At 43.6% G+C, this 54519-nt stretch carries 50 protein-coding genes and 3 pseudogenes; 31 read left to right on the top strand and 22 right to left on the bottom strand.

What is annotated here, in order from left to right:
• Positions 1-190 precede the first annotated feature (190 nt).
• The 5 genes from O9295_RS06005 to O9295_RS05985 all read right to left on the bottom strand — a co-directional run bounded on the left by O9295_RS06005 (position 191) and on the right by O9295_RS05985 (position 8252).
• Entirely contained in the window at positions 191-1327 is a 1137-nt protein-coding gene (locus O9295_RS06005) for a chymotrypsin family serine protease (RefSeq protein ID WP_061431839.1), read from the bottom strand.
• Positions 1328-1921: 594 nt separating this feature from the next.
• Entirely contained in the window at positions 1922-2914 is a 993-nt protein-coding gene (locus O9295_RS06000) for an aldo/keto reductase (protein WP_147069534.1), read from the bottom strand.
• 51 nt (positions 2915-2965) lie between these two features.
• Positions 2966-6031, bottom strand: coding sequence for an efflux RND transporter permease subunit (locus O9295_RS05995; RefSeq protein ID WP_288032326.1), 3066 nt, complete (start codon positions 6029-6031; stop codon positions 2966-2968).
• 360 nt (positions 6032-6391) lie between these two features.
• Positions 6392-6709, bottom strand: a complete 318-nt coding sequence (locus tag O9295_RS05990) for a four helix bundle protein (RefSeq protein ID WP_288032325.1) — start codon at positions 6707-6709, stop codon at positions 6392-6394.
• 82 nt (positions 6710-6791) lie between these two features.
• Positions 6792-8252 (bottom strand): efflux RND transporter periplasmic adaptor subunit, encoded by a 1461-nt coding sequence (locus tag O9295_RS05985; RefSeq protein WP_288032323.1) that lies wholly within the window; start codon positions 8250-8252, stop codon positions 6792-6794.
• Positions 8253-8550: 298 nt separating this feature from the next.
• On the opposite strand from O9295_RS05985, the gene O9295_RS05980 reads away from it, so the two are divergent.
• On the top strand, positions 8551-9855 hold the full coding sequence (locus O9295_RS05980; protein WP_288032322.1) for an SUMF1/EgtB/PvdO family nonheme iron enzyme: 1305 nt from the start codon (positions 8551-8553) through the stop codon (positions 9853-9855).
• A 66-nt stretch (positions 9856-9921) separates the two neighbouring features.
• On the opposite strand, the gene aspS is transcribed toward O9295_RS05980, so the two are convergent.
• The gene (gene aspS / locus O9295_RS05975; RefSeq protein ID WP_288032321.1) at positions 9922-11709 is read right to left on the bottom strand and encodes an aspartate--tRNA ligase; all 1788 of its coding nucleotides are present in this window, start codon (positions 11707-11709) and stop codon (positions 9922-9924) included.
• A 357-nt stretch (positions 11710-12066) separates the two neighbouring features.
• On the opposite strand from aspS, the gene O9295_RS05970 reads away from it, so the two are divergent.
• The 3 genes from O9295_RS05970 (at position 12067) to O9295_RS05960 (ending at position 14464) form a co-directional block, all read left to right on the top strand.
• Positions 12067-12849 carry an aldolase/citrate lyase family protein gene (locus O9295_RS05970; protein WP_288032320.1) on the top strand — a complete coding sequence of 261 codons (783 nt, stop codon included), beginning with the start codon at positions 12067-12069 and terminating at the stop codon, positions 12847-12849.
• Positions 12850-13322: 473 nt separating this feature from the next.
• The gene (locus tag O9295_RS05965; protein ID WP_287731987.1) at positions 13323-13457 is read left to right on the top strand and encodes a hypothetical protein; all 135 of its coding nucleotides are present in this window, start codon (positions 13323-13325) and stop codon (positions 13455-13457) included.
• Between the two features lie 83 nt (positions 13458-13540).
• On the top strand, positions 13541-14464 hold the full coding sequence (locus tag O9295_RS05960) for a bifunctional riboflavin kinase/FAD synthetase (protein WP_288032319.1): 924 nt from the start codon (positions 13541-13543) through the stop codon (positions 14462-14464).
• Here O9295_RS05960 and O9295_RS05955 read toward each other — a convergent pair.
• Entirely contained in the window at positions 14461-14733 is a 273-nt protein-coding gene (locus O9295_RS05955) for a hypothetical protein (RefSeq protein WP_287973000.1), read from the bottom strand. The two genes, O9295_RS05960 and O9295_RS05955, sit on opposite strands and share 4 nt — an antisense overlap.
• Before the next feature lie 6 nt (positions 14734-14739).
• The gene (locus O9295_RS05950; RefSeq protein ID WP_288032318.1) at positions 14740-15258 is read right to left on the bottom strand and encodes a hypothetical protein; all 519 of its coding nucleotides are present in this window, start codon (positions 15256-15258) and stop codon (positions 14740-14742) included.
• A gap of 254 nt (positions 15259-15512) precedes the next feature.
• Between O9295_RS05950 and O9295_RS05945 the strand changes: the two genes are divergently transcribed.
• Positions 15513-16436, top strand: coding sequence for an AAA family ATPase (locus tag O9295_RS05945; RefSeq protein ID WP_288032317.1), 924 nt, complete (start codon positions 15513-15515; stop codon positions 16434-16436).
• Positions 16437-16775: 339 nt separating this feature from the next.
• On the opposite strand, the gene O9295_RS05940 is transcribed toward O9295_RS05945, so the two are convergent.
• Together O9295_RS05940 and O9295_RS05935 are read right to left on the bottom strand one after the other, a co-directional pair.
• On the bottom strand, positions 16776-17684 hold the full coding sequence (locus O9295_RS05940) for a C1 family peptidase (protein ID WP_288032316.1): 909 nt from the start codon (positions 17682-17684) through the stop codon (positions 16776-16778).
• A 54-nt stretch (positions 17685-17738) separates the two neighbouring features.
• Entirely contained in the window at positions 17739-18134 is a 396-nt protein-coding gene (locus O9295_RS05935) for a protease inhibitor I42 family protein (protein ID WP_288032315.1), read from the bottom strand.
• A 13-nt stretch (positions 18135-18147) separates the two neighbouring features.
• Here O9295_RS05935 and O9295_RS05930 point away from each other — a divergent pair, with 13 nt between their 5' ends.
• Positions 18148-18285 carry a hypothetical protein gene (locus O9295_RS05930; protein ID WP_288032314.1) on the top strand — a complete coding sequence of 46 codons (138 nt, stop codon included), beginning with the start codon at positions 18148-18150 and terminating at the stop codon, positions 18283-18285.
• Between the two features lie 389 nt (positions 18286-18674).
• Here the strand turns inward: O9295_RS05930 and O9295_RS05925 are convergent, their stop codons facing one another.
• The gene (locus O9295_RS05925) at positions 18675-20066 is read right to left on the bottom strand and encodes an IctB family putative bicarbonate transporter (RefSeq protein WP_288032313.1); all 1392 of its coding nucleotides are present in this window, start codon (positions 20064-20066) and stop codon (positions 18675-18677) included.
• Positions 20067-20210: 144 nt separating this feature from the next.
• Positions 20211-21854: an alpha-keto acid decarboxylase family protein gene (locus tag O9295_RS05920; protein ID WP_288032312.1), complete on the bottom strand. Its 1644-nt coding sequence runs from the start codon at positions 21852-21854 to the stop codon at positions 20211-20213.
• A gap of 250 nt (positions 21855-22104) precedes the next feature.
• On the opposite strand from O9295_RS05920, the gene dndD reads away from it, so the two are divergent.
• The 5 genes from dndD (at position 22105) to O9295_RS05895 (ending at position 28454) form a co-directional block, all read left to right on the top strand.
• The gene (gene dndD, locus O9295_RS05915) at positions 22105-24090 is read left to right on the top strand and encodes a DNA sulfur modification protein DndD (protein ID WP_288032310.1); all 1986 of its coding nucleotides are present in this window, start codon (positions 22105-22107) and stop codon (positions 24088-24090) included.
• 552 nt (positions 24091-24642) lie between these two features.
• Complete coding sequence (gene dndE, locus O9295_RS05910; RefSeq protein ID WP_002765973.1) at positions 24643-25041, top strand: DNA sulfur modification protein DndE; 399 nt, start codon at positions 24643-24645, stop codon at positions 25039-25041.
• 199 nt (positions 25042-25240) lie between these two features.
• A complete protein-coding gene (locus O9295_RS05905) occupies positions 25241-26752 on the top strand; it encodes a cupin domain-containing protein (protein ID WP_288032309.1) in 1512 nt (503 codons plus the stop codon).
• Between the two features lie 26 nt (positions 26753-26778).
• The gene (locus O9295_RS05900; protein WP_287692778.1) at positions 26779-27540 is read left to right on the top strand and encodes a class I SAM-dependent methyltransferase; all 762 of its coding nucleotides are present in this window, start codon (positions 26779-26781) and stop codon (positions 27538-27540) included.
• The gene (locus O9295_RS05895; protein WP_288032308.1) at positions 27537-28454 is read left to right on the top strand and encodes a TauD/TfdA family dioxygenase; all 918 of its coding nucleotides are present in this window, start codon (positions 27537-27539) and stop codon (positions 28452-28454) included. The genes O9295_RS05900 and O9295_RS05895 overlap by 4 nt, the downstream gene beginning before the upstream one ends.
• A 94-nt stretch (positions 28455-28548) precedes the next feature.
• Here O9295_RS05895 and O9295_RS05890 read toward each other — a convergent pair whose 3' ends face one another.
• Positions 28549-30063: a SagB/ThcOx family dehydrogenase gene (locus O9295_RS05890; protein WP_288032307.1), complete on the bottom strand. Its 1515-nt coding sequence runs from the start codon at positions 30061-30063 to the stop codon at positions 28549-28551.
• Positions 30064-30311: 248 nt separating this feature from the next.
• On the opposite strand from O9295_RS05890, the pseudogene O9295_RS27280 reads away from it, so the two are divergent.
• The 3 genes and pseudogenes from O9295_RS27280 (at position 30312) to O9295_RS05870 (ending at position 31907) form a co-directional block, all read left to right on the top strand.
• Positions 30312-30657 (top strand): annotated as a pseudogene (locus O9295_RS27280) (type II toxin-antitoxin system RelE/ParE family toxin).
• Positions 30644-31006, top strand: a complete 363-nt coding sequence (locus O9295_RS05875; protein WP_012266497.1) for a helix-turn-helix domain-containing transcriptional regulator — start codon at positions 30644-30646, stop codon at positions 31004-31006. Before O9295_RS27280 ends, O9295_RS05875 begins: the two are co-directional and overlap by 14 nt.
• A 106-nt stretch (positions 31007-31112) precedes the next feature.
• On the top strand, positions 31113-31907 hold the full coding sequence (locus O9295_RS05870) for a Uma2 family endonuclease (RefSeq protein ID WP_288032305.1): 795 nt from the start codon (positions 31113-31115) through the stop codon (positions 31905-31907).
• Positions 31908-31965: 58 nt separating this feature from the next.
• Here O9295_RS05870 and O9295_RS05865 read toward each other — a convergent pair.
• Positions 31966-32055 (bottom strand): annotated as a pseudogene (locus O9295_RS05865) (PEP-CTERM sorting domain-containing protein); the annotation flags it as partial.
• Positions 32056-32671: 616 nt separating this feature from the next.
• On the opposite strand from O9295_RS05865, the gene O9295_RS05860 reads away from it, so the two are divergent.
• The 7 genes from O9295_RS05860 to O9295_RS05830 all read left to right on the top strand — a co-directional run bounded on the left by O9295_RS05860 (position 32672) and on the right by O9295_RS05830 (position 39333).
• Positions 32672-33955 carry a flotillin family protein gene (locus O9295_RS05860; RefSeq protein ID WP_288032304.1) on the top strand — a complete coding sequence of 428 codons (1284 nt, stop codon included), beginning with the start codon at positions 32672-32674 and terminating at the stop codon, positions 33953-33955.
• A 383-nt stretch (positions 33956-34338) separates the two neighbouring features.
• Entirely contained in the window at positions 34339-34716 is a 378-nt protein-coding gene (locus O9295_RS05855; protein ID WP_287970981.1) for a phosphomannose isomerase type II C-terminal cupin domain, read from the top strand.
• A gap of 48 nt (positions 34717-34764) precedes the next feature.
• Positions 34765-35316: a bifunctional adenosylcobinamide kinase/adenosylcobinamide-phosphate guanylyltransferase gene (cobU, locus tag O9295_RS05850; RefSeq protein WP_288032303.1), complete on the top strand. Its 552-nt coding sequence runs from the start codon at positions 34765-34767 to the stop codon at positions 35314-35316.
• Between the two features lie 5 nt (positions 35317-35321).
• Positions 35322-36116, top strand: a complete 795-nt coding sequence (locus tag O9295_RS05845) for a class I SAM-dependent methyltransferase (protein WP_002740603.1) — start codon at positions 35322-35324, stop codon at positions 36114-36116.
• A 9-nt stretch (positions 36117-36125) separates the two neighbouring features.
• Positions 36126-36716 carry a 3-isopropylmalate dehydratase small subunit gene (gene leuD, locus O9295_RS05840; RefSeq protein ID WP_002796901.1) on the top strand — a complete coding sequence of 197 codons (591 nt, stop codon included), beginning with the start codon at positions 36126-36128 and terminating at the stop codon, positions 36714-36716.
• Positions 36717-37007: 291 nt separating this feature from the next.
• Entirely contained in the window at positions 37008-37184 is a 177-nt protein-coding gene (locus O9295_RS05835; RefSeq protein WP_288032302.1) for a hypothetical protein, read from the top strand.
• 76 nt (positions 37185-37260) lie between these two features.
• Positions 37261-39333: an AAA family ATPase gene (locus tag O9295_RS05830; RefSeq protein ID WP_288032301.1), complete on the top strand. Its 2073-nt coding sequence runs from the start codon at positions 37261-37263 to the stop codon at positions 39331-39333.
• A gap of 414 nt (positions 39334-39747) precedes the next feature.
• On the opposite strand, the gene O9295_RS05825 is transcribed toward O9295_RS05830, so the two are convergent.
• Together O9295_RS05825 and O9295_RS05820 are read right to left on the bottom strand one after the other, a co-directional pair.
• Positions 39748-41985, bottom strand: a complete 2238-nt coding sequence (locus O9295_RS05825; protein ID WP_288032300.1) for an FUSC family protein — start codon at positions 41983-41985, stop codon at positions 39748-39750.
• Positions 41986-42041: 56 nt separating this feature from the next.
• Positions 42042-43487, bottom strand: coding sequence for an Ig-like domain-containing domain (locus tag O9295_RS05820; RefSeq protein WP_288032299.1), 1446 nt, complete (start codon positions 43485-43487; stop codon positions 42042-42044).
• A 229-nt stretch (positions 43488-43716) separates the two neighbouring features.
• Here O9295_RS05820 and O9295_RS05815 point away from each other — a divergent pair, with 229 nt between their 5' ends.
• Genes O9295_RS05815 through queC form a run of 3 tightly spaced genes read left to right on the top strand, consistent with a single transcriptional unit; the run spans position 43717 to position 45091 of the window.
• Positions 43717-44034, top strand: coding sequence for a hypothetical protein (locus O9295_RS05815; protein ID WP_046661710.1), 318 nt, complete (start codon positions 43717-43719; stop codon positions 44032-44034).
• A complete protein-coding gene (locus tag O9295_RS05810) occupies positions 44031-44393 on the top strand; it encodes an aspartyl protease (protein WP_147070668.1) in 363 nt (120 codons plus the stop codon). Before O9295_RS05815 ends, O9295_RS05810 begins: the two co-directional genes overlap by 4 nt.
• Entirely contained in the window at positions 44393-45091 is a 699-nt protein-coding gene (gene queC / locus O9295_RS05805) for a 7-cyano-7-deazaguanine synthase QueC (protein WP_288032298.1), read from the top strand. The genes O9295_RS05810 and queC overlap by 1 nt, the downstream gene beginning before the upstream one ends.
• Positions 45092-45108: 17 nt before the next feature.
• On the opposite strand, the gene O9295_RS05800 is transcribed toward queC, so the two are convergent.
• Both O9295_RS05800 and O9295_RS05795 read right to left on the bottom strand, forming a co-directional pair.
• Positions 45109-45681, bottom strand: a complete 573-nt coding sequence (locus O9295_RS05800; protein WP_002756990.1) for a manganese efflux pump MntP — start codon at positions 45679-45681, stop codon at positions 45109-45111.
• Between the two features lie 151 nt (positions 45682-45832).
• Positions 45833-46024 carry a hypothetical protein gene (locus tag O9295_RS05795; protein WP_288032297.1) on the bottom strand — a complete coding sequence of 64 codons (192 nt, stop codon included), beginning with the start codon at positions 46022-46024 and terminating at the stop codon, positions 45833-45835.
• 206 nt (positions 46025-46230) lie between these two features.
• Here O9295_RS05795 and O9295_RS05790 point away from each other — a divergent pair, with 206 nt between their 5' ends.
• The 3 genes from O9295_RS05790 (at position 46231) to O9295_RS05780 (ending at position 48448) form a co-directional block, all read left to right on the top strand.
• Positions 46231-47184, top strand: a complete 954-nt coding sequence (locus tag O9295_RS05790) for a branched-chain amino acid ABC transporter permease (protein ID WP_288032296.1) — start codon at positions 46231-46233, stop codon at positions 47182-47184.
• Positions 47185-47275: 91 nt separating this feature from the next.
• Positions 47276-48187 (top strand): hypothetical protein, encoded by a 912-nt coding sequence (locus O9295_RS05785; RefSeq protein WP_061430168.1) that lies wholly within the window; start codon positions 47276-47278, stop codon positions 48185-48187.
• A gap of 72 nt (positions 48188-48259) precedes the next feature.
• Entirely contained in the window at positions 48260-48448 is a 189-nt protein-coding gene (locus tag O9295_RS05780) for a hypothetical protein (protein ID WP_288032295.1), read from the top strand.
• Positions 48449-48603: 155 nt separating this feature from the next.
• Here the strand turns inward: O9295_RS05780 and O9295_RS27725 are convergent.
• Positions 48604-48732 (bottom strand): annotated as a pseudogene (locus tag O9295_RS27725) (PEP-CTERM sorting domain-containing protein); the annotation flags it as partial.
• A gap of 949 nt (positions 48733-49681) precedes the next feature.
• On the opposite strand from O9295_RS27725, the gene O9295_RS05770 reads away from it, so the two are divergent.
• Together O9295_RS05770 and O9295_RS05765 are read left to right on the top strand one after the other, a co-directional pair.
• Positions 49682-49993 carry a BrnT family toxin gene (locus O9295_RS05770; protein WP_288032293.1) on the top strand — a complete coding sequence of 104 codons (312 nt, stop codon included), beginning with the start codon at positions 49682-49684 and terminating at the stop codon, positions 49991-49993.
• Positions 49980-50189, top strand: a complete 210-nt coding sequence (locus O9295_RS05765; RefSeq protein WP_228009492.1) for a BrnA antitoxin family protein — start codon at positions 49980-49982, stop codon at positions 50187-50189. The genes O9295_RS05770 and O9295_RS05765 overlap by 14 nt, the downstream gene beginning before the upstream one ends.
• A gap of 62 nt (positions 50190-50251) precedes the next feature.
• On the opposite strand, the gene O9295_RS05760 is transcribed toward O9295_RS05765, so the two are convergent.
• Genes O9295_RS05760 through O9295_RS05750 form a run of 3 tightly spaced genes read right to left on the bottom strand, consistent with a single transcriptional unit; the run spans position 50252 to position 51162 of the window.
• Positions 50252-50512: a DUF4926 domain-containing protein gene (locus O9295_RS05760; protein ID WP_002794897.1), complete on the bottom strand. Its 261-nt coding sequence runs from the start codon at positions 50510-50512 to the stop codon at positions 50252-50254.
• 6 nt (positions 50513-50518) lie between these two features.
• Positions 50519-50848 (bottom strand): DUF6883 domain-containing protein, encoded by a 330-nt coding sequence (locus tag O9295_RS05755; protein WP_287657950.1) that lies wholly within the window; start codon positions 50846-50848, stop codon positions 50519-50521.
• Positions 50849-50877: 29 nt separating this feature from the next.
• Positions 50878-51162, bottom strand: coding sequence for a hypothetical protein (locus O9295_RS05750; RefSeq protein ID WP_288032292.1), 285 nt, complete (start codon positions 51160-51162; stop codon positions 50878-50880).
• Between the two features lie 171 nt (positions 51163-51333).
• On the opposite strand from O9295_RS05750, the gene O9295_RS05745 reads away from it, so the two are divergent.
• On the top strand, positions 51334-51669 hold the full coding sequence (locus O9295_RS05745) for a hypothetical protein (RefSeq protein ID WP_288032291.1): 336 nt from the start codon (positions 51334-51336) through the stop codon (positions 51667-51669).
• A gap of 199 nt (positions 51670-51868) precedes the next feature.
• Complete coding sequence (locus tag O9295_RS05740; RefSeq protein ID WP_288032290.1) at positions 51869-54256, top strand: ATP-dependent Clp protease ATP-binding subunit; 2388 nt, start codon at positions 51869-51871, stop codon at positions 54254-54256.
• Positions 54257-54519 lie beyond the last annotated feature (263 nt).

Raw genomic sequence — 54519 nt, 5'->3', positions numbered from 1 at the left:
TTGTGGAAGCCTTGGCAGCTTTTCGGACAGCGATGTCTTTCCGTTTCTTTGAGTGGCTGACCGAGAATCGGGATGTGTTTGCCGCTTACAAAGCCAGTTTAGGCTTTGTTTGGGCTTGAAATTTGTTTAAGTCCCACTAGGATTCGGCGATCAGGTGTGGAGATTGGCCAGAGGAAAACTTGAGGGGGAATTAGCGACTGTTGACAAATCTCTGAATGGAAAGTTGCGAGATCACGGCTCCGATCGGGTTAGCAAAGGTGATACTGTTGTCTGTTCGTCCTGCAAAGAGGAGGGCGACGGGTTGATTGCTGTTTGCCGTCACGATCAGTGAACCAGAGTCCCCACCGCGACTAAAAGGATTGCCGCCGATGCCACGGATGCCGATCTGATTGCGGAATTGGGCGGCACCGCAGGAGTAGCCGCCAACGGAGATGTTGACGTTAATATCGGTAATCGTGCCGATAGTTGCTTGGGTTGTCCGACCATTTTTCTTCACCGTCATACCTAGGCGGGCGGCGATCGGTGTAGGATTGAGGGTGTAGTTGACATGACGCGGATCGACAAAACTAAAAGCTGTCCAAGCAACGGCCGCATCTACCAAGTTAGGACCCGGACAGTTGACCCGGACAAAATTTTCCAGGAGGGCGATTCGATCGCCGGGGACAACCCCACCATCAACCCGTCCGGGCTGGATAATCGGATCGCCGATACGGGCGTTGTTGGAATTGGCGATGACGTGGTTATTACTCAACAGGCACAGCTTATTATTGCGTAGCACTACCAGACAGCCAAGAGTCCCCGCGGTTACTTGCGGATGACCGATGGAGACACCACAACGAACTGGGCGCGCATAACGACGATTATATAACTGGGTGACGATCTCGCCCACTTCTTCGATTTCCACAGGCATACCCCCGATCGAGGTGGGTACGGCGGCAAAAGCACTAGCGGCAATTGTCCCGGCCACTTTTTCGCTGACGTAAACTTTCAGAGTCACATCGGGGGTAAGCAGTCCACCGACGCTACGAAAACCGATGCCAGTGCCGAGAATACGTTCCCCTCCGGTGTCATAGTCCGCAATCGACTCGGATAGGGAGGCGGTAAAGGTTTCACTGCCACCGAGGCGCTGTTCTAATTCTTCTTGGGCTGAAAACCAATCTTGAGTGATACCGATCGTATCGATAGACTCGGAGGCTTCTATTACTTCTAAGGCTTGATTTTCGCTTCCCAAAGGCGCATTGGGATCAAATTCGATCACATCTTTATTCGTTGACGATTCCATACTAGAACCCTCCCGCTCATCGGGCATTTCATAAGGTTGAGTCATTGTTAAAACTACCTTGTTCACAAGTTTTTTACTGGGGTTATTATTCCCAAAGTAAGAGAACCGAACATAACCAATCGACCCCTCAACAATTTATTTCTCTTAACTGGAACAAACCTTAGCTATATGCTATCTATACCTCCTATAAATTGACCCCTGTAACCAAGATTTTGAAATATTTATTTGTAAAACTTTTTAGATCTTTATTATCTCTTTTTGTTCGAGCGACCTCAATTATAGCAGTTATCTTAATGGTTATATAGGGTTTGCTGAATAAATCTAAAAACCTTGTTGGATAATATCTTTAGGCTTTTTTGAAATCAAAAAGTGCCAGCCCTTGAAGTGATCGGGGGGGGGGAAATTTAGGCACTTTTTTCCTGAAAATTAGGTAGTTGACCACCTGAAAATCGGTAAAACCCCACACCCCACACCCCACCCCCCCGATGTCGGGGGGGTTGGGGGGGCCACACCCTGCCCCCAGAAAAGCTTTTTCAGCAGCCCCTATATAGGAAGTTTTTCCTCTGCATTTCATAGGCAGAGTCCGATGAAATGCGAAAATTGTTGCCCGTTCCCACTCCAAGACTTTTTCAGCAAACCCTACTTAGTTTGAAAGATATTTTGTACCATTTTTTTATCCAAACCCGCGGCAATTTTATCTAATTCTGCTATTTCCCCACTGTCTAAACTCCATCCTAAAGCCCCTAAATTATCCTCAGCTTGCCGAACATTTTTGGCTCCTGGGATAGGAATTGTTCCCTTACAGATACACCAATTTAAAGCAACTTGGCTAATAGTTTTATTTTTAGCTTGGGCGATAACTTCTAGGCAACTTATCAGGGGAGAAATAGCGGGAATTAATTGACCAAAAAGGAAGCGACGTAATCCAGGAGGTAAGTTTTTATTATCTCGATATTTCCCCGTTAATAACCCCAAAGCTAAGGGACTATAGGCAATAATTTTAATGCCCAATTGATCACATAGTTCCTTTAATCCTAAGTCAGTGAGAGGATAGGTAGAAAGGAGAGAATACTGTACCTGTAAACTGGTAATAGGAATGCCGCGACTGGCAAACTTTTGATAGGCAGACTTCAATCTTTTCGGTCCAAAATTGGATAAACCGACTCCTTTAACTAACCCCTTTTCCAGACAATCCCCCAATCCGTCTAATAATCCTCCCTCCTGCCATGGCGCATAATTGCCTGTTGACCAGTGCATTTGCACTAAATCCACCGGGCGACCCAATCTGGTTGCCGAAGCTTGACAAGCTTTCACCATGGCATGACGGGTTAAACGCCAAGGATAAGGGGCGAGTTTGGTGGCAATACGGATATTATCGGCGTTATAACCGCTATATTCCCCTGTAAAGCGTCCTAATAGCTTCTCACTCTGTCCGTTGAGTTTGCCTGTCCCGTAGGAGTCTCCCGTATCAAATAGGGTGACACCCCGCTCGACGCAGAGATTAAAAACCGCTTGTAACTGGCTATCCATACTCTCATCGTAACCCCAGAGAAGACGATTTCCCCAGGCCCAAGTACCGCAGCCCATGGGGGGAAGGGATAGAGTTTGATCTGTGACTGTCAAGGGATTCATGGGTCAGTTTCTCTGGGTTTTTTCTCAAGCTTTCAGAGAGATATTTTACTACTAAATCGACTTAGGTTTTTGTTTAACAAATAATCCCCGCAACCAATAGTAAAAACTATCGATATAAGTAAAGATTACCGGCACAACCACCAAAGTTAACAGGGTGGAAGTGGTAAAACCACCAATAACGGCAATCGCCATCGGTGCGCGAATTTCCCCATCTGCACCCAAAGCTAAAGCAATCGGTAACATCCCGGCAATTGTGGAAACGGAGGTCATAATAATTGGTCGTAAACGAGAGACTCCCGAATCAATCATCGCCTGAAATTGCGGTTTCCCTGCCTCAATGCCACTCAGGGCAAAATCGACTAACAGAATCGCATTTTTAGTGACTAATCCCATCAGTAAAACTATGCCAATTAAAGCGTATAAACCTAACTCTTTTTGGGTAATTAAAAGAGCGATTAAAGTACCACCAATCGATAAAGGAAGGGAAGTTAAAATCGCTAGGGGATAGAGAAAATTGTTATACAATAAGACCAGAATCCCATAGATAGAAATAATTGCTAAACTTAACGCCCCCAAAAAACGAGCAAAGATATCGCGCATAATGCGAGCATCACCAAAGGGTTCTTCTGTCACCTCTGGGGGTAAGTTTTTCATGATTGGTAAAGCGCGAATTTGTGTCACCGCACTTCCCAAAGAAACTCCCTCTAAATTAGCTCCAATATTAACCTGACGTTGACGGTTAAAGCGTTGAATTTCCGCAGGTCCACTACCTAAGCTAATTGTCGCCACCGAGTTAAGCGGTACTAACGTCCCATTACTGCTAGGAACGCGCAAATTTTGCAGAGTTTCTATCTCACTGCGACCATCGTTGGCAATTTTCACCCGGATGGGAATTTGTCGGTCAGCAAGGTTAAATTTAGCTAAATTAAACTCATTATCGCCGATTAAAGCTAAAGATGCAGTACGAGCGATCGCTCTGACCGAGACTCCCTGATCGGCAGCCCGGACAGGATCCGGTTGAATAATGATCTCCGGTTTAACTAAACTTACCCCGGAACTGACCTCGACAAAACCGGGTAAAGCCCGCATTTCTCGCTCTAATTTTTGGGCAGTTTGGGTTAAAATATCGCCATTTTCACTTTTTAAAATAATAGCGACATCCTTAGTGCTTCCTGCTCCCCCCTGCGCCCGAAAACTAACTCTAGCACCAGGTATCTTCTGGAAATCCCGGCGGGTTTGTTCCTCAAATTGCCGTTGAGTTAGCGATCGCTGTTCCTTAGGAACTAAATTAACATATATTAACCCCGTATTTACCCGTCCCGAATCTCCCGGAATAGCCAAAACATTAGCGACGGCGGTATTTTTTTGCAGTAAACTATTCACCTGATTAGCCACGGCAACAGTATCATTCAAAGTCGCACCGGGAGGCAATTCTAGGCTTATTGTACTTAATCCGGTATCCCCGGAACTAAATAACCCTTTCGGAATCAAGGGAACTAACTGTAAACTACCGATAAAAAAGACCAAAGCCGCCAATAAAGTCAGGATTCGATGACGTAGGGACCAAGTTAACAAACTTTTGTAGGGACGAAAACGGGGGCGCGAGGAGGGATTACTCTCACCGGTTTTCAGCTTTTTCGGCTGTAGAATATAGGCACTTAACATCGGGGTGACGGTGACAGCGATCAAACTGGAAAATAGGGTAGAAACCGCCACAGTAACGCCGAAAGGTTGAAAGAATTGCCCCGGCACACCGCCCATAAAAGCAACCGGCAGGAATACCGCTATAATTGCCGCCGCACTGGCTAAAACGGCTAATCCAATCTCTTTTGAGGCATCAAAAGCCGCTTGCAAGGGTTTTTTACCCATAGCTAAATGTTGATCGATGTCCTCCACCATACACACCGCATCATCCACCAGATTCCCCAAAGCTAAAGCTAAGGCCAGCAGGGTCATACCGTTAAGGGTATAATTTAGGGACTGCATCACCCAAAAAGTCGGGAAAATCGACAAAGGCAGGGCCAAACCCGTGATAATCGTGGCGCGCCAATTGCCTAAAAATAGACCCACCGTGATCACCGTCATCATACAACCAATCAGGAGATCGCTCAGAAGGCTTTCGTAACTAGCACGAATTGAGTCAGCACGGGTAAAAATTAATTGAAATTTAATATCTTCGGGCAGTTTTTTCTTTAAATTCTCGATTTCTTGGCGCACTGCTGTTTCTACCGTCACCAAGGTGCTGCCAGTCCCCCGTAAAATCGAAAAACCCACCACTGGCTGCCCATCTAAGAGGGCCATTTGTCGGGGATCGCTGGAACTATCCCTAACTGTCCCTAAATTGCTTAAGGGGACGGTATCACCGTTAGGTAAAGAGATTTGATAATTTCTTAAATCTTCGATCGTTTCAGCGCTGCCGAGGGTGCGGACAGTTTGTTCACTGCCACCGATTTCCGATCGCCCTCCGGGTAAATTAATATTAAAACTACGGATTTGGTCATTAACCGCCGTGGCCGTGATACCGTAGGCGATCAGACGACCGGGATCTAAATCTACACGCACTTCTCGATCGACTCCCCCAACGCGATCGACTCGTGCTACCCCCGGCACTCCCGTTAAAGCGCGGCCAATTTGACGATCAACTAGATCACTTAATTCGGCGATCGATCTTTTCGGGGAGGAGATGGTGTAGTTCATCACCGCACCCCCGGCAAATTCTAAACGTTGGACAATTGGATCATTAGCATCCTGGGGTAAATCCTGCCGAATTTGCGCTATGGCATTACGCACATCATTGGTAGCGCGATCGCTGTTAGTGCCAAGGATAAAGTTAACGGTGGTGGTGCTGCTGCCTTCGTTGATGGTAGAAGTAATTTGATCGATATTACCCAAAGCAGCCACCGCATCCTCGACTTTTTTGGTGACTTGGGTTTCCAATTCCTCTGGACCTGCGCCGGGTTGATTAACGGTGATAATCACGGCCGGAATGTCAATATTAGGAGAGCGATCGATCCCTAATCCTAGAAAGGCAATGTATCCCATTAAGGCCATAACCAGGGAGATCAGGATCGTCGGAATGGGATTTTTGATAGACCAATTAGAAATATTAAAAGCCATAATTTCAGTTATCAGTTATCAGTTATCAGTTATCAGTGGGTAAGTTATCAGTTACCAGATGTGAGTTTTCAGTTACCGGTTATCAGTTATCAGTTATCAGTTTTTGGTTTTTGGTATTTTCTTGGCAGGTTTTTAGAATAGCCCAAAGCATTTTACCAATTTCCTCCGCATCATCATTGATACTTTGAAAGGCTCTTTCCTCTATGTAGAGCTTGCTGAATAAATCTAAAAACCTTTTTGGGTAATACTTTCAGACTTTTTGTCAATCAAAAAGTACCAGTTCTGGAAGCGATCGGGGTAAAATTCAGGTACTTTTTCTCTGAAAATTAGGTAATTGACCAGATGAGAATCGGTAAAAACCTACACCCCACACCCCACACCCCACACCCTGTCCCTACGAAAAACTTTTTCAGCAGACCCTATGTAATTCGTGTCTTTCAATAGAGACAGCCAATACTTTGTTTCTAGACATTCCTTATAAGCTATTGACATTTTAGCTCGAAAATCAGCTTGAGAAATAGCTCCATTAGCCTCGGCAATGTTAGCCCCGATTGAAGTGCCACTCCTTAATAGCTGTTTTGACAAAACATATTCTTGTTTAGTCTCACACAAATATTTATAGCCTTTAACAATCCTAATGGCAAATTTATAAGCTTTATCATAAACTTTACTCTCCATCCGTTTGCCCCGCTACCGATCACTGATTACTGATTACTGTTTACTGATTACTGTTTACTGATCACTGATCACTGATCACTGATTACTGATCGCTGATTGCTGTAATTTTGTCGCCATCACCGAGATAGGCTGCCCCTTTGGCCACAATGCGATCGCCCGCTTGTAAACCGGTGAGAATTTCCACGCGATTATTCGGCATAATTTGACCTAATTGCACAGTTTTGGCGGTAACGGTGTTATCAGGTTCAACTAAATAAACTAGAGCTTGATTATCTTTTTGGGGTAAAACTGCGGTCATGGGGACGGTTAAACTGTTGCTAGTATTCGTCACGATCGCACCTCGTAAAAACATCCCCGGTTTTAATCCTGTATTGTCGGTTAAATCGACTTTAACCGTTGCTTGACGGGATGCCTCATCGACGATGGGATTAATTTCGCGCACCTGTCCCGATAGTTTCAGACTGGTATTAGCATCGGAAGTGATAGTAACGGGCGCTCCGACGCGGATTAAGGGCAATTGATTCTCAGGAACCCGCAATCTTAGCTCTAAACGCCCATTTTCGATGATTTTAAAGAGAGCATTTTGACCGTTGGTGGTATCCCCGATGCGGCCATTTCTTTCGGCAATTTTGCCACTGACCGGAGAAATCAGGCGCGTCTCGTTTAATTGGGCGTTAACAATGGCTAAACGGCTTTGAGCTTCCGCTAATTGGGCTGTAGCTTGGGCTATCACTTCAGGACGATTGCCTGCTTGCAATTGTGCCAGTTGCTGCTCTGCTTCTCCTAAACGGGATTGGGTCTGTTGTACGATCGCCGCTTGCTTTCTTTCTTCATTGAGGACTTCATCGAGACGATCCCGGGCGATCGCTCCTTCCGCTTCTAAACTTTGGTTTCTCTGGACGCGTTTTTTGGCCAAATCCCAATCCGATTGAGCTTGACTAATTTCGGCTTTTATGCGTTGAATAGTTTGTTTAGCTCCAGCGATCTCCTCTTTACGGCTACCCGCTTGCAATTCTGCCAAACGCGCCCGGGATTGGGCGACATTTGCCTGTGCTTGGGTTAATTGCGCTTGTAGGACGGTATCATCGAGACGAGCCAAAATTTGACCTTGGCTGACCCTATCCCCCTCATCGACAAAGATTTCTTTGATTTGTAGTCCCGTCGCTTGGGAAAGAATCGGGATTAATTCATCGGCTGCCACGCTTCCAGTCGCTTTCAGGGTGCGGGCCACGGGAGTAAATTGTACCCTAGTGGTGGTTACTGTTTGTGCTGGTGCTTCATTTTTTGCCGCTACGGCCTGAGTATTGGGGTTTTGGGCTGTTTGGGGTCGATTAGCGAAACGAGTCGCCCCTAGGGTCAATAAAACCCCCAATCCCACACCGATAAATAAACCCTTTCCTCCCGATAGCCACGAGTTGGTTTTTGTCGGTTTTGGCGAGTATTCGGGTTCCTCTGGCTCAATTTCGGGTTTAAATGCGATAACTTCGGGAACTAGCGAATTATCGGCTGAATGCTGGTTATTTTCTAGGGTATCTGGCCGCACGGTCTGCCCTCTCGGTAGATTCTGGATAAAATGTTAAGTTTTGTATCCATTTATAATCTAACGGAAAAAGGTCACGGGTGGGGAAAGTGAGAAAGTGGACTTGCTGTAAAAATCCCAAATTGTCCTGGTTGGTGAGGAATCAGTAGTTAGGAGACAGGAGACAGTAGGCAGTAGTCAGGAGACTCCGAGACAGGAGACAGGAGAATTAAGAATGAGTAATAATCAATTAAATGGTTTATTTAGAGATTTTATGCCAGTTAATCTGGCTCTCCCCTACTTGTGGTCATAAGAAAAAGTTATGAAAAAGTCAGAGATCCAAATTTTCTTGGCCCATGCCAGTGAGGACAAACCAGCAGTTTTGGCACTGTATGACCGCCTCAAGCAAGCGGGATATAAACCTTGGTTGGATAAAAAAGACCTGATTCCGGGTCAAATTTGGCGAGATGAAATTCCGAAAGCGATTAAAGCTAGTCAGATTTTTCTCGCCTGTCTGTCAGGGAAATCGGCTAATAAGCAGGGATACATCCAACGGGAGTTGAGGATTGCACTTGATACCTTGGGAGAGATGCTACCGGGGACAATTTTTTTTATTCCCATGAGGTTAGAAGAATGCGAAATTCCTGATCTGCGAAGTGCAGAAGTTAGCTTGAATCTGCGAGATATTCACCGGCTTGATTATTGGGAAGAAGACGGATTTGAGCAACTAGAAAGAGCAATTGGCTATCAGTTCAAGCTTGAACCGGAAGAGCCAAAACAACTGTTATCAGTATTTAACTTTGAGGTGGTGGGAGTAAATGCGAAAGGTGAGCAAATTAGAAAAGAGTCGAAACAGTCCCAATATTTCAGGGAAGATCTGGGCAAAGGCATCACCTTAGAAATGGTCGCCATTCCGGGGGGAACTTTCCTGATGGGAACAGAAGATGAGGAAATCGAAAGACTGGTTAAAAAATTTAATTGGGAAGGATTTAGAAGGGAAAGACCACAACATGAAGTAACTGTCCCACCCTTCTTTATGGGTAAATACCCCATCACCCAGGCCCAGTGGAAAGCGATCGCCTCTCGCACGGATTTAAAAGTTAAACAAGACCTTGATTTCAAGCCAGCCTATTTTAAAGACCGTCCCGATAGCGATCGCCGTCCCGTGGAACAAGTCAACTGGTACGATGCGATCGAGTTCTGTGCGAGATTATCAAAACTAACGGGAGGGGAATACCGACTTCCCAGTGAGGCGGAATGGGAGTACGCCTGTCGTGCTGGAACCCCCACCCCATATTACTTTGGGGAAACCATTACCAGGGAATTGGCCAACTACAATGCCAGCGAAACCTACGCCGAGCAAGCGAAGGGAGAGTATCGAACAACTCCCGTGGGACAGTTTCCCCCTAATGCCTTCGGACTGTACGATATGCACGGCAATGTCTGGGAATGGTGTGCTGATACCTGGCACGATAACTATAATGATAATTGTTCTCCTCTGCGGGGCGGTTCTTGGTACACCGATCCAAATTACTGCCGTTCCGCTTACCGCTTCGACATCGTCCGCCGCGGCCTCCACAACAACCTCGGTTTTCGGGTGGTGTGCGGTGCTGGGAGGACTTTGTAGCAGAAAAGAATTTAACTTAGTGTCAACAGACTTGCAAAAATTAGGTGGGCATTGCCCACCCTAATCTTAGGATGGCGGTTTGTAGGTAGAAGCAACGGATAATTCCTTTAATTGCTTCGCTGCCACTGTCGAAGGTGCAGAAGTGAGTAAACAACTAGCTTGCTGGGTTTTCGGGAAAGCAATCACATCGCGAATCGATTCTTCTCCCGCTAACAACATCACCAAGCGATCTAAACCGTAGGCGATACCACCGTGGGGAGGGGTTCCGTATTCAAAAGCTTCTAACAAAAAGCCGAATTTATTATAGGCTTCCTCTGGGGATAGACCGATGGTAGCGAAGACTTTTTCCTGTACTTCCCGTTGATAAATCCGCAAACTGCCGCCACCGATTTCAATACCATTAAAAATCATATCGTAGGCTAGGGCGCGAGCGTGGGCTAGATCCTCTAAATCTTCGGGATTAGGGGCAGTGAAGGGGTGATGCAATGCTTCTAGGCGTTTTTCCTCGGCGTTGTATTCAAACATCGGGAAATCCGTCACCCAGAGGAGGTTGATTTTATCAGGATCAATTAATCCCAATTGTTCCCCTAAAACTAAGCGTAGGCGGGATAGGGATTTATTGACTGTATCGGTATCTCCTGCCCCAAATAAGAGCAGATGCCCCGGTTTTGCGCCAGTCTTCTCGATTAAAGCCTGTTTTTGTGCCTCTGTCAGGTTATCTTTAATCGCACCAATGGTATCAAAATCGTAGTCTTCGCGCACGCGGATGTAGGCGATTCCCTTCGCACCCGCATCGGTGGCTTCTTTGAATAAATCCCCACCCGGCTTGATTCTGACGTTAGAAATCGCCTCGTTACCGTTGGGAATCGGTAAAACTTTCACCGTCCCACCACTAGCGATCGCACCTGAAAACACCTTAAATCCCGAATCGGCAAAAATCTCCGCCACATTGACCAATTCCAAGCCAAAACGGGTATCAGGGCGATCGATCCCATAGCGATCCATAGCCTCAGAATATGTTAAACGGGGCAGGGGCAGGCTTATATCGATATTTTTGACTTTTTTGAAGATATGAGCGATTAAAGCCTCATTTAGGGCTAAAATCTCAGGTAAAGAGAGAAAACTCATCTCCATATCCAACTGAGTAAATTCCGGTTGACGATCAGCGCGCAGATCTTCATCGCGGAAACAGCGGGCGATTTGATAGTAGCGATCCATTCCCGACACCATTAATAATTGCTTAAATAGTTGCGGTGATTGGGGTAAAGCGTACCATTGGCCCGGGTTGACACGGGAAGGAACCAGATAATCCCGCGCCCCTTCGGGAGTCGATCGAGTTAAAATTGGCGTTTCCACTTCGATAAAATGCTGTTCATCTTCGAGAAAACGGCGCATTTCCTTGACAACTTGGTGACGTAGTTGTAAATTCTGACTCATACGCTCCCGGCGTAGGTCTAGATAGCGGTATCGCAAGCGCACATCTTCCCGAACCGATTCACTTTCGGAACTGGAGACGACAAAAGGCAGTTGTTTAGTAACCCCGTTGAGAATCTCGATGCTAGTGGCGTAAATTTCGATTTCTCCGGTGGCAATGCGCGGGTTAAGGGATTCGGGCGGCCGTTGACTAACTGTTCCCGTCACCTTGAGGACATACTCGTTTCTGACGGTTTCAGCAATGGGATAGGAAGCGGGGGTTCGTTGGGGATCACTGACGATCTGGACAATACCACTGCGATCCCGTAGATCGATAAAAATAACGCCACCGTGATCGCGACGACGATCGACCCAACCGAAGAGGGTGACACTTTTTTCAATTTCGATCGCGCTAAGGTCGCCACAGTAGTGAGTTCGCATAGTCTAACTAGAGAATTACTTATATTACGAATGTAGTATAGAAAGGATGTGGCCAGAAAAAAATCAGACGGCCTTGTTCATTATGCCGGTATTTTGTCGCTTTTGTCCCCTTGTTTAGGGTATTTTTATGGTCTCCTAAGTAGCTGGTTTTAATTAAATTGAAGATAGATTTTGGGTTCGATCCCCCCTGCCCCCCTTGATAAGGAGGGATCGGCACATCCTTAATCCCTCCTGAATAAGAGGGCATCTGACAATTTTTAACACCTACCTACTTAGTCCTCAGCTATCGGCTTTTCGCGGATCGGCTATAATCAACAAGGCTGATCTAGCAGTTACCGATTGTGAACGATTAAAATCATGAATTGCTTAGAAAAAAAAATGGTGCAACTGTTAAGAGAACTCAGGGAAGATCACCATGTTTCGGGGGTAAAAGCGGAATTCGAGACGGAAGGAACCCGACTGACGGAAGCGATGCGGTTGAAAGAAATTAGTCTGAAAGCGGGGGTAGATTTTAATCTGAAAATTGCTGGTTGCGAAGCGGTCAGAGATATCTTTGATGCGGTTAATTTAGGAGTCGATCGCTTGATTGCTCCCATGGTAGAAACAGCCTACGCTTTACAAAAATATCTGCGGGCAGCCAGGAGGGTTTTAGCTGACCAAGGGGTGGAAGATGTGGAGCTATTAGTTAATATCGAAACGATTACAGCCTGTGAGAATTTTCAGGAAATGTTGGCGATTCCAGAGATAAAATCTCTCCATGGTATCGTCATCGGACGGATGGATTTAGCCTGTTCTTTGGGATTAACCCGTCAGGATGTGAATAGCGAGCAAGTTTTGGCTCTGGCTTTACCTTTGGCAAAAAAAGCTAAGGCTGCCGGTTTGACTGTTGCCATTGGGGGTGGGGTGTCACTGCATTCTTTACCGTTTTTCAAAATGTTCTGCCAAGGACATTTTGACCGCTTCGAGACGCGCAAAGTTATCTTTGATTGTCCCCAAGCTTTGGATAATTTCAGTTTAGCTTTGCCAAAGGCGATCGAGTTTGAATTACTCTGGCTAGAGAATAAAAAAAATTATTATGGTGCTATTGTCCGTGAAGATGACCAGCGTTTAGCAATCCTCCATGATTTACTTTTTGGTTAAAGATACTGGTCCCTTGATTGATCGTGCAAAACCTAGACATATCCAATCAATCTGACAAATAAAAGGTAGGACTGGCTGAATAAATCTAAAAACCTTGTTGGGTAAGACTTTTAGACTTTTTGTCAATCAAAAAGTACCAGATATGGGAGTGGTCGGGGGGAAAATTCCGGGACTTTTTCCCTGAAAATTAGGTAATTTACCCGATGAAAATGGGTAAAACCCCACACCCCACACCCTACACCCTACACCCTGCCCCTAGGAAAAACTTTTTCAGCAGACCCTAGTTAAAAGCCTAAGAACCGAGAATCCCCCGCTACACCGCGCGAGCGGTTAGCGGGGGAGAGTCAAGATTAGCAACAGGATTAGAACCAAAGAAACAAAAACAAGAAACTTCTGCTTGATTCAGATTGGGAAACCACAACAGCACGAAGAACAACCACAGACGACCAAGAGAAGAACGAACTGAACAATTAATGAATGCTTGTTTCCCTCATCTTTCTGGTGCAATTAATTGGGAATTCCGGGCCGATCGCACCGGGATCGTTCACGTTCAATTTGCTAAAGCTTCCAAAGGACTCCAAGTAATTGGGGGCGTTTTTTTGGCTTGATCGCCCGATTGATATAGAATCAAAAGGCTACACTCAAGATTAATCGCTTGAACTATTCTCTTGTATCTGTTCTTAGAGCCAGCGTGTGGATTGTAGATTCCCCTAATACCCGTATTTTAGCCCCTTGTGCGATCGCTCTTGGTAACTTTGATGGTTTGCACCTAGGTCATCAAACCGTCCTACAGCCAATTTTTCAGGATGGCCCCGCTTATCCCACCGTTGTTAGTTTTACTCCCCACCCGCGGGAATTTTTTACGGGAGAAAAATGGCAATTATTAACTCCTCTAGGGGAAAAGGTGGAGGTTTTAGAGAATTTAGGCGTTAAACAATTAGTTTTACTGCCTTTTTCGGCTGAATTAGCTTCCCTGACTCCCTTGGCTTTTGTCGAACAGATTTTAGTAGAAAAATTACAGGCTAAATCGATCAGTGTTGGTCAAGATTTTCACTTCGGTTATCGTCGTCAAGGTACAGCCGAAGATTTATTACAGATCGCCTCTCAATTTAATATTAAAGTCGAGATTGTTGGTTTAAAAAACTGTGGGGCGGGTCGGATTAGTAGTTCCCTAATTCGTCAAGCTTTGGCAGCAGGAAACGTTGAGCAAGCTGGGCAAATGTTAGGTCGTCCCTACAGTTTAACCGGTCGCGTGGTCGTCGGGCAACAGCTGGGCAGAACATTAGGTTTTCATACCGCTAATCTACAGGTTCCCCCCGATAAATTATTGCCGCGACTGGGGGTTTATTGCGGTTGGGTGCATCTCGATGGTTCTCGCTTACCAGCAGTTATGAATATCGGTTATCGTCCCACGATCGAGGGAAAAACTATCAGTGTGGAAATCCATTTATTGGATTGGTCGGGCTATGTATATGATCGCATTTTAACGATGGATTTAGTGCAATTCCTGCGACCAGAACAGAAATTTAATTCTCTCGATCGATTAAAAAATCAGATCGAGATAGACTGCGATCGCTCTCGATTAATTCTAACTTCTGTAACTGACAATTCCTAATATTTTTGGTATTCTCTTTCCACTTTACCCACCGCTTTCAATAAAGGAGAATCAAGGGAATCGATCCAATCAGCTACTTCTCGCGCTAATCCTAGGCTAACAATGCCTTGAGACGGTGGTAATTGACCAGCTAAAGCCTGACTTTTGATGGTTTTCAGGACAGAAATTAAACCCTCAATCCGAGTCGATCTTTCTGTTTTCCGCATCTGTTCGGCCACGGTAATAGCTTGGTCAATTGATTGAATTAATTCCCTCATGTTCGTTTCCATAATATTCTAGCGACAGGAAAGAGATGTAACCGTTATTGCTCGCCCCTCTCCCCATTGTATATTGGCATCTCGCGAGTCTTTAATAAAAGTTTGCTGACCACCACCGGGATAACAATCAGCCGGATTCTGGGGGGCGACAATTCCTTGATAAACCGTTGTTCCCGCAGGTAAAGTCACCGATATTACTTTGGTCGCTTGATTGGGAGGAATCCACTTTTGATCGAGGGCTAAATTTCTGATCACCTCCACATTGGTGGTATATTGATCCGTTGTTAGAAAACGACCTTTTTTGTAATTTTCGTCACTATAATAACGGAAGAAAGTCTGGGGTTTTTCTAGGGTAATTGCCTGACATTCACTATTGCGAAAAGTGATGGCAAGATCTGGAGGAAGGGGACAGGAAGGAGCCTGATCTTGAGCCAATATTTTCCGAGAATTGAAAGTCAAATTTTCGGGTAAACTATTGGTTAATGTACTGGCAGCGATTCCTAAAACAAGACTAAAAACGAGTGAACTGGCTTTCATCTTCACTGATTAAGAGAAATTCTTCTCGATTTTACCGTACTGAACCGACTTAAAATCTTGATTTCGCCCACTGGCAACAATTCTTAACTAATTTTCTTCATGCTCCCAACCCTAACCCCGATTAGCTCCCTAGCAGAAAATTTCCCGCCATTGTCTGTCAACTTTTCTCGCTAGTGTGGGCAAATTAGGAAAAGAATCGTTAAGATCAAAAAAACTTAACATTAATCTTCTTGACAAAATCCCCCATTTGTACTATGAGAGACGCTATTGATATTTTGATGGAAAATTTGAGCCAGAGCATCGTCGGCCAAACCGAATCGATTCGCATTGTGCTGGTGGCTTTGCTCAGTGGTGGCCACGCTCTCCTCGAAGATGTCCCCGGAGTCGGCAAAACCCTGTTAGCCAAATCCTTAGCGCGTTCAATTAACGGTCGTTTCCAACGGGTACAATGCACCCCTGACCTCCTGCCTAGTGATATCACGGGAACCACGATTTGGAACCCCAACAGTCGCGAATTTGAATTTATCCCCGGCCCCGCTTTTGCTAACGTCCTGTTGGCCGATGAAATCAACCGGGCCACCCCGCGCACCCAATCGGCACTTCTAGAAGTCATGGAAGAAAAACAAGTTACCATCGATGGAGAAGCGCGGCCGGTCCCTCAACCTTTCTTTGTGATCGCCACCCAAAATCCGATCGAATATCAAGGCACTTTTCCGCTTCCAGAAGCGCAAATGGACCGTTTTGCCGTTTGCCTGAGTTTGGGTTATCCCAGTGCCACAGAAGAATTAAAAATGTTACAAAGACAGCATTCTCAAGAGGCGGTTAAATCCCTAGAAGCTTGTATTTCCTTAGAACAGGTGGGAGAATTGCAAAGATTAGTCAGTCTGGTCAAGGTAGCTCCTGCTTTACAGCAATATATCGTCGATTTAGTCCGCGCTACCCGTGATCATGAAGATATTAGTTTAGGAGTCAGTCCCCGGGGTTGTGTGGTTTTGCAAAAAGCAGTTCAAGCTTACGCTTTCCTCGAAGGTCGCGATTATGCCATTCCCGATGATGTTAAGTTTATTACTCCCTATGTCTTCTGCCATCGTCTGATTCCTAGTCACGGTCGTCAAGCTAAAGCGATCGTGGAAAGACTTCTGCAATCGGTGGCGATCGAGGATCGCATCTATGCTTAAATTTCAGTTATCGATGAATGGTAAGTTACAGGGTATTTCTAAATTCGGCCAAATTGGTAGAGCCGATCTATTAATTGCTAGTATTGCCTTAGCTAACTCAAGGCTGGAGTAAAAATATTTTGAACGTGCTTCTGTTTTTACTTTTTTTGACCATCTTTCCATGCCAGAACAGTAATCAAAACGGAGGAAGCAGGAAGCCCTCGCTTTTAGCGATGGGTATGTCACAAAGCCTCCCCTAAAAAATTCAACAAACGGTGAGTTTTCACAGCGTCCCCCCTATTCTGAAAAAACTCACCAGAAGCCTTTATTTTGCCCCTCACACCTTATCGAATCGGTCTCCTATCCGAACTGTCCCGTATCGATCCATTCACTCTTGATTAGCGACCACCAATCAGTTGCCAGACCATCGAGGACGTACTTGTAGGGCAGCCAGCCGTAGCCAGCGCTTCCCCAGCCAGTCCCCCAAGAGTTGCGGATGAGCAAGGCACCAGTGGTTTCAATGCCACCCGCATTGGTGTTCTTGATCTTGAGGTTGTCGTCGTAACCGACCGCATCAATCGCGTGACCGCCGAGAACTTTCTCGCCCCGAGTCGGGTAAGGAATCTTGCCGGTCGTGTTGGCCTGATTGATGGAACTGTAAACGGTAAAGCCAAACATTGAGGGCAGCCCATTTGCCAAGTAGGTTTTAATCTGAGTTAATAGGTTGCTCGGTGTCGTTCCTGGGGGGTCGAGGCGATAGTAAGAGATCGCTTGGAAGCTCTGGGCAAAAGCGTAGCAGAATGCCGGCGGCTCCTTGTCATAATCGGGAGTATTGTAGGGGTAGTATTCTTCTGGTGGTACGCCAAACAAGGTGAGGGCGTACATTGTTGAGCGCAAGAAGGCTCCCGTATCCCCCGTCCAGTGCAACAAGTTGCGCGTCACTTTGTAGAGAAAGAGTCTGGAAGCATCGAGGTGTTTGCCAAAAGCTCGCCGCTCAAAATACTCCACCAGTCCGACCCCGGCGTGGGCCGTACAAGAACCGATATTCTTCTGATCTTCGATTGGGGAACACCACGGCCTCAAGTCCACGCTGGCTGGCAGCGCCGCCACCGGGGCCTCCGCTCCCACTTGGGCGAGCATCGCCTTGACCGGCAGTTGCCCCAACGCTCTTAGTCGGGGTGCGACGACCTCGGATTCTGGTGTCAGGTCGCGGATGTCGGGATAGTCGGGCAACCATCCCATTGCGGGAATTACAAATGTTTCACTCATTTTTCCTTTCCTCCTAAGTCGTTACTCACTAGCCCTTGGCTATCTGAGAAGCCTTTACTCTCGGACTTGGAGCGTGACAGTAAATCGTTCGACAATTGACGGCTCTCCCTGCCACTCTCGCCAGAGCTTAAGCCTTAGTTGGCCTATCCCAGCCCGTTGCGCTTTAAAGGTCAGGACTCTCTGACCGCCCCCGCCGACTTTCGACTCCCCGGCAGGTACATACTCAGAGGACTGCAGCTCCACTAAATCGCCCCCGCCGCCATCAAGCGCCCACTGAAAGCCGGTAGTGGGATTCTCGTCGAGGGACAGTAGCAGTAGGTCATTGACCTGCATGGTGATGGATTTGCCGTTGTCAGTGCGAGTAAGGGTTAGCATTGTATCTTGACCGTTCCCTCCTTTCGGGTTCCACTCTGTCGCCCCACAGCCCTGGGAAAAGACCGGGGAAAGCACGAGGATTAGAGTTATGACAATCGCAACGGCCCACTTAAGAGAACGATCCATTATTTTCCTCCCTCGTCTCTATAACGGCCACAGGGATTTACTCTCGTTATTGCAGTTGGGAAATCGCGCCAAGCGCAGAACAAACTGGGAAACGATCTAATTTAATTATCTCTTGCTTTGGCCACCGAGAGATGGTAAGATGGAACGTTTGTGATTTTTCTTAATAATCGCCCTCGCCCACACGCGCCTCAAATACCCTTCAGAGCAGCCCTATCCGTAATACTAAATCCGTTGAATATAAGCTACATATCAGGACAGGCAAAAGGCAAAAGGAAACAGGCAAAAGGGGTAATAAATAATCAGTCTTTAATAACAGGATTTAGGATAATTTGAAACAAATCCTCAACCTGGCGGCGGTTGGCAGTACTGACATCGCAGCTTTGAGAAGTTGTCAATAAATTGATATTGACAACATTGCGATTGTTTGGCTGGCAAGCAGTAGAATCTTGCCATTTCTATCCCTAGCACCAGACATTAATTATTGAACCCCTAGAGGAGAGAATTGCCAGGATCAAAACCCCTAGCGGGGGAATAACAACGACTAGCAATTAAACCCAAAACTAACCACCAGAGGGTACTAACCTGGGGACGATACCAAACTGTATCAAAGAAACCGTGGGCAAGAATTCCAGCCATAGCGGCAATTGCCCCGATTAACCAAAAGCCTTGACTATCCATTTTATCGCGTAAAAGTTTAATTTGATGGATGCCTTGGCCGATAGTTGTGACTAATAACCAGAGGAAACAGGTAAAACCAATGATTCCCGTTTCTACCATGATTTCTAATAGCACAGAATAGGCACTTAAAGCCGTGTATTTTGGCTTCATGAATAGGGGGTAAATTTTCTTAAAAGCATCATTACCCGGTCCGATGCCCAAAAGCGGATAAGTTTGAATCATGCGGATAACTGCATCCCAAACATTAATCCGAAAGTTATTACTACTATCTCCTCGGCCGGCGAAAATACTCATCACCCGAATTCGCAGCGGCTCCACCAATAAAATCGCCCCTAAAACCACCACGGCTAAACCCCCTAAAACTAAGGGTAAAAGCCATGTTTGCCAAAATAACGGTAGATAACTTTTGAACCAATAAAATAATAGCAATAAGAAGACAATTCCTAAGACCATCAAACCAATCCAACCGCCACGACTCTCGGTAAAAAATAAACAAGCGGCATTGGCTAAAGTTAGTAAAGCCGCTAAAATTTTCGGTAGCCATCCCTGCCACACAAATAATGCCGCACCGCTAAAAGCAATACCAGGGAATAAATAACTAGCTAATAAATTAGGATTACCGAGATAACTATAAACCCTAGTATCTCCCGCTAATTCTGAAGTGGGATCGTTCCAAGTTGCTAACTGTTCCGCACCAAAAATTTGCTGACGAATGCCGTAGATGCTGACTGCTAAGGCGGTTAAAACTAAAGTAGTCAGAATCCAATTTGTCTGGCGTGGTGAGCGCATGATTCGGGCGGTAAAGGCAAAAAAGATGAGATTGAGAGTTAATTTAATTAATCCTTCCAAGGCTGCGGTTTTAACGGGAGAAAAAGCCGTAGAAACCGTGGCAATTCCCCAATATAAAAGTACCAAAAGATGTATGGGTGTCACCCCAATTTTGCCTTCATCCACAAGGGTTAAGAGTAGCCAATAACCCGCTATTGCTAACAGCAAAAAACCGATTTGACTGGTGGAGAAAAACGGCGCAGTGGCGATAAGGAGAGAGATTAACAGCGCACCCATCAGTTCTGTCCACTCCACAAACCGGCTACCCTGTCGCCATTGACTAAAAAGGCCGACGAAACGATGCAGATAGCTATATTTTGACCAAGAAGCGGGCGAAAAGTTCAATAGGGTGATTTGTTTCCATAAAGCATTCATAGGGTTTTTAGTTGCGGTTGTCACCATCACACTTTGATTAAGATACCGATTGTATCTTAATTGTTGACTCTTGGGAGCCAAAAGAGTTTCAGTCTGGTGTCTTAGGACAGCTTCACACAGTCAAAACCTAATAGCATAACCAGTCTAAGCGTGGGGTGAACGTAAAGCTTGACCTAAACGAGTTAAGCCTTGGGAACAGTCAAAACGATCGAGATGTACTTCAATAAATGATAGGCGATCGATGTTACCCTGGGCAATCGATAAAGCCTTTTCTAATTCCCCTTCTGTCCTGACTTGACAACTCCAACTTTCCCCGTTAAATACTGCTGGTAATTGGTGATATTTCCACGGTTGTAGATCATTATAAATATTATCCTGAATTACCCGCTCGATCGTGTAACCGTCGTTATTAATTAAAAAGATAATTGGATTGAGATGGTGACGGATAATTGTCGAAAGTTCTTGGGCGGTCATTTGAAAAGCACCATCACCCACAAAGACGATAGGACGAGTATTTGGTGCGGCAAAAGCTACTCCTAAACAGGCGGGAATTGAATAACCAATGGATAGATAAAATGCTTGACCGATAAAGTCGGTTTTTTGGGGCATTAATAAATCAATTGTGGCAATAATTGCGTCCCCTGTATCAGAAATAACAAAAGATTCTTGAGCGATAAAATGATTCATTCGCTCATAAAAACGAGCATTAGTTAATTTTTGCTCTGCCACGGCGATGAATTCTAAATTCTTCAATTCGGCCGCAGGTTTAATCTCTAGTGTAGCCGCTTCTTTGTGACTTAGTTTATCAATTAAACCCTCGATAAAATCCCCTAGGAATACTGGTTGATAGAAGTGATGTTTAATCTTGATCTTCTCGGAATTGGCATTAATCAAATTATTGGGATTTAAATTAGCCGTAAATCCCCCTAAATTCATATCGGACATAATCGCCCCTAAACAGAGGACACAATCGGCATTTTCTACCCGTTGACTAACGTATTCGCGACTTAATGCCCCCACATAAGTGCCGATAAATTGCGGCTGCATTTCCGAAATTGACGACTTACCTAAAATAGTGGTGGCTAAGGGATAACCCGTTACTTCTAAAAGTTTCAGCAACTTATCCTGGAGTTTAAACCGATGGAATTCTACCCCTGCTAAAATAATTGGCTTTTCCGCTTTTTCTAATAAAAAAGCCGCTTCTTCAATGGCTTCTTCTAAAGCGGCAGCATCCGTGAGATTATCGGTTAAATAAATTGGCTTTTCTGAGGGGATACAGGGACGATAGACTAGATCCCGGGGAATTTCGATATACACGGGACGTTTGTGATGCAAACAAGCGGCTAAAGTTTGATCGATTTGACTGGCTGCTTGGGCAGAATTAGTGAGAATAACCGAGGCAACCGTGACTTTTTCCATGATGGACAATTGCAGATTATAATCGCCCGTGGTGTGGTGTAATAATAAATTATCCCGGCGAATCGAGCGATCGGAAGCCCCACTAATTACCACCAGGGGAACTCTTTCAGCGTAAGCACCGACCACAGCATTAACCAGGCTAAATCCCCCGACTCCGTAGGTGACACAGACAGCACCCATCCCTTTGACTCGCGCGTAGGCATCGGCGGCATAACCCGCGTTAAGCTCATTACAGGTACAAACTAATTCGATCGGACTTTCCACCAAAACATCCATCAAATCGAGGACATAATCCCCCGGCACCCCGAAAACATGATTAACCCCTAAATTATGGAGACGCTGGCATAAATATTCGCCGATCGTGATCATAGCAATTTTTTCCCCTGTGTTGGCACTTTCACGCCGATCATAACGATTTTTTCAAAAAATAGGCTCATGCCCAGTAATAAACTGGAAAGTAAAAATCAGGAAATCTTGATTATATCTAGGCGATGGTGATCAATGCTATAGTATAAAGTCTGGGGTTTTTTCTTGGGTGTAAAAAAATGCGGCACTTTTTCAGGTATAATTTTTACAGGAGATTCCCTAAAACTTTCGACTTAAATAAGGCTGACTGTTAATGATTTTTACTGAATTAGTTTTGCAAAATTTCGGTCCATACGCCGGTCGTCAAGTGATTAATTTACGTCCCGAAAAAGACAACAATACCTGTCCGATTATCCTTTTGGGAGGCATGAATGGCGGCGGTAAAACTACTTTAATGGATGCGATTCGTTTGGCTTTGTACGGTGCGCGGGCAAAGTGTTCTACTCGCAATAATTTAAGTTATGCCGAGTTTCTCAGTCAAGCAGTTAATAATCAAGCTTCCCTCATCGATCAAGCTAGAATTGAACTGGCTTTTGAACATCTAGTTAATGAACAATGGCGACAATATCGTATCGTTAGATACTGGACAAAACAGCCCAAAGATGGTAGGGATACCCTCGGTATTTTAGATGAAGATTGGCCCGATCCCGCCTTAGCTAATACTTGGGATGAATATATTGAAACTTTATTACCTTTGGGTATTTCTAACCTCTTTTTATTTGATGGGGAACAGGTAAAAGAATTGGCAGAACAGGATGTACCTCCTGACAGCGTTAAGGATTCGATGCAGACTTTATTAGGGTTAGAATTAGCGGAAAGATTAGCCGTTGATCTCGATATCTTAGCTAGTCGCAAGCGCCGGTTATTAGCAGCAGAAAATGAACTGGCAACTATTGAAGCTATTGAGAAAAAATTAGCTCAGTACCAAGAAGATTTAGAATTGGCTAGACAAGAGATGGAAACTCAACAAAAAAATTTAGATTTGGTTAGAAATGATTTTGATGCAGTCTCGGATAAATTTCGCATTGATGGCGGAAAAATTGCCGCCGAAAGAAGTCAATTAGAGAGCAGAAAAAAGGATTTAGATAAAAAGTTAGATAAACAGAGAGAATATTTAGGTCAATTGGCGGGGGAATTTTTACCATTAAAGTTAATTTTTCCTCTCCTAGAAGCGGCTAAAATTCAGGGAGAAAAAGAGCTAAAATTTCAATCGTCTCAAGTCGCTCAATCGGTTTTAGAATCCAGAGATAAAAAGTTACTTGCTTATTTAGAACAACTGAATTTAACTTTAGAACAATTAGAGAATATTAGAGAATTTTTACAGCAAGAAAATCAGTTTTTAGCTGAGGATAGCGATTCTTTGATTACTCCTTACTTAGATTTAGACGAGGAGGCGATCGAGTTATTAAATCGAGTCTTAACCCATCAACTACCGGCACAAATTAACCTCGCTCATCAAGCAATAGAACAATTAAGAAATCTGGAAGCTGACTTAGATAATTTAGAGCGAGAATTAGCAGTAGCAGCCTCTCCCGAAGAATACGAAACCCTGAGTAATAACTTAAAAACCGCTCAGAAAAAGTATCTAAATGCTCAAGCGGAATACGAGCAAAGCCACAAAAATTATGAGGAAATCAAAAAGAAAATTGAGAAAACTAAAAAAGAATTATTTGCCTATAGTGAGAAAGCTTTAGAATCGCAAAGTAACGAACATATCGTCAATGCTATTGTCAAAGCACAGCAAACTTTAAAAGTATTTAAAGAACGCTTAACTTTAAAAAAATTAAATAGATTAGAGGGAGAAGTGGCGGAATGTTTTCGTTATTTATTGCATAAGTCCGATCTGGTGCAGAAAATAGCGATCGATGCTGATACTTTTGGTCTATCTCTCTTTGGTCCCGATGGACAAAATGTGCCTAAACACCGTCTTTCTGCCGGAGAAAAACAACTATTAGCGATCGCTTTTTTGTGGGGATTAGCGCGAGTCTCCGGACGAGATTTACCCATCGCTATCGATACACCCCTCGGACGTTTAGATTCTTCCCATCGCCATAATTTAGTTGAACGTTATTTTCCCGCCGCTTCCTCTCAAGTCATCCTCCTTTCTACCGATACAGAAATTGGACAAAATGAGCTACTCTTATTAGAAGAACAGGAAGTAATCGCCAGAAAATACCTGCTAGAATATAATTCCAAACAACGTCAAACTACTATTCACCCTGACCGCTACTTTTGGTAAGATTATGACCGAGATAAATTGCCACGAAATCCTCACCCGATTAACTTGAGACATTGAATCAGCTAGGGTGCATCTCACATTTGCAGAAATGCCGACTATCAGCAATTATCAGTGACTCTTAAATCATGACAAATGTATCAGCAGCAGCCTGTAAGCATCCCACCGAAAAGCTAATGCGCGCGGAGTTTGGGTAGGGTTGATTCATGAATCAACCCTACCATGAATCAACCCTAGGGATTTGGGGGGTTCTACCCCCCAAAGGCTTGGATTGAGTGATAAAATCGGAAGTAATGCCCGATTTTAGCCGAGAGTGTCCCCGTAAAAATCCTAACTTGGTAAGTACCTAAGCAAAATTAATTACACATATCTAACCACCTCTTGCCTCTTGTCTCTTGCCTCTTGCCTATCTTCACTAGGAAATTAATTTTGCACGACTACTTACTGTTTACTGATCACTGAAAAAAAGCTCCCTACTTCCCACTATCCTATTAAACAGGATTGAGAATGACTAACTATTTTATCATCAGTCAGAGCGAGGTAAAATTATAGATTATGGAATCACCTATCGAACGTTTTCGACTATCTCAAACCGCCAAAGATAGCCTAATAAAATTAAAACGCTACACCAAAATTGACCAATGGAATATCCTCTGTCGTTGGGCTTTTTGTCGTTCCCTTGCCGAACCGAGTCTCCCCTCTCCCGTTCCCATTCCTGCCGATAGCAATGTAGAATTATCTTGGAAAGTATTCGGGGGAGAAATGGCCGATATTTTCTTAATTGCCCTCAAACAACGTTGTCATCAAGACGGATTAGGAACCGATAAAGAAACTCTAACTCAACAATTTCGCTTACATTTACATCGCGGGATCGGTTATCTTGCTGGGGATACCAAGCTAAAAAAAATCGATAATTTAATCGAATTAGAGAGAGAAAGTCTCAGAGAATCTTAATCAAGAATGATCTGTTTTCAGGGGGAGCGCATCTCAAACGCTATTGACAATTGGCCAATTTTGTGATGGTATAGCAGTTTTCCTCAGGATGAGGCATGGGCAAGGGGCTTAAGCCCCTTGTTGGCAAAACTTGTCGATACCTCAGTAACGTGAAAAGCGCTATATTTAAAAGAGGGCGGCTATCGGGGGATGAGAAAAAATGGAAAATTTAATCGAGGAAGCACTAAGCCATCGAGCGATTAATCATCCGTATTTACTGGCTTTAGAAAAAGGAGAATTTCAACATATTGACGAAGTTCTGACAGACTTTGCCAGTCAATACGGAGCTTATAGTGACTGGTTTTCCCGTTATTTAACAGCAGTAATATCAAAGCTAGAAAATCCCACTCATCGAAATCACCTGCTGAAGAACTTAGCTGAAGAAAACGGACATCTACACCATGAAGATCTCGAAGCAATCCGTAAATTAGGTATTAAGGACGAGTGGGTACAGGAAATTCCTCACCCACAGTTATTCAAGCGTTTTCAAGAAGCGATGGGAGTAGATAGCACGCAAACGCCTTGTGTTGAAGTGGAAATCTGGCGTGAATCATTCTTATCGCTGCTCCAGAATGGAAGTTCACTCCAAGCTATTGGAGCGATAGGTTTAGGGACTGAATCTGTTGTTAAATTTATCTACAAACACATTATTGAAGCGATCAAAAAACATACATCATTATCCTTGCAGCAATATGTATTTTTTCCTTTACATACAGAAGTGGAGGATGAACACAGCTTAACTTTAGTTGAGATTGCTAAAGAATTAGCCAGTGAAAGCGAACAGGCTGTTCTGGAATTACGGAAAGGAATGTTAAAAGCCTTAAATCTACGTGCTGCTTACTGGGACAATATGTATGAACGTGCGTTGGCACTAGATAAATCTTTGACCTCATCAGACCAACTCAAGATTGTTACGCTTTTCACTAAAATGATTAAAGGCAAAAAGCTGTCTGATCAGGAACAGGAACTTTTATTGCATCAAATCAATGACGTGCGTATTGGATTGACGGAAGACTTATCTACTGTTCCAATGGAAAAACTACTACCCGGATTGAGTTCACTTTTGCTATACGGGATGCAAAGGGAAAAGCACAAGGAAGAAGTTCTGAACCTGTTAAATTGGCTTGAAAATCCATCTGATGAATGCCAATGCTCTCAAACAATATTAAGGCTTGCTTCACAACTTTACCATGATTTTCAAACAGTGCGACTGGGAGCATTGACCGAAAAAATTAATGAACAAAAAAGCTTGACTCATGTGCAAGAAGGTAAAGAGCTTATTTCAACAATCAGCGCCAGCAACTTAGAAGCCTTATACAACAATAAGGTTGATAAACTCAATATTGACTTTAACGTATTTCGCCTACCATTTGATCTAGAAGTTTTAGATCCACGCCTAGTTATAGTCAAGCCAGGAAAAGCGAATGAAATGCACAGACACGCACATGAAACCGTATTTGTATTTCTTCAGGGTCAAGGAAAAGTTATTGTTGATCAATACGAAAACGAGGTCGAACCGGGTACTTTTGCTGTTATTCCCCGTTGGTGTGTGCATCAATCTGTGAACTTAGGAGAAGAAGAGCTAATTTTTCTGGCGATAGCTGATTTTGGATTAACTGGTAAAAGTTTTATGGGTAATTACTTACACAGTGCTAGACTAAAACAAAATTAGTGCAAATTTTATCACGTTAGATAGGTATGAAAGCAACACAAGAAACCAAAAAACTTTACGACGAAAGCGCAGGAGACTGGAAACGAGTAGAACCGATTTTGCTTTCTGATTACTCCGCACGTCCCTTTGTCATTGATTTATGTGAACCGATTGTCAACAAGAATATATTAGATCTAGGCTGTGGGGAAGGTTATGTAGGAAGAGAGTTAATTAACCGAGGCGCTCAATATGTTCATGGGATTGATATTTCATCGCAAATGATCGAGCAGGCCTTGATTCAAAAAAACGAGCATCAGATTACTAATGCTTCCTATGAAGCTGGTGATATTCGTGATTTTGCGGTCACTGAGTCCGAACAATACGATTTAGTTCTGGCTATGTTTCTGTTCAACTACTTAAATGTTTCAGAAACTATTAGCACGCTGCAGAAAGCCTACCAACTTTTGAAATTCGGTGGCTATTTCCTGTTCGCCGTCCCCCATCCCTCTTTACCTTTTCTGAAAAAAGATAAGTTTCCCTTTTATTTTAAACCGAAAGCTGGCTATTTTTCTGGACGCAATCAATTATTCCCCGGTGAGATTTGGCGCCGAGATAGAAAAGCCGTCGCCGTGCAATGTGTTCATAAAACTATGGAAGATTACTTCACATCTCTTCGTTTAGCAGCCTTCACAAAAATGCCAGAAGTTTATGAACTAAAAATTAATCAGGAACATTTAGAACTAGACCCAGAATTTTTTACTCCGCTCATTGACCTTCCCCTTCACGTTGCCTTCAAGATTCAAAAATGATTATACCGATTTCTGATCCTAATATTTCATTACTGACTTGGAAAAAATTGCCTGATCCTTCTCAACTATTTTTTCATGTACCAGAATCATTAGTCTCAGATTTACTAAAAAGAAGCAATCACAAATGGCTTGAAAAACCCAACGAAATAGGACAGGAAACAGTCAATAAAAATCTTGATTTTTTCCTACCATTTCTTGAGAAATTGCTCCAGGAACCAGGAATAATTATTTTCCGATTAGAACCGGAATTAACAGAAACGGAAATGCGGTTAATTTATGCTTTTATTTCTCGCATTTTTGGACTGCTAAACCACCGCTATGGCTATTTTTTTGATGTAATCGATCGAGGAATGGATTACACTAAAAAAGCTATACCCGTTTCGATGACGAATACAGAAACTGGCTATCATACCGATAGTACAGCCAAAAACTACTTCCCTGATATTGTTGGCTTACTGTGTCTTGCTGCCGCGGATGAGGGAGGAGATTCCCTGGTAGTAAACGCCGCCAATTTGTATCAATATTTCTGGCAACACCATACAGACCTAGTTCCCTATCTTTACGAACCTTTGGCGCGCGATGTGATTACACCTGGAGAGATTAATTCTCAAGAAGCTATTCAAAAGAATAATTTCCCCTTATTCTCAGCCGATTCTCAGGGTCTGGTTTTTCGTTATATGCGGTACTGGATTGAAGTCGCTTACTCAAAACTGGAAATAGCGCAACCGGAAGCTATCACAAAAACACTCGACATCATCGACGACTTTTTTTCAAAACCAGAAAATACAGTCCGCTTCAAAATGGAAAAAGGTGATGTATTTTACGTTAATAATCGCTTTTTATGCCACAATAGAACCGCTTTTAAAAATTCAGGAAAACCTCGACAGATGGTGCGTAGTTGGATTAACCTTTAAACAAAATACGTCCAGGCGAGAAAGTGAACCGGTGAAGGTACAGAGTACTATGACCTCAACCTTGTTGTCACCCCTTCAGGGGTTCAAACTCACCTTAAAAAACTTTCGGTCGGCCTAAAGTAGTGATATAGATAACTGCTTCATCGGAGGGAATTCCTAACACTTCATTAACTTGATCATCGAAAAAACCACCGATACCACTAACCCCTAACCCCAGATGAATAGCCGCTAAATTTAATCTCTGTCCCAAATGACCCGCATCTGCATGAAGATAACGATAAACTCGATCGCCATATTTAGCCACTGCTTTTGACAGATCCGCCGTATGAAAAACCACAGCAGCCGCATCTCGTCCCAAATCCTGACCTAAACAGAGATAATGTAACTCTTGCCGGAAATTTTTAAAGCGAATTTGCCGCAATTCTTGGGCTTTGGGAGCATAATAATAACAGCCTTCCTCTAATCCAGTTACTGCCGAAACAGCGATAAAAGTTTCCAATAAATCCAGAGCAAAATAATCGGGATTGGGGTCGAGATTTTGGCTGGCATAATCTTGGGGTTGATAGGTGAAATGCAGCAGCGCTCGCAATTCGTCTAAACTGAGACTAGCACCACTATAAGCGCGGGTAGATCTGCGTTTAAGAATCGTACTTTCCAGATCGATTAAATCTTCCCCCCAATTGACGGGACGGGATGTCACGGAAACTTTTAGACAAAAAGGAAAATTATATTTATCTTCCCAATTAGAGGGGGTAACAGTTGCTTCTATCTTCTCATCTGTAGCTATGATAGTGGCTCGGTGTAGGGAGTTTAATAATTCTCCCTCGGGAATTTCGGGATAAAGAGTCGTGGTTGCCGAAGGGAGTGCCGTGGTACTAGGGGGGAGATTTTGCCGGATATTGAGCAGATCTGCCAAAGGAATCACCGTCATGACACTTTCTTTCTCGGAATCGAGATAAAGCAATTCATTCATCTGGATATCGTTAAAACCACCGATTAAATGGGCGCGATAGTCATTAATCGAGGCTGATAGCTCAATATTGCCTAATAAATGCCCTGTATCGAGGAAAATACGCCGATAAGCTCGATCTTCGTAGCGCCAAGCGGACCGATAAAAAATGGCACTGGTAACTACAGCGATATCGGTATTTTCTAAAACAGGATTCCAGAAACAAGCAGATTGTAGGTTGGTCCAGACATCACTTTCCCAGAATAAAAGCAGCGAGTGACTTTGACCTTGGTAACTGTAGAGACCGGCGGGTAAAAATTCCGTGCCACGGGAGATCAGATAGACCTCGGCGGGGTATAATCCACCAGCAGAGGGTGCGGAACGTAGGTACAAGGGACTCCCCATAGTGGCGATTTTGGCAGTTAACCCATAGCTACAGCCCAAAATTCGCGATATACGTCGCCAAAAGTCTCCTTTTTGGGGAACCATTTGACGGGAGAGGTAGGGTTTGAGATCGAACGTCTGACCGATTTTGTATTCTTTGAAGGGATGGGGTTGTTGACTCCAATCAAGACCTTTACTTTTTGAGGCGATCGTCTGGGGGTCGTATTTGGTCCGCTCGTGGTAGTATTGGGCGATCGAGATTGGCTGATCTGGCATGATAAAGATGGGCTGTCTAAGCTTTACTTTTTAGTTTGACATACTCCCACCCCTAGAAAACGGGTTTCTTTCAGAAACCCGTTTTCTAAATACTCCCCTCTCCCACCCCCCCTGCTCTACGATGTCGGGTAGGGTTGATTCATGAATCAACCCTACCCTTGATAAGGGGGGTGGGGGGTTGGGGGTGAGGGTAATTAACCATATCTGCCATTACTTTAGAAAAATAGTATAACTGCTATAATTATCCCATGGCGGCTCAACCAAGAACAATTCGACGTTATGTTACCAGTAACGGCAAAGTTCCCTTTGCCCAATGGCTCGATTCTTTGCGGGATATTAAGGCTAAAACTAAAATTGCTCAACGCCTAAACCGGGTTAATTTAGGTAACTTAGGGGATTATAAATCAGCTTTGAGCAGGAGTTTATGAACTACGAATAGACTATGGTTCTGGTTATCGCGTTTACTTTGGACAAATCGGAACAACAATTATCTTACTCCTGTGTGGAGGAGATAAAAAAACGCAAGCTAAAGACATTGAAATAGCCCAAAAATATTGGCAAGACTATAGGAGCCGAGAAAATGCCAGTCAGTGATAGTTATCATGATTCCCTGATCGAATCTCTTAAAGATTCCCATTATGCAGCAGTTTATTTGGAAACTCATCTCGAGGGAGATGAATATGAATTTGAATCAGAATTACTCAGACTCGCGTTCAATCACGTCCTAGAAGCCCTTGGCCCTCAAAATCTAACACCAGAACAAATCAAAATTCAGGCGAAGCAATTGGAAGAACTAATGCAAAAACCTGCACCTGAAGCCATGAATCAACTAACCTCTTGGCTTCAAGCTTTAGGATTGAAATTAACGATAACGGTCGCTTCAAAAATGCCAGAAATAAATCATGAAAATGACGCTGTTAGTTCAATCAAGATTACAGTGTAGTTTGTAGTTTGTAGTTTGGTTTTTTTGATGACAAATTGATAGCCGCTTAACGCACCCTACACAGAAAACGGGTTTCTTTCAGAAACCCGTTTTCTAAAATAAAATTATGACTACACCTATCTTCACCATTCCCCAATCTGACCCTCCCCTTTCCCCTCGGCAATCCTTGCCGACGATGTATGATTTACCTAGTGACAATCCACTGGAACCCGGTTTGCCTGACGAATTTCACCTATTACAACCTCAGTTATTACTACTGACTTTCCAGCCTCCCAACTGGGAACCAGATCTAGTTTTTAGCGCTGCTGACCTCAACCTTTACTACAATGTCAGACACCCTCAATGGTACAAGCGTCCCGATTGGTTTGGGGTGGTTGGTGTTCCTCGCCTCTATGATGGCCATGACCTGCGCTTAAGCTATGTGATTTGGCAGGAAGGGGTTTCTCCGACGATTGTGGTGGAATTATTGTCTCCAGGTACGGAAAATCAAGATTTAGGCGAAGAACTACGCCAACCCGGGGAACCTCCAACTAAGTGGACAGTTTATGAACAGATTCTGCGGATTCCCTACTATGTGGTTTTCAGTCGCTATACTAACCAACTTCAAGCGTTTGAACTGGTAGGCGGTCGTTACCAACCCGTAGCTTTAGTGGAGGGACGCTTACCGATTCCTCAACTGGAATTGAGCTTGGGTTTGTGGCAAGGTTCCTATCGGGGGATTGAGCGGCTATGGTTGCGCTGGTTGACGCTGGAAGGAGAGTTAATTCCCCTTGCCGATGAGGAGTTAATTGCGGCTAAACAAGAGGCTTCTGCGGCTAAACAAGAGGCTTCTGCGGCTAAACAACGAGCAGAACAACTAGCGGCACGATTGCGGGAATTAGGGATAGATCCTGAAAGCTGAAGGCTCGAAAACCCCTCAAAAAAGAGAGAGGAAACCCGCGCCTCCTCTCTCTGGGACATTATTTTCTCGCTTTGCGGACAGTACTCCCTAGCATTAAACCCCCTAGTGTGATACAACCAAGAACACTCGTAGGTTCGGGGATACCCACAGCAGCAGAAGCGACGGTCAACAAATGCCGAGAGATTTTTTGAGATTATTCATACATTGAATAATTTGCTCTACGAATAAAGTTAAGTAGTCGTGCAAAATTAATTTCCTAGTGAAGATAGGCAAGAGGCAAGAGGCAAGAGGCAAGAGGCAAGAGGTGGTTAGATATGTGTAATTAATTTTGCTTAGGTACTTAGGGGTTGCTGAATAATGGTAAAACCCTTTTAAAATAAGGCTTTTGACCTGTTAAAATCCGATGTTCATGCTGCGAAAATCGGATTGAGACCTTCAAAAACCTTGCATTATCCTTATTATAGTACATAAGTTGGTACAAAAAGAGAGGGCAACAAAGCCTGAAACTCCCGACGACCGGCTACTGACGACCGGCTACTGACTCCTAACCCCACCAACAAACTTTTTGCCGCCAACCCTACTTATGTGTAGATTTTAGAAGCAATTTGATTGAATTCAACATAAAACTAGAGGATTTTAATCTATCATTACTATTGATAATTTTATATGTAGCCCACCCTACTGGACTTCAACGTCTGTCAAAGTTGGAAATTGATGGATACAATTTAGTTAATTTGATCCGAGCATCGACCGTAATAAAATCTATGGAATTTATCGCTGTTTTACTGGGAGTTTTCGGTTTAGGCACAGGTGCGGGTTTATTAGTCATCCGTAACTATTACCATATCTGTCAACCGAGCGAAGTCTTAATTTTTGCTGGTAGTCGTCGTCCCACGGCCACGGGCAAAACCATCGGTTATCGTTTGGTAAAAGGGGGCAGCAGTATTCGTTTACCTATGCTAGAACAAGTGTATCGAATGGACTTGACCAACATGATCATCGATCTCAGGGTGGTTAATGCCTATTCTAAGGGCGGTGTGCCGTTGATCGTCACTGGGGTGGCGAATATTAAAATTGCCGGGGAAGAACCGATTATTTATAATGCGATCGAGCGTTTATTGGGCAAGAAACGCAAGGAAATTGAACAATTGGCTAAAGAAACCCTAGAGGGCAATTTGCGCGGTGTCTTGGCCAATTTAACCCCAGAACAAGCGAACTCCGATCAGATCGCTTTTGCCAAAAGTCTCTTGGAAGAAGCGGAACAGGATCTGGAAAAATTGGGTTTAGTTTTGGATAGTTTGCAGATCCAGAATATCTCCGATGAGGTGCGTTATCTCGATTCGATCGGACGGAAGCAAAAAGCCGAATTACAGAGAGATGCCCGGATAGCAGAAGCAAAAGCCCGAAAAACATCGATTATCAAGGATTCCGAGAATCTACGCCTAACCGCTTTGCGTCGTATCCAAAAAGATTTAGAAATAGCCAAAGCTGACGCAGAAAAACGGGTGCGCGACACTCAAACTAAGCGCGGCGCCATGATTGCCGAGGTAGAATCGGTGGTTATGTCCGATTTAGCTAAAGTACAGGCCGAAGTGGCGGTACAAAACGCCCGAATTAAGCAGGTGAAACAGCAATTACAAGCAGATGTGATCGCCCCTGCGGCCGCGGAATGTCAACAAGCGATCGCAAAAGCCCGGGGGGAAGCGGCCAAAATTATCGAACAGGGGAAAGCGCAAGCGGAAGGAACCAAAAAACTGGCGGCATCTTGGCAAGGAGCGGGAAATAACGCTAAAAACATCTTTTTATACCAAAAATTGGAGTTATTGCTGAAATTAATGGTCGCTAGTGTCCCAGAAGTGCAGGTGCAAACGGTGACGGTAGTGGACGGAGGTGATGGTAATCTTGTCCCGAAAATGACTGCCTTTGCTGAACAATTGCGTCAAGCTACCGGGGTGGATCTGGTACAAATGGCTAATCGCCTAGCACAAACCGAGCCATCTGTCAAGGGTAAAGACACAAATTTTGATTTTAAACAATTGCCCTCTTGAATCAGTTATCAGGAGTCAGGAGTCAGGAGTCAGGAGACAGGAGACAGGAGACAGGAGACAGGAGATAGGAGATAGGAGATAGGAGATAGGAGATAGGAGATAGGAGATAGGAGACAGGAGACAGGAGACAGGAGATAGGAGACAGGAGACAGGAGATTATTTTTATTTATTCTCCCCACACCCCACACCCCACACCCCACACCCCACACCCCACACCCCACACCCCACACCCCATCACCCCATCACCCCATCACCCCATCACCCCATCTCCCCCATCACCCCACACCCCACACCCCACACCCCACACCCCACACACCTTTAGCTAATAGCTGCAAACCAGAGATTGTCCACTAGAATGTTAATCAAGTTTGGAGACCACCGCCATGGATGACTTAATTAATGCTCCCTCCCCTTCTCCCCAAGACATAGAAATGACGCGGACTCCCCCCTGGGGAACAGTGACGGTATTGGAGGAAGGTCCGCGGTATCGCATCAATCGCATTGTCATTAAACCCGGCCATCAGATGAGTACCCAAATGCACTACCATCGCAGTGAACACTGGATTGTCGTCTCCGGTACAGCGCGGGTAATTTGTGATGAAAAAGAAACTCTCCTCAAACAAAAAGAATCTACATACGTTCCCATGAATACCCGTCATCGGGTGGAAAACCCCGGTTCTATTCCTCTGGTGATGATCGAGGTGCAAAATGGCGAATATTTAGGAGATGATGATATTCACCGTTTTGATGATCGAGAATAGGACAGTTTTCTCCCGTATATACTGTAGTTATTTGCCAAAATCTCGATCGTGGATGAAAAAATTATCCTAGTTACAGGGGCTGCCCGTTCTGGGAAAAGTGAATGGGCCGAATATTTAGCCAAAATCAGCCAAAAACCCGTTATTTATATCGCCACCTCCTCGGTGGATGAAAAAGATCAAGAATGGTGCGATCGCATTGAAAGACACCAGCAGCGACGTTCCCCCCAATGGCAAACCCGAGAAATTCCCCGACAATTAAGCGAAACTATTGATAATAGCCCATTTTCTCACTGTTTATTGATCGATTCCCTCGGTACTTGGGTAGCCAATTGTTTAGAAATGTCGGCAGCTGAATGGTTAGAAATTAGCGATCGATTCTTGTATTCCCTCAAAAACGCGGCGGTTGATGTTATTCTGGTAGCGGAAGAAACCGGTTGGGGTGTGGTTCCCGCTTATCCCCTCGGTCGTCTGTTTCGCGAGCGTTTAGGCGATCTCTGTCGTAGAATTGGCACAATAGCAGACGCGGTTTATCTAGTTACCGGCGGCCATGCTCTTAATTTAAGTCAATTGGGTCAGTCTTTGTCGATAATTGGGCAATAGAGAAGATGAGCAACGATTATCAGCGTCAAGTGATTGATTTTTATGCCCTTCGTCACGATTACGATAACGATTTTACGCAAGCTCGCGCCCTTAAATTAGTAAATTATCTCTATTTACAAAAAAGCCAATCTGTGCTAGACGTGGCAACGGGAACGGGATTTATAGCGGTCGCAATTGCCCCAAAAGTGAAAAGTGTCATCGGGGTTGATTTCACGCCGGAAATGATTGCCAGAGCCGAAAAAAAGCTAGAAGCATTAAATATCGAGAATATTGACCTAATTAACGCCGATATAGCTGCCATTGACTTTGCCGAGTCTAGTTTCGATCTGATTACCTGTTCTCTGGCGATCGCACTTTTCCCCGATATCCCGCAAGTGCTGGCAAAATGGTATCAATGGTTAAAAAAAGGCGGTTCGGTCGCTTTTTCCTGTAATAATTTAGAATCCCACTTCCTACCCTTGATCAGTGGTGTTTGTCGCGAAACCTATGGTTTTGAGTTGCCTAATCTGCACACTCCCATCGCCACCCCAGAAAAATGCCATCAATTGCTGGAAAATGCGGGATTTACCAATATATCGGTCAATGTCGAGCAATTAGGTCGATATTTGCCCCTAGAAACTGCCAAAAACTTCTGGTATGGGCAGTATTTTCATCCTCAGGATAACCCTTTCGACCGCCTATCGGCTGCCGAAATTGCGACTCTAGTGAACAATTATCGCCGAGAAATCGAGAAAAATGCCACCGATCAGGGGGTATGGCAAGATGCAACCACCTTTTTTATCACTGCTAGTAAAAGTTAGAAAAAGATCATGAGTCAAGTTAAAACCATCTCCGGACGAGCTTTACCCTTGCGAGGCAACGATATTGACACCGATCGCATTATTCCGGCTCGTTTTTTGCGTTGTATCACCTTTGAAGGTTTAGGAGAACAGGTGTTCGCCGATGATCGAGCGGCTTTACAGGGGAGTCATCCTTTCGATCTACCCCAGTACCAAGGGGCGAAAATTCTGGTAGTTAATGGTAATTTTGGTTGTGGCTCTTCTCGGGAACACGCACCGCAAGCGATTTTACGTTGGGGAATTCAAGCAATTATCGGGGAAAGTTTCGCCGAAATATTTTTTGGCAATTGTATCGCTAATGGGGTTCCCTGTGTCACTGCTGAGGCAAAAACCATCGCCCATTTACAGGATCTAATTGCAGCTAATCCCGAAATTCCCGTCGATCTTTCCTTGACAACTATGACGGTGGAATGGGGGGATTTTGTCGCTACCGTCTCTATGAATGAAGGTTCCCGACAGATGTTAATAGAAGGGGGTTGGGATACCTGCGGACAGCTTTTACAAAATCTCGATCTGATTCAATCTACCGCACAAAAGTTACCCTATTTAAGTTTCGTCTAGAGAAACAATCTAGGCTGAGGGTGCGTTAGTAATAGATTAACGTACCCCGGCAAGGATTTTGTTGGAGATGCAGCGGCTGTAAATATTAAGTAGTCGTCCAAAATTAATTTCCTAGTCGAGACAGGAGACGGGAGACAGGAGACAGGAGACAGGAGGAAAAAAAGACAAGAGACAACTATCCTATCTATAAAACCTAAGATTATGTCAAATTTATCCGAGGTTTTAGATATTTTGACCCAATAGCGGCTCGATAACTTACTTTTGCGGGAGATCTATTAAACAATTTGCCCTATGACTAATCCTGATAATAATATCCAAAATATCCAAGAACCGATTTTAAACGCTCCCGAAGATGTGCGAAAAATCATCGATCGCGTTTTAAAATTGGAAAGAGATAAGTTATACCAGCGCAATCCTCGCAATATCAATGATGATGTTTTAACAATTATTAAAGAAGTAATCCAATAATCAGTTATCAGTTATCAGTTATCAGTTCACTGTTTACTGTTCACTGAAAAAACTTGTCCCTCTCCCCTATCTAAATATGAAACTACTATCAATAAAGTTATGTAATTTTCGCCAATTTTATGGTAAGACTCCTGAGATACATTTAGCGGCAAGTTCTCGCAATACAACGGTAATTTATGGCAATAATGGAGCGGGAAAAACAACCATTTTAAATGCTTGTACCTGGGTACTTTATGAAAAATTTACAGCAGCTTTTGCCGAACCAGAGTTATTAGTTAATAAACGGGCAATTACCGAGGTAAGCACGGGGACCTCCCTAGAATGTTCCGCAGAAGTAAACTTTGAACATGAAAATAAACGCTATCAGGTAAAACGAAAATTTTTCGCCTATCAAGATGTAAATAGTAAAATTAAATACGGTTCAAATAGTTTATATATGCTCTACGCTGGTGATGATGGCAATTGGTACACACCCAATCAACCACCAGAGGATATTATTAATCAAATTTTACCCGAAAGTTTACACCGTTATTTCTTTTTTGATGGGGAATATATCGATCATCAATTTCGCAGTAGTAGCCAAGGTAAAATCGCCGAGGATACAAAAGAATTATTGGGAGTTAAAGTATTAGATCGAGCGATCGAGCATTTAAAAAAAGCTAAGAAATCTTTACAAGATGAGCTTAAAGATTTAGGAGAATCGGATTTAAAAAAGTTATTGAAACAGGAAAGTAAAATCGAGCAGGATTTCGAGAAATTAAAACAGCGTCAGCAGGATATTATTAGCCAGTTATCCCAGCAAGAAGAATTAAAAAAAGCCGTGACTAATCGCTTATTAGAGTTAAGTGGTGCCGAGGAATTAAAACAGTTAAAAGAAAAATTAGAACAACAGGAAAGAAATCTGCGGCAAGATTTAGTCAGAACTAAGGATAAGTTAAAGAAATTAATTTCCCAGCAAGCTTATCAAGTCTTTTTAAAAGAAATTAATCAAAATTTTCAGCAATTAATCGATCGCCTACGACAACAAGGGGAATTACCCAGTGGTATCAAACAGCAATTTGTCCAACAATTATTAGAGCGGAAAAAATGTATTTGTGGCCAGGAATTACAGGAGAATAGCCAAGCTTATTTACAGGTACAAGACTGGATGAATAAAGCAGGAATGGCCGATGTGGAAGAAGCGGCCATTCGCTTATCTTCCACAGTCAAAGAAATGGATAAAAGGGTGTTAGATTTTTGGCAAGAAGTGGATAATTATCAAGCTAATATTCACCAGTGGCGCTTAGAATTATCTTTGGTAGAATCAGAATTAGATGAAGTGCGGGATAAATTTCGCCATTATCCCGATGAAGATATTAAAAATCTGCAATCTCACTTAGATGCGATCGAGGATTCCCTAAAAGATTTACGCTTGGAACAGGGCAGCAATAAAAATCAACTAGATATCTATGAGAAAGAGTTAGAATCCCTGCAAAAACAGGTACAAAAACAGCAACAAAAAGAGGAAAAATCTAATTTAGGACAACGACGTAGTTTAGCGACTCAAGAGGCAATTAATCGCATTAGTGAGGTAAGACAGAGATTAGAAAATCAGTTTCGTTTGTCCTTAGAAAAACGGGTACAGGAAATCTTTAACTCAATTTCTTTTACTCCCTATATTCCCCGTATTAGTCCCGATTACGAGGTAAGATTATTAGAAAATACCACAGGATTCGCCATTCCCGTGGCAGCTTCCACCGGAGAAAATCAGATTCTCAGTTTATCTTTTATCGGGGGAATTATCGATCGAGTGCGAGAATGGAGTCAGAAAAATACTTTGATGGGAATTGATAGCAGCACTTTTCCTCTGGTGATGGATTCCCCTTTTGGTAGTCTTGATCATATCTATCGTCGGCAAGTTGCGATCGCTATTCCTAAATTAGCCAATCAGTTAATTGTTTTAGTGACAAAAACTCAATGGAGAGGAGAAGTAGAAACCGAGATTTCTCCCTATATTGGTAAAGAATATGTGTTAGTTTATAATTCTCCGAAAGCAGATTGTCAAGAGGATTTAATTAATCTTCATGGTGTTAATTATTCTCTAGTGAAACGCAGTCCTAATAATTTTGAATATACGGAAATTATCGAAGTTAATCGATTTTCCTCCTGACTGCTAAATGGCTGCATCTCACCTTTGCAGAAATACAGACAATCAGCAATTATCAGTGACTCTTAAATTGGTACAAAAATATGAACAATCGCGTGTAAGCATCTCACCGAAAAGCTAATGCGCTCCGGGGTTTGGGTAGGGTTGATTCATGAATCAACCCTACCTTGAATCAACCCTACCCAAAGGCTTGAATTGAGTGATAAAATCGGAAATAATGACCAATTTTAGAAGATAGTTTCCCTTTAAAAATACCAACTCAGTAGATTTACAAAAATTTTGTTGTAAGTAGTCGGACATAAATTCTGTTGTCTATCTTAAGCAATGTAAATTGCCGCAATTCTTACTGACTCCTGACTCCTGACTCCTTACCCCACAGTTAACTTTACTTTTGTCCAACTACTTAATAACTAAATTTTAACTTCTAATAAAACGATCGATTGCTGTGTTCATTACCCCAACACGACTGGATAATTCCACAAGTTCCGTGGTGACAATATTATAATCCCCTAAATATTTATGGAGATTAGTTCCCTCTTTTTGATGGGCAATTTCTACTAACCTTTCCTCTCGCAATTCTTGCAAATGATCGAGGATATTTTCTAAAGTATCTTCGAGGGGAGGTAAGGGAGAAGGAGGATTATTTGTTTGCAAAGCTTGGGTTAATTGCGTCAAAGCTTGGGTTATTTGTTGCGTGAACAGACTGAGATTAGGATGGGGAGGACTACCGCGATATTGTTCCAATTCCGTCAATAAAACTGTCACCCCGCGACCAAAACGAGGAATATAATTACTTAAAGTGATTGCCGGTTCCATTTGTGGAAAGGGTGTGCTAGGATCATCAATTAATCTTTGTAGGGCCGTTTGCATAGTTGTATTTGCTCGTCGAGCTTTATTGCGATAGGAAGATAAAATTGCAGTTTGATAGGATGATTCTCCCAAATAAACTGCCATAACTGACTGAAAAAATATTTGATTAGCTTCTAATGCTTTAATGGCAGCGAGGGAAAAACGTTCATCTTCATTAAACCGTAAAAAACCGAAGGAAAGTGCAAAGGCTAAAGCACTACCGATTAAAGTATAAACTATTCTGATATACTCTAAATTAATACCGTCATTGCTGGCATCGAGACGACTGATAATTAAAGCAAAAATTGTGATAAAAAATACGGCCAAACTATAGTGAAATCGCACCAAGGCTAAAGCGATCGCTATAGAAATCACTCCAATAATTTCTAACCAGATCGGATTATCTATAATTGGCAACAGTGCCAAAACAAAAAACGAGCCTAAAATCGTGCCAAACACCCGATTAAAAAAGCGTTGAAAAGTCAAGCTAAAATCTGGTTTTAACACAATAACTAAGGTTAAACCAATCCAAAAACTATGGGTAATTCCTAGCTTATGGTAAATCAAGACTCCTAGCGCACTTCCCAAACCCAAGCGTAAACCATGGCGAAATAGGGGCGATTCTAGATTAAAATTAGCTCTTAATGGTTCCCACCAAGCTTTTTCTTGACTGTACTCTTTTTCTATCCCTTCAAAGTTCCGCTGCCAGGGATTTTTTTTATCGGAAAAGTTCTCGCTTTGCCGCAAATGTTGCGCTGTTTCACTGGCTATTTTTAGCTGTTTAAATAATTTTTTTAAACGATTATTTAATTGCGAAATTGCCACATAACTGCTATAATCATCCTGGGCATTTTCTAAAACTTTAGCTTGCAGGTTTTTTTGTTGCTCGATCGCCTTGAGTAATAGCTGCAAGCGCTCACAATCCGGTTGTTTATTTCTACCCAAAATTAACCAGGCAATATCTTCGCTAATTTCCGCCACTTGCACGAGAATATCTTCTAATAAAATACCCACCGTGGTCAGTTGTGGCAAGGGATGAAGATGAAGCAATTCTCGCAGCGCAATTAAGCTGGTATTAATGCGATCGCTATCTTCAATCAAGACGATTAACAATTCCCGCAGCTCACTTTTTCCCCAACGTCCCCGACGCGTCAAGGTGACAGTTTTCCTCGAACGTAGCAACAGCTGGCGGATTTTGTCAAAATATGGCTCCTCATTAGCATTAGAACGAGAGTTTAAGGGCAAAGAGCGGAGATAGGTGGCGATACCCTGAAAATTTTCCGCCGTTACCTGACGTAAAGGCTGATTAGGGCGAAAAGGCCAGATAAACAGGGCTAAAAAAATTGTCCATCCCCCTCCCAACACAGCGATTCCGGCCCGTTGTAAAGCGACGACAATATCTCCCGATGGCAAAGAAACAGCAAAAAGCAGCAATAAACTAATTACTACCCCAGCTAACGCCCCATTTTCCCCGTAAACCGTCAAATAACCCGCTAGAAACAACCCGCAAAAAACTATCACCACGGTCAATCCTAGCCAAGCACTGGCTAATGTACCGATAATCAAAGCTAGAGCCATCCCAATAGTCGTAGCGACCAGGGTTTTCGCTCTCAGGCAGTAAAGCCCCCCCACATCGGCTAAAATCAAGATTTGAGCCGCTAAACCGACCATTAACCCCAATTCTGACTGATCTAAAATATCACCGATAATAATCGGTACCGCGAGCGCCAATAAAGTCCGAATCCCCCGCTCGATCTCGATATCGCCACTAGGACGCAATAAAAAAGCAAATCGCTGAAGTAGCATAAATTCACTGAAAACTTAACTCTTGAACCTGATAACATAGCTACCGATCAATAATTTTAGGGCAGCCAACGGGGTTTAAAACCGGCGTTGAGTTCTTGAGGTGGAATTTTCGGGGTGCTATTGGGACTGAACTGATCAGGAAGTGGTAATAACCAGAGACGACCATCGGCAATGCTCGACCCCTCCCCGGTGACTAAATCATTTCTGACTCCAAAGGGTGTGGTTGCTAACTGATCAAATAATAAGGCCACGCCATCGGGAGACATACTCATCTGCACGTCACGATAATTAGGTAAGGCCAGCAGGGGCATCATTTTACCCGTTTTTAGCTCAATAATCGCTAAAAATGGTTCTTCTTTCACCTTGCCATCGCTGCCCATAACCAGATCGCTTTTCAGACAGTAAAGGGTTTTTTCCTGTCGCGGTTCAAATTCACAGCTAATAATCGGATTAGCTGTTCTTAATAGTAGTCTTGACTCTCCTTGATCGTCGAGCAGAAATAGCGATCGCTGATTATCTGGTTCTGATTTTACCATTAGTTTTTGGCGACCATCCCGGGAAAAAGCGAGTATTTTCTCGTAGGTGGGCAAAAATTGCGGTTTTCCCCCTTGGACATCCAAAGGAATCACCGCTACCCCTCCCGTTTGACTGACAACCGCTTTTTTACCGTCGGGAGATAGTAAAAAATTATCCGCTTGTATTCCTAACGGTCGCGATTGTCCATCATCCCTGATTACCCATAAACTGGCATCCCCCGGATTCCCATGATTAATTCTCTGCACGATTAGGGTTTTGCCGTTATCTGAGAGATCAAAGCGCAGATTTTGATAAGTTTTCGCATCTAAAAACCTTTCTATACGACCACTAGGCAAATTTTGACTATTTTCGTCATGATTTAAACCCGTGGTAATTGTGTAAAGTTGCTGTTTTGGGGTATCTCGTCCTAAGTCAGAGCGATCGAAGGCCGAGAATAAAATTCTATCCCCCCTCGGATAGATTTGAAAATCCGTGACCACCAGATCCCCAGGGGTAAGGATGGTTTTTTTCAGTTCTGTGACCTTATTTGCCCCCTGAATGATATTACAGACGATTAAACGGCCTCTTTCCTCTTGGTTGACTCCAATATAGGCAAAAGCTCGATCGTGGCTGTAAAATTCGCCGATCAAGTCCTCACCTTGAGCAATGGGTAACTTTACTTGATATTTTTTGCCGTAGATGGGCAATTCCGTCAAGGTATAGGTCAAGCGATCGCCAGACCAGCTAATTTTACCCGGCAAGGGAGGATCGATCACCACGCTGGTTTCTATATCGGAACGGTCAATCGGTCGATTAAAACTTAAAGTAAAATAATTGTCCCTAACGCCGATTTTTCGCCCTTGCCAGCTAAAATTCTCCCCTCGGGTCGGGACTTGATTTCCCTGGATCAAAATCGACGATATCGCGGCAATTAAAGCCAAAATACTCGCTAACACTAAGCGATCGAACCAAGCTAATCTTTTCATCAGTTATCAGTTATCAGGAGTCAGTTATCAGGAGTCAGTCTCGATGAAAAAATTTTCACCCCCAGAGATGAAAGAGGTTTCCTTCCCTACACCCCACACCCCACACCCTACACCCTACACCCTACACCCTCTTTCAAGTCAGGAGATTACTTTTTATTTATTCTCCCCACTTCCCAATTCATGATTCATAATTCCCAAACCCTAATTGACTAACAAGAGGTTAAATACTATGTCTAACAACAATTCTGAACGAGTAGTGCGTCGTGGTCGAGTTTTTCCGGAGATTCAATCTACAGAGGAAGAAAAGGCCAAACATCGCGCCCGACAATTAGAATTTTATCATCGTTGTTGGCCGATTTTTCAGAGTTTACAGCCCCGGTTAATGAAACATTATTATGGTTGGTACATTGCGATCGAACCCGATAGCGGCGATTATTTTATCGATCCCGACAAAGAAGTGGCTAGTAAAAAAGCAAGGGCAAAATATCCCGACAAAATCCATCATATCTTTGGCATTAATGAAACTGGAGTTAGTGGCAGAATATGATTGAAGGGAGATTTGGAGAAAATGGTCAAATTTATTTTGATATCGATTTAGTCAGCCCTAATGGTCTGGTGTTACCTGTAGAAGCTATGCTAGATACTGGTTTCACGGAGTTTTGTGTTATGAATGACCAAGATGCTCGCAGTCTTGAATGGCAATTTTTAAACCAAGATAAGTTACGCACTGCCCAAGGAGAAGCATTTTTTGATATATATTTAGGCAGAGTAAGAATTGATGGTCAGGAATACGAAATTCCCGTCTTTGCAGGGGAGGCAATTCAGGAGATTTTGTTAGGTTCGCGGTGGCTAAAACAATTTATCTTAGTAGCTAATTATCAACAAACACAGGTGACATTAGGATAATGACAAAAAAGGCGATTATTTTACTTTCTGGGGGATTAGATTCAGCGACAACAGCAGCGATCGCTCTAGCGGCTGGTTATCAATTAATCGCCCTTTCCTTTCGTTATGGACAAAGACACGAGCGGGAATTAGCGGCGGCGAAAAAAATTGCTAATTTCCTCAATATTAAAGAACATCATCTGATCGAAGTCAATCTATCTTTGTGGGGAGGTTCCGCTTTAACGGATCAATCTATTGCTATTCCCCAAGAGGGAATTAACCCAGATATTATCCCGATTACCTATGTGCCGGGGAGAAATACAGTTTTTATTTCGATCGCTCTTTCTTTAGCGGAAGCAAGGGAAGCGGAGGCGATATATTTAGGAATTAACGCGGTGGATTATTCTGGTTATCCCGATTGTCGTCCCCAGTATTTAGAGGCCTTTCAAACTTTAGCTAATTTATCATCGAAAGCGGGTTTAGAAGGGAAAGCACCCCAATTAATTGCCCCTTTGGTGATGGATAGTAAGGTAGATATCGTCCGTCGTGCTGTTAGTTTGGGGGTTCCCATTGCTGATACTTGGTCTTGTTATCAAGGAGAAGTTGAACCCTGCGGTTTATGCGATTCCTGTCGCATCAGAGATCAGGCTTTAATTGAGGCTGGTTATCCCGAATTAGCTACTTCCCTCTTGAAACAGTCAGGAAAAGGGGGAGCATAGTGAAAAATGGAGATAATCTAGGCAATTAAATGTTCAATGAGGATTTTACTGCCGATTAATATTAAAACTAAACCGCCGAGAATTTCCACCTTTTGACTAAATAAATTACCGAATTTATGCCCGATAAAAACAGCTATAAAACATAAAGCAAAGGTAATAGAACCGATGACAGTGCAAGCTAAAAGTAAGGGAGTTTTAATCATCGATAAACCCAAACCAACTACTAAAGCATCGATGCTAGTAGCGATCGCTAATCCGATTAAAGTATAGGAATCTAGAGGATTAAATTTTTTTTCCTCGTCATCATTTTGAACAGCTTCGTAGATCATTTTACTGCCGATCGCTCCTAAAATAATAAAAGCGATCCAGTGGTCAAAAGAAGCAAGAAAATCGCGACAAGTTAGACCAATACCCCAACCGATAATCGGCATAATCGCTTGAAATCCCCCAAAAAACAAAGCAATTTTCAAAGCCTTATTAACATGAATATGACGAATCATCAGGCCACTGGTCAGAGAAACGGCCACGGCATCGGCGGCTAATCCCACAGCAATAAAGGAAGTGGTTAAAAGTTCGAGTGAAGTAAACATCTATAGTTGTTTATCCTTTAATTTCCCCCTATCTTAACTAATTTTTACCCAGAAAACTTTCATATTTCTCTCATGATCCTCTCATTTATCTATCATTTCTCTAACCTAAAAATTAACTGCTCGATTAGTGAGAGGATCGAATTGAAAAGGTTTAAAACCACATTACTGGTTCTTCACCGATCGCCTGGACTTGATGGATCGCTTCTGGGGTAAAATTGATGATATACTCAGCTTCTAGGACTTTTTCAGCCGCTACTGCGATTTGATGCGGAAATTCAGCCTTATGAGTCCGAGGAACCAATGCTGCTGTTTTATAAATTCCCCCGAATTTTTTCCAGGACAAAGTTAAAGAAGATACTTTTTCCCATCATCGATCATCCCGTCTGCTTTTAAGGTGGCGAACGCTACCATATAGGAAAAGTGCCACATAAAAAATTATGATAATTTCGAGAATTACCGGAGAATGAGGTGGGAGAAAACGGTGATAAAATTAGCTAATTGACTCCAGTAACTTAAGCCCCCAATACCCAATAACCGCTCACTGAAAATATGGCTGATTTTTTTAACACCTATGGTTTTTTAATTGTTTCAATGATATTTGGAGCCATATTAGGCATTTCAATTTATCTGCCCTTAATGGCCGGTCAATTATCCTTAGCAACCCCCGGTTTTTACGCTTTAGGCGGTTATGTGGCCGCCATTCTTTCCACGAAAGTTTTTACTAATACTGGTAGCAATTATCCCCTGGCTTTGGTCTTTTTAGAAATGTTAATTGCTGGCATTATTGCAGGAATATTAGCCATAGTTTTAGGTATTCCTGTTCTCCGTTTGCGAGGGATTTATTTAGCTATTGCCACAATCGCCTGGGTAGAAATTTTGAGAATTATTGCCCTTAATCTCGATATAACTGGCGGTGCGGTTGGTATTTTCGCCATTCCCCAACCCTTCACTACTCAATTAGCCTACCTTTGGCTGGCTTTGCCCCTCTTATTCCTAACTATGCTGTTTCTCTACCGGTTAGAAAACATCAAAATTGGTCGGGCATTTAATGCCATTCGTGCCGATGAATTGGCAGCTGCATCTATGGGAATTAATCCCACCTATCACAAGGTTTTATCCTTCACTTTCGGGGCAGTTTTAGCGGCAGTGGTGGGAGCGGTAAGCGCCCATTTTCTCAATACTTGGAATTCCCGTCAAGGAACCTTTGATTCTAGTATTATTTTCCTGGCTTTCGTTTTAATTGGTGGTTCAAGAACTTTTGTCGGGCCGGTGGTGGGAGGCATTGTTTTAACTGCTTTGCCCGAAGTTTTACGCGCCCTCGGCGGCGTGAATGGTTTACCAATTTGGTTAGGGAATTTCTTGCGCGATGGTCGTTTGATTATTTTTGGAATTTTAATCGTTTTGGGAACAATTTTTTATCCGCAAGGCTTAATTACACCTGAATTAATCAAAAAACTAATTCCTTTTAAAAGACGTTCCTCTCTTAGTCAATTTGATTCCTAGTCATGGATCAATGTTGTCGATTGAATTACTTTTTAATTAATGATATAATAGGATAGTTTATCCCCCTTTATATTCTCAGTCATCTCCGAGAATGACCCGCCAAATTCACGACCAATTTGCCAAGGAATATTTAGAGGAACTGTTAGCGCCTCTAGGAACCATAAAAAAGAGTAAGAAAGTGAAAAGTGAGGTTCAAGAAATAGATGTCTGGTTTGAACCGGCCAGTTCACCATCAAGGACCGAACTCCCTTTAGGTTTACTCGGAAAAATGGCGGCGACTTCCTGTTTGTTTGAACCTTTCCGTAACCCGCCCTCAGAAATAGAGATTCGCAGTTGTATATCAAAGTTATATACTGTTCATAATGACCTGTTAAGAAAGGCGAAACGGGCAAACAAAACTCTGACGGTCGCAGAATTGCCAGTTTTATGGATTCTCACCCCCACCTTTTCAGCTAGAATGATTCAAGGATTCAGGGCTGACAGCGATGAGAGGAATTGGTTAAAAGGGGTTTACTTTTTAGCTGACTTCCTCAAAGTGGCAATCGTTGCCATCCACCAGTTACCAGTGAGTGAAGACACTTTATGGTTGAGGGTTTTAGGAAAAGGAGAAACACAAAAAAGAGCCGTAGAAGAGTTAGTTCAATTGCCAGAAGATAACTCTTTTAAAGAAAATTTGTTAGAAATTCTAGCCAACTGGCGTAAGAATTTGGAATTGAGAGATAATTTAAGTAGCGAGGAACAGGAGGACATCATGAACCTATCACCAGCCTATCTAAAACAGCGAGAAGATTGGAAAATAGAAGGAAAACAGGAAGGCACTTTAGAGGGACAACTCTCGCTGATAGCTAGTCTTCTGGAAGGGCGGTTTGGAACCCTAGATTCGGAATTGTCTGGTCTAGTTGAACAGATTGCCCAACTTCCCATCTCAGAACGCACCGGGTTACTTCTTTCTTTAGTGAATTTATCCCGCTCTGAACTGTTAGAAAGATTGAGAAAAGATTAAAGTTTTAGTCCGCTCAAGCCATGAATTTTCATGCCAAAATCCTGATGGTAGTTTGTCTGCTGAGTTACTGTCATGGTCAAATCTAGCATTCCCTCAGACGCTCTAGCCGTGGGTTGGATTGAGCTATCATTATTGAGCAGGTATTACCAATCGGATCAAAAGGCGAAACCCAACCAAGATTGTGAAAATATTCCTGGAAGTTGTTGGGTTTCCTTGCGTCAACCCAACCTAGGAGTTTTACCGCCACTTCCACCCTACTGATAAAAATTTTATTTCCTGTATCTCTATTGTAGCAGATATCGGATGAAAGGATAAACCATCCTCCTTGAAATTATGGAAATTGAGAGAGTTATGTAAAAAATACCCCCTCAACTGACTGAATCAAGGGGGCATTTATGGTATTTTTAGTGGGCAATTTAGCCTACTTTTGTGGTTTCTTTTTTGATGGATTGGGAGGGTTTTAGTTTGCGCTTGAGGGTAGAAGCTGCGCCTAGAGTGCCGAGGGCGAGGAGGCCGATGGTTGAGGTGGGTTCGGGGACATGAACCAAAGTAGCTTTTAAGACATATTGTGTTGTTGCAGGAGCTTCAGTTGGTGTATCCGGTCCATAATTAAAGACACCTAAATCGAGGTGGGACGTAGGTTCATGAGGATCTACTGCTAGGAATGAAAGTTGAGACGAAGGCGAACGAACAAAAGACAATTGTACAGTCCACTGATTTCGAGGTTCCCCATGAGGTGCTATTTTATGAATAATTTCTGATATTGTTAAATTATATCCGTCTACTTGACCCTTAGGAACATTAATTACACCATACCCTTCAGTTACCTTAAATTCCCAATGTTTTCCCTTAACGAACGATGTACCTAAGGTGGCAGTTGAATTTAAGAAAACATCTGCACGAAAAAAACTGGGAGTATCTTCAAAAATACGTTGACCCAAAATGTCAGCTTGAGCATTAAACTGAACACCAATGGTACTAATTATCGTAGCACTTCCAAGCAGAGCTAACTTCTCTAATAAGTTAGATATACTCATGAGATTTCCTCCAGAAAAACTTTATGTATCAAACAAGTGGGGGATGGTTTGTGGTGCTTGCTTACAACCCAACACCAAAGGGAGATAGCAGAAGCATACACACTCCCCCCCCCACAACTGTATCAAAAGCTACAATTTAATAAATCTTTATATTCTTCTCCCTAGCTTAGGGATTCACAGGGGAAAGAGTTTCAGGTATTTTCCCCTGTTTTACTGCTTCTCAGGCGACCTATCGCCTTCCGTGAGGGATTGTGGCGCGGTGTGTCAGATTCGGTAATAGGGTTCAAAATTTCGCTAACATTGTTAGGTAATTATTTATTAACTGTTGTTAAGTCTTGCATCTCCCCGGTAGGCATGATTTCTAGACTTAGAGGTTATCTTGGTAGTTGGGAGGGTGTATTATACATCGCTTGCGATCGCAGTATAATTTCTTAGTTTATGGAGTTAGAGTCAAAAGATGGAGTTCGAGTGGGATGACCAAAAGAACAACATCAATATTGAAAAACACGGGATCGACTTTAATTTTGCCAAGGAAATCTTTTCAGGAGTCTGGATATCAAAACCTGATAATCGCAGAGACTACGGCGAAGAAAGATTAATCGCTTTGGGACTTTTAGGAGAATTTGTCCTAGTTGCAGTGTACACTCTACGAGAACAGAAAATACGGCTTATATCTACAAGACGCGCTAATGCAGGGGAAAGGGGAATTTATTATGAGTATGTCGAGAGAGGAACAATTAAATATCCTTGGTCAGATGAAAGATTCTGATATAGATTATTCAGATGTACCTGCTACTGATGCCGAATTTTGGCAAGAAGCTACTGTTAATTCTCCTCTAAAAGTTCCTGTAACTCTGCAGCTTGAACCCTCAGTTGTTGCTTGGTATAAACAGCAATTTCCCAAAAAATATCAGACTTTAATTAATGCCGTACTAAAAAAATATATGCTAGAACATAATTGTTAAGTGCGATTTCCGGTTCATAGAAAACTTTTACTTGAGCCATAGCGTTTTCCCTTAAGCAGAATTCACGCCGCCTCCAGTTCATAATGCAATACCAGAAGCTCATCGCCTGGCAGAATAGCCATCGCATATTCCCGCCCCTGACTGTCAGAAAATTCCACTAAATATTGATAGCGCGAACCTTTTTCATACACCTCAACCACCGTTCCCACCTGTCCGCTTGGCAAGCTGGGGACAGCCTCATAATCTGGCTCAACTAAAGTCAATCGCTCCCGAGGGACGGAGTTGAGGATGGCAACCGTATCTAAGAGTTTGATGTCTTTCATGGTACTTCACTTGATAAAGGCAGAAATTAGGCGAGGGTTGGGATTAATTAAGCCGATTTCCCAGATAGTTCGCAGTTGTGTTCCTTCCCGTTTTGGTATCGTCCAATCCACTTTAAACTGCTGGCCGAATTCCGTGACCGCTTGTTGCACAACTTCCCCCTCCAGGGCAGCCTGTGAGATGAGCGATCGCAAAACCTCAGCGTTCTCGGCAGTTATTCCCAGACGAGAGCGAAAGACTCTGGCTTGATTTTTTCCTCTGGAATGTTCTGGATTTAAGCAATAGCCAATCAGTTTTTCCATCGAGATTTCTGCCAGTTCCCCGTTGGGTAATTTCATCTGCGGCACTCCGAACTTTCTGACTTCCCTCAGAGCAACTCGATTCGCAATTGGCGGCCCACCACAGAAGCCGCCCGTTGGATAGTATCGAGAGAAACGCCCGTCTTTTCCGGGTCGAGGAGGTGGTCAAGTTGCGCTCGACTGGTCTGCATCCGCGCCGCCATCTCCGTTTTGGTCAGAGAGATCCGTTTCATCTCCTCAGCCAACTGCCGCAACCGCACCCGTTTGAGTGCCACCGCACTACAGTCCTCCTCAAGACCTTCTTCTTTGAGAAAAGCATCGAAATCGGAGCCAGTATGGGGGTTAGCGGTCATATTTTTCCTGTTCCTTCTTGCGCTAGTAGGGGCGAACGGCCGTTCGCCCCTACTAGATTTCCCGTTTTGGGGTTTTTGGGACTTCGCCGATGTTGCCGTGCGGCAGAATCATCTCCCCTCGGCTGATGTAAAAGATGACCCGCGTGATGCGTCTGCCCGTAGGGGCAATTCATGAATTGCCCCTACTCCGCACCTCCCATAAGTCTTGATAACCGGAAAGTGAACGGCACAGGGGCAGCCGATGGGAAAGCTAAACTCTACGTCCTTGATATCGCTGCCAATAATCCGGCAATCTTCACGGCTGAGAGTTTTCCACCAATCTTTGACTGGCTCCGACCCACCTTCGGCTCGAAAAAACTTGGCTGGCAGCCTTTTCAATCCTTACCTTCTCAGTTATATGGTACATCAATCGGATTAACGAGATCGTCAACGGTCGCCCAGAAATTACTGGGAGTACCGCCCTTCGATTGGCGAAATATTGGCAAGTTTCCCCATATTTCCGGCTGAACCTGCAAATTCGTTACGATCATCTCCCCCCGCAAGGCGCACGAAGTGGTCTCCCCCCGCAATCATTCATAATTCATAATTCCCACTCCCCACTCCTGTCCCCTAACCCACCCTACTGATACGGATATCACCCTTCCGGCTAATGTAAAGAAAACGTTACAGTAACAGGTAAAGCCCAGTAGCCAGGAAGCCGTCGATCATGTTTGAATACTTTAACCAGAAAGCTATCAAAGCGGTGATGTTCGCCCAAGAGGAAGCCCGTCGTACCGGTCACAGTGTCGTCGGTACGGAGCATTTGCTCTTAGGATTGATAGGAGAAGCCACCGCCACCGCAGCCTTGATTCTCAAGGATTTAAAAGTTACCCTGCACGAAAGTCGCCGCCTGATTGAAGGAATGACCGGCCGCGGCACCGGTTACAGTCCCGTTAATATCCCTTTTACCCCGAAAGCGAAAAAGATGTTCGAGCAAGCATTTCAGGAAGCTCGACAATTAGGGGAACAGGCGATCGCACCTGAACATCTATTACTCGCTATCACCAGCGATCCCGAATCCCTAGCCGCTAAAATTTTAATTATGCAGGGTGTTGATTTGATCAAACTTCGCGGCCTTTTAATTAAAAATGCCGGGGAAAAAGTCGCTAGTGGTCGCTTCACGGCCAAGAGTGACTATGAAGACCAGAAAAATGCTCCCCAAGGCGGGATTTTAGCCCAATATGGTCGCAATTTAAACCAAGAGGTCAAAAATGGCAAAATTGACCCTGTAATCGGTAGAGAGCCAGAAATCGAGCGAGTTGTCCAAATTTTAGGCCGTCGTACCAAAAGTAACCCGATTTTACTGGGTGAGCCGGGGGTGGGCAAAACAGCGATCGCTGAAGGGTTAGCACAACGCATCCATAATGGCGATATTCCCGAACTTTTGCAGGATAAACAGGTAATTGCCCTCGATATGGGGTCTTTACTGGCGGGAACCCGTTTTCGCGGCGATTTTGAGGAACGTTTAAAGGGTGTTGTGGAGGAAGTTCGCAAATCGGGCAATATTATCCTGTTTATTGATGAAATTCACACTCTTGTGGGTGCTGGTAGCATGGGAGGAGCCATGGATGCTTCTAACTTGCTTAAACCTGCTTTAGCTCGCGGGGAGTTACAGTGTTTAGGGGCAACAACTCTCGATGAGTATAAACGGCATATTGAGCGAGATGCGGCTCTAGAAAGACGTTTTCAGCCAGTTATGGTGGGAGAACCAACTAAAGAGCAGGCGATCGAGATTTTACGGGGTTTAAAAGCCACCTACGAGGATTTCCATCAGGTAAAATACGACCAAAAAGCGATCGAAGCTGCCGTTAATCTATCCTCTCGCTATATCAATGATCGCTTTTTACCGGACAAAGCGATCGATCTTCTCGATGAAGCGGGATCCCGCACCCATCTACGCTATTCCCTGCAAAGTACAAGTCCTGCGGAGGTTAGGGAAGAATCACCCCTAATCAACCCCGAATCTTTAATTCCGGTGGTGGATGCGGAGGAAATCGCCCAAATTGTCGCCGCTTGGACAGGTATTCCCGTTACCCAATTAACTGAAACTGAGTCGGAATCGCTCTTAAATCTGGAATGTCAACTGCACGAGCGGATTATTGGCCAACAGGAGGCAGTGAATGCCGTTTCTCGTGCTATTCGTCGAGCGCGAGTAAATTTAAAGAATCCTAACCGTCCGATTGCCTCGTTTATTTTTGCCGGTCCCACGGGAGTCGGTAAAACTGAATTAACGAAAGCCTTAGCTAAGTTGCTCTTTGGCTCGGAATCCAGTATGATTCGCCTAGATATGTCGGAATTTATGGAATCCCACACGGTTTCTAAATTAATTGGTGCGCCTCCCGGATACATCGGTTACAATGAAGGCGGTCAGTTAACGGAAGCAGTGCGTCGTCAACCCTATAGAGTGGTCTTGTTTGACGAAATCGAGAAAGCACATCCCGATGTTTTTAATCTTCTCCTGCAACTGTTAGAAGATGGTCATTTGACCGATTCCCAAGGTCGTCGGGTGGACTTTAAGAATACCCTAATTATCATGACCTCGAATATTGGCTCAAAAGTCATCGAAAAAGGCGGTAAGAGTTTAGGATTCGAGATTGCTGACGATTTTGCTCAATCCCGTTACCAACAGATTTCTAATCGGGTGACAGAGGAGTTAAAACAATATTTCCGTCCCGAATTTCTCAACCGTCTCGATGAAATTATCGTTTTCCGACAGTTAACTCGCGAAGAAGTTACCCAGATTGCCGATATTCTGATCGCGGATCTAGCCAAACAATTGACAGAAAAAGGCATTTCTGTGGAAGTTACCGCCGCTTTTAAGGATTTGGTCATCAATGAGGGTTATGATCCTAGCTACGGTGCGCGGCCTTTACGTCGTGCTTTAACTCGACGCTTAGAGGATAGTTTAGCGGTCGCGATGTTATCGGGAAAAGTCAATTCTGGAGACCATGCGATATTAGATGTAACTGCTGAAGCTGTGGTGACAGTCTCTAGTCATCAGCGCTCTGAGCAGAACAATATTCTCTCGCAATTACAGTTACAACCAGTGGGTTAATCCGCTCAAAAATTGCTTTTTTTCGGGGTTGAAAATGTTTCAACCCCGATTTTTATCATCTAAGTAGCTGGTTATATAGCGTTTCCTGTTCGCACTAGGTACATTATCGATGTTGAAAAGCTTAATTAGGGCTTGCTGAATAATGGTAAAACCCTTGTTGGTTAAGACTTTTAGAGTTTTTGTAAATCAAAAAGTACCAGATATGGGAGTGATCGGGGGGAAAATTCCGGGACTTTTTCCCTGAAAATTAGGTAATTGACCCC

Origin of the sequence: Microcystis sp. LE18-22.4A (assembly GCF_027531105.1) — a bacterium.
GTDB classification, from domain to species: Bacteria; Cyanobacteriota; Cyanobacteriia; order Cyanobacteriales; family Microcystaceae; genus Microcystis; species Microcystis aeruginosa.
This window is presented reverse-complemented; position numbering and strand designations above follow the sequence as displayed.

Excerpts from the sequence above, each read along its gene's own strand:
- O9295_RS05760 (WP_002794897.1), bottom strand. The coding sequence starts at position 50,512 with ATGAAAGACATCAAACTCTTAGATACGGTTGCCATCCTCAACTCCGTC.
- O9295_RS05965 (WP_287731987.1), top strand. The coding sequence starts at position 13,323 with ATGAATGCTTGTTTCCCTCATCTTTCTGGTGCAATTAATTGGGAATTC.
- O9295_RS05930 (WP_288032314.1), top strand. The coding sequence starts at position 18,148 with ATGACAATCGCAACGGCCCACTTAAGAGAACGATCCATTATTTTCCTC.
- O9295_RS05765 (WP_228009492.1), top strand. The coding sequence starts at position 49,980 with ATGAAAGATTCTGATATAGATTATTCAGATGTACCTGCTACTGATGCC.
- O9295_RS05905 (WP_288032309.1), top strand. The coding sequence starts at position 25,241 with ATGGAAAATTTAATCGAGGAAGCACTAAGCCATCGAGCGATTAATCAT.
- O9295_RS05925 (WP_288032313.1), bottom strand. The coding sequence starts at position 20,066 with ATGAATGCTTTATGGAAACAAATCACCCTATTGAACTTTTCGCCCGCT.
- O9295_RS05780 (WP_288032295.1), top strand. The coding sequence starts at position 48,260 with ATGGTCAAATCTAGCATTCCCTCAGACGCTCTAGCCGTGGGTTGGATT.
- O9295_RS05810 (WP_147070668.1), top strand. The coding sequence starts at position 44,031 with ATGATTGAAGGGAGATTTGGAGAAAATGGTCAAATTTATTTTGATATC.
- O9295_RS05875 (WP_012266497.1), top strand. The coding sequence starts at position 30,644 with ATGCCAGTCAGTGATAGTTATCATGATTCCCTGATCGAATCTCTTAAA.
- leuD (WP_002796901.1), top strand. The coding sequence starts at position 36,126 with ATGAGTCAAGTTAAAACCATCTCCGGACGAGCTTTACCCTTGCGAGGC.
- O9295_RS05855 (WP_287970981.1), top strand. The coding sequence starts at position 34,339 with ATGGATGACTTAATTAATGCTCCCTCCCCTTCTCCCCAAGACATAGAA.
- O9295_RS05920 (WP_288032312.1), bottom strand. The coding sequence starts at position 21,854 with ATGATCACGATCGGCGAATATTTATGCCAGCGTCTCCATAATTTAGGG.
- O9295_RS05745 (WP_288032291.1), top strand. The coding sequence starts at position 51,334 with ATGAATTGCCCCTACTCCGCACCTCCCATAAGTCTTGATAACCGGAAA.
- O9295_RS05950 (WP_288032318.1), bottom strand. The coding sequence starts at position 15,258 with ATGAAAGCCAGTTCACTCGTTTTTAGTCTTGTTTTAGGAATCGCTGCC.
- O9295_RS06005 (WP_061431839.1), bottom strand. The coding sequence starts at position 1,327 with ATGACTCAACCTTATGAAATGCCCGATGAGCGGGAGGGTTCTAGTATG.
- O9295_RS05790 (WP_288032296.1), top strand. The coding sequence starts at position 46,231 with ATGGCTGATTTTTTTAACACCTATGGTTTTTTAATTGTTTCAATGATA.
- O9295_RS05995 (WP_288032326.1), bottom strand. The coding sequence starts at position 6,031 with ATGGCTTTTAATATTTCTAATTGGTCTATCAAAAATCCCATTCCGACG.
- queC (WP_288032298.1), top strand. The coding sequence starts at position 44,393 with ATGACAAAAAAGGCGATTATTTTACTTTCTGGGGGATTAGATTCAGCG.
- O9295_RS05835 (WP_288032302.1), top strand. The coding sequence starts at position 37,008 with ATGACTAATCCTGATAATAATATCCAAAATATCCAAGAACCGATTTTA.
- dndE (WP_002765973.1), top strand. The coding sequence starts at position 24,643 with ATGGAATCACCTATCGAACGTTTTCGACTATCTCAAACCGCCAAAGAT.
- O9295_RS05980 (WP_288032322.1), top strand. The coding sequence starts at position 8,551 with ATGAAAAAGTCAGAGATCCAAATTTTCTTGGCCCATGCCAGTGAGGAC.
- O9295_RS06000 (WP_147069534.1), bottom strand. The coding sequence starts at position 2,914 with ATGAATCCCTTGACAGTCACAGATCAAACTCTATCCCTTCCCCCCATG.
- O9295_RS05870 (WP_288032305.1), top strand. The coding sequence starts at position 31,113 with ATGACTACACCTATCTTCACCATTCCCCAATCTGACCCTCCCCTTTCC.
- aspS (WP_288032321.1), bottom strand. The coding sequence starts at position 11,709 with ATGCGAACTCACTACTGTGGCGACCTTAGCGCGATCGAAATTGAAAAA.
- dndD (WP_288032310.1), top strand. The coding sequence starts at position 22,105 with ATGATTTTTACTGAATTAGTTTTGCAAAATTTCGGTCCATACGCCGGT.
- O9295_RS05900 (WP_287692778.1), top strand. The coding sequence starts at position 26,779 with ATGAAAGCAACACAAGAAACCAAAAAACTTTACGACGAAAGCGCAGGA.
- O9295_RS05845 (WP_002740603.1), top strand. The coding sequence starts at position 35,322 with ATGAGCAACGATTATCAGCGTCAAGTGATTGATTTTTATGCCCTTCGT.
- O9295_RS05815 (WP_046661710.1), top strand. The coding sequence starts at position 43,717 with ATGTCTAACAACAATTCTGAACGAGTAGTGCGTCGTGGTCGAGTTTTT.
- O9295_RS05750 (WP_288032292.1), bottom strand. The coding sequence starts at position 51,162 with ATGACCGCTAACCCCCATACTGGCTCCGATTTCGATGCTTTTCTCAAA.
- O9295_RS05825 (WP_288032300.1), bottom strand. The coding sequence starts at position 41,985 with ATGCTACTTCAGCGATTTGCTTTTTTATTGCGTCCTAGTGGCGATATC.
- O9295_RS05945 (WP_288032317.1), top strand. The coding sequence starts at position 15,513 with ATGAGAGACGCTATTGATATTTTGATGGAAAATTTGAGCCAGAGCATC.
- O9295_RS05785 (WP_061430168.1), top strand. The coding sequence starts at position 47,276 with ATGACCCGCCAAATTCACGACCAATTTGCCAAGGAATATTTAGAGGAA.
- O9295_RS05890 (WP_288032307.1), bottom strand. The coding sequence starts at position 30,063 with ATGCCAGATCAGCCAATCTCGATCGCCCAATACTACCACGAGCGGACC.
- O9295_RS05860 (WP_288032304.1), top strand. The coding sequence starts at position 32,672 with ATGGAATTTATCGCTGTTTTACTGGGAGTTTTCGGTTTAGGCACAGGT.
- O9295_RS05970 (WP_288032320.1), top strand. The coding sequence starts at position 12,067 with ATGAATTGCTTAGAAAAAAAAATGGTGCAACTGTTAAGAGAACTCAGG.
- O9295_RS05800 (WP_002756990.1), bottom strand. The coding sequence starts at position 45,681 with ATGTTTACTTCACTCGAACTTTTAACCACTTCCTTTATTGCTGTGGGA.
- O9295_RS05755 (WP_287657950.1), bottom strand. The coding sequence starts at position 50,848 with ATGAAATTACCCAACGGGGAACTGGCAGAAATCTCGATGGAAAAACTG.
- O9295_RS05770 (WP_288032293.1), top strand. The coding sequence starts at position 49,682 with ATGGAGTTCGAGTGGGATGACCAAAAGAACAACATCAATATTGAAAAA.
- O9295_RS05740 (WP_288032290.1), top strand. The coding sequence starts at position 51,869 with ATGTTTGAATACTTTAACCAGAAAGCTATCAAAGCGGTGATGTTCGCC.
- O9295_RS05940 (WP_288032316.1), bottom strand. The coding sequence starts at position 17,684 with ATGAGTGAAACATTTGTAATTCCCGCAATGGGATGGTTGCCCGACTAT.
- O9295_RS05830 (WP_288032301.1), top strand. The coding sequence starts at position 37,261 with ATGAAACTACTATCAATAAAGTTATGTAATTTTCGCCAATTTTATGGT.
- O9295_RS05895 (WP_288032308.1), top strand. The coding sequence starts at position 27,537 with ATGATTATACCGATTTCTGATCCTAATATTTCATTACTGACTTGGAAA.
- O9295_RS05820 (WP_288032299.1), bottom strand. The coding sequence starts at position 43,487 with ATGAAAAGATTAGCTTGGTTCGATCGCTTAGTGTTAGCGAGTATTTTG.
- O9295_RS05990 (WP_288032325.1), bottom strand. The coding sequence starts at position 6,709 with ATGGAGAGTAAAGTTTATGATAAAGCTTATAAATTTGCCATTAGGATT.
- O9295_RS05955 (WP_287973000.1), bottom strand. The coding sequence starts at position 14,733 with ATGGAAACGAACATGAGGGAATTAATTCAATCAATTGACCAAGCTATT.